The following is a 57,002-nucleotide window of genomic DNA, read 5'->3' on the forward strand; positions in this document are numbered from 1 at the left end:
GCTGACAGATCGCCATGAAACTCGAGACCGGATTGGGCGATGGCTTCGCGCGCGGCAACCAGCGTGAACTGGGTAAACCGGTCATAGAGTGACATCTGTTGACGATTGAACAGGCCCTCGGTTTCAAACCCGCGGACCTGTGCCCCGATTTTCACGGCAAGACGGTCCACGTCCTGCATGTCCAGCGGACCAATACCACAACGCCCTTCACGGAATGCGTCCAGCGTGTCGGCCACATTATGACCCAGAGCGTTAATAGTTCCCGCACCTGTGATGACGACGCGTTTCATTCGGTCCTCCGTCCGAGCTGACTTAGCTCTTTTGTTCCGCGACAAGCTTTTCAATACCGGCAATGATCGATGCCACAGAAGAGATGTCAAAATCGCTTTGCTGTGGCTCGTTGGCATTAAAAGGCACGGAAATATCAAAGGCTTCTTCGATCGCAAAAATGCTCTCGACAAGACCAAGGCTGTCGATGCCCAGATCTTCCAATGTGCTTTCGAGGGTAACATCCGAAGGTTCCAGAACGGCCTGTTCGGCGATAATCCCGATTACCTGGTCCTTGATGCTCATTGTCGTCTTCCTTTCGCCATGTCTGGCAGTGATTTAGTCATTGGAGTCCGTCTTTGAAATAGCTGCCTTCAAGGCGGACACATCTTCGAACAGACGCGGCAGGCGTCTGAGGCCCTTATACATCTCCAAGTGTGTCTCCATTTTGACAGCCGGATATCCAAGCACCACACGACCAGCCGGCACTTTGGACATCATCTTGGTCCCGCCCCCTGCAATCACATTGTCGCCCACGGTAATATTGTCTGACACGCCACATTGGCCCCCAAACACAACGTTTTTGCCGATTTTGGTTGATCCGGCGATACCCACCTGCCCCGCAAGCAGGGTGTTGTCGCCGATTTCCACGTTGTGCGCGATGTGCACGAGGTTATCCATTTTCACGCCATTGCCGATAACCGTGTCACGTATGGTGCCGCAATCGATACAGGAATTGGCGCCGATCTCGACATCGTCCCCGATTGTGACAGACCCCAAGCTGTGAATGCGGGCCCATGTCTGGGATTTGATGTCGCCCTGATCCCCCAGGGTTTCCCGTGCGGCTTCGACACCGGATTTTTCAGGCGTTACAAAGGAAAACCCGTCCGAGGCTATCCGCACACCGGGTTGCGCAATAAACCGGTCACCGATGGTTGCACGCGCGCCAATGGACACCTGCTCACGCAGGAAACAATCGGCCCCCAGCGTCGCATCCGCGCCCACACTGCAATTGGGGCCAACAATGCTGTTTGCGCCAATACGTGCACGGGCACCAACCATCGCAAACGGGCCGATGCTAACGTTTTCACCAATCTCGGCGGTTGGATCCACCACCGCCATCGCATGGATGCCTGATCCAAAGTGTTGGCCCGGATCCATGATCCGCGACAGTCCCGACAAGGCAAACCGGCCTCGGCTGGACACGATTGCACCAGCCAGCCCCATGCCTTCCCAGTCAGCCCCTTCCCAAAGCATCGCGGCGCGCGCCTTGCCTGCCGCGAGACCCGCAGCAAATTTGGGATTGGTGAGCAGCGCCAGATCATCCGGCCCGGCCGATGCGGGCTCGGCCACGCGGGCCACAATAAGAGAGGTGTCCCCGAGAGCGGTTGCTCCGATGGCATCTGCGATCTGCTGAAGTGTATAGGCCATGCAATCCCCGCTTTTTGCGGGAGTTTTACCCCTGCACTGCGTCCAGCGCCACCCCTTCGTTGGCCATCGCCTTCCATATCTTGGCGTCACGTCCATAGATATCACGACGATAGTTCATATGACCTTTGGCATCACTGAACGCGGTACGATAGATAATGTGAACCGGAATGTCCTGAATGAGATCGACGGTGGTTTCGCGACCGGTTTTTAACCGCGTCTGAAAATACTCTTTGGGGTTGTCGACCTGTCGCGCCAAAAGCGCGTAGGCAAAATCAAACGGCTGGTGCAGGCGAATACATCCATGGCTATAGGCGCGCACTTCGCGCGAAAACAGGTTTTTCGCAGGCGTATCATGCAGATAGATGTTGTACTTGTTCGGGAACATAAACTTTACAAGACCCAGAGCATTCCGGCTTCCGGGGGCCTGCTTGATGTCGAACGGAAAGTTGCGTGCCGTGAACTGGCTGAAATTGACGTTCCCGCGATTCACCACCTGACCACGTGAATTCACCAGTTTCAGATAGCTGACAGCGTTGGGATTACGCTTGAGCATGGGCAGGTATTCTTTGGTTGCAATCGAGCGCGGCACATTCCACGTCGGATTGATCACCATATGCTCCATCACATCGGAAAACTCCGGACTGCGACGGTCGCTCTGGTTTTTCCCGACGACCGAGCGTGTCTCGAAGGTGACCGCATCGTGATCGATAATCCGCGCGGTGAAATCTGTCAGGTTTACAAGCACATGGCGTTCGCCACGTTCCTTGTTCAACCACCGCTCACGCTCCATCGCGACCATGATCGACTTCAGGCGCTCTTGCGGCGGGCGGTTGATTTCGGCAATTGTGCCCGAACCCGCAACGCCATCCGCCTCGAGACCATTGGCAAGCTGGAATGCCTGCACCGCTTTTTGCATCTCTGTATCAAAGGTAATGGCAGCACTTCGTTCGAGGTATCCCAGCGTAATCAACCGGTTACGAAGCGCAACTACGGCTTTTCCGGAATCTCCGGGTTTGAGCTTTTTGGCCTGAACTGTGGGGCCCCAGCCACCCAGATCAATGACATGCTCCAGCCGCTTCTTTTCTTTCATCAAGCCGACATATTGCGACGTGGTTGGTGGCAACGTCTTGATAAAGGCCGAAGGATCACTGTCGAGGAAGGTCTCGAGGTTTTCACGGCGATCCCGAACCGGCGCTTTGCGTTTGATGTCATTATCCAGCGATGACGGTTTGAACATCCCGCTCTGGACGTCTTTGGCATAGGTGAGGAAAGCGTCGCTCATGGCGACTTCGGCAAGACCCAACTCTCGCGGCGTGTCCGCATCCCCGAGCTGGGCATACAAAGCATCAAAGTTATACCGTTTGACTGGCAACCCGTGTTGATCCGCATCCCGCAAGGCCCGCAATAGTGCCGACCGCCGCTCGACGCCAATCGGCGAATCCACGGTCCAGACCGGTTGAAACCCGTTTTCGCGGTAAAAGGCAGACAACGCATCATCGCGTGATGCGGCCTCGGCAACAGCCTGTTTGAAAGCAGTCACCTGTGCCTGTGCTGGCGACGCCGCAATCACGCCTGTACTCAAAACAGCCAGACCCGATACCATCGCATACCGATAAAATTTGCGAGCAAAACCAACCATTCACGCGTTCCTCAAATTTCTTTTGTCTCGTTAACCAGATTTTTCGAAAATATGACAATCATGTCCATTCACAATGTTTCGAGGTGATGAAGGAGATGAAGACGTGATGCAAGGGGAACGCAGTTTTGGGCCAGAAAGCCACAAAATACGCGATTGCGCAAATTTTCGCCTAAAATGCTTGATTGTGGTTTCTGCGCCGAAATGAACGCTTGGTTGGTGATTCCGAATATGTAATAACGTCCTTGCATCTGGGGATGTTTTTACAATGCCACGTAACATCGTGGCGGCAGGTAAGCGACGGGACAGGCGCTGAAACTATGACTGATACAAGCTCGCTGAGCATGACAAGGCGCGGCCTTTTGCGCGCATTCGCAGCAACAACTGTTGCAGCAGCACCCACCTTCTCAAGTGCGGCCGGGTTCCTACGCGGCTCTGGCGACATACGACGCATTCGTATGTATTCGGGGCGCACGGGCGAACGGCTGGACACGATCTACTGGATCGAAGGTCAATATATCAAAGACGCGGTGAAAGAGATTAACCTGTTTATGCGTGACTGGCGCACGGACGGCGTGAAATCCATTGATCTGCGCACAGTCGATATTATGGCGGCGTCACACAATCTTCTGGATGTGAACGAACCCTACACTCTTCTGTCGGGCTATCGCAGCCCGCAAACCAACGCCATGTTGCGCTCTCGCTCGCGTGGTGTTGCCAAGAATTCCCTGCACATGAAGGGCCAAGCGGCCGATCTTCGTTTGTCGTCTCGCTCTGTCGGTCAGATGGCACGTGCGGCTTCGGCCTGTGCTGCTGGCGGCGTGGGCCGCTACTCGCGGTCGAACTTTGTGCACATGGATTGCGGCGTTGTCCGCACCTGGGGCGGCTAACCCGCCTCTTTACCGAGAATAAAGAAACCGGCTTTGACAGGATCATAGCCGGTTTTCTTTTGTCTGTTTGCACACATCTTGCACGAAAAAAGGCGCAGACCCCATCTGCGCCTTCATCGATCCTTTTCGCCGATCCCCTCAGGATACGGGTTTCAGGCGATCCGGTTCATTACTTTCCAGATAGGCCTCCTGCTCGGGAGTGAGATCAATCTGGTCATAGCCCGTCACCATCGGTTTCACATGCTCTTTGAACCCGTGCCCCACGGTGAGCAGATAAACATGCACCACGATGAACGCGCCAATCACATAGGCTGACAGAAGATGAAGGTTGGCGATCAGGGTAATGGCCACAACCGAGTCGCCCGACGACCAGAGATTATAGGTCAGATAGAGCAATCCCGTGATCCAGATGGCCGGAAAAATGAACCACTTCAACACAAAGTAAGTCGCGGCCTGAAGTGGATTGTGTTTGCGCCAGAACATTTTTTCGTAGGGATGTTCTTCGCCCTGGAATACGCCATAGGCATAATAACGTGCCATCGACAGCATCCCTTCGATCTTTGGGATAAACTGCTTCCAGGTGCCCGTCGTGAACAGCCAGAAGGTTGCGAATATCCAAAGCGCCAACAAGCCCAGAGCCGCCAAAGTGTGAAGCATCACGGCTGGACCAAAGGGAATCGCGTCATGCACCCCGTTCAGCCCCATCCCCGTGATCATCAAGATCAGGATCAAGAGAACCTGCATCCAGTGCCAAAGGCGTTCAAACAGCGGATAAACTTTTACAATACGTTTAGCCATGATGGTCTCCATTTGAAGTTCGCGAGAAGATCCGCAGCACTGCGTGGCCCATCACGCCAAAGAAGGACATCAGCACAATCACCTTGCCCAACAGACCAACCCAGCCGTTCGGGTCTGTGCCGGGCATGAACACGCCTGCTACATCGACAAGCCGCCCGTTTTCCTGATGGCATTCGGCGCATTCAACTGCGTTTTCCGCGGGCGCCACCATGTGGGTGATCGGCCAGTACATATATGTGTCGACAAAATCGAACTCACCGGAATAGGGCTGGTTCGCGGCCTTCATACCGGCATCAATTGCCTTGCCCCAGTCAAAGTTGGTCCAGAACGCCGTGTCTGTCGTGGGGCCCCACACATGTGTGTAAACAAGGTTTTCATTCACCTTATCATAGGCTTGCCGCCCTTCCATTCGCTTGAACGGCCAGATGCGCGATGTCCCGTCCGCCCGGTCGCCATGGATGACGTTCACCTCAACGGTTTTGGTCGGATCAATCTTGCGGTCAATCGTGGTGTATTCGACCTGCCCATCAAACCAGGCATAATAAGGCGTTGCGTCTTCCTGATAATCAAAGTCGCCCTTGGTAGACATATATGTGTGCAGATGCTGGCCGGTTGAGGAGACGTAGTTGTCTTCCTTGATCGGTTTGCCATCCTCGTCCAAACGGCCCGCTGTGGACCAATCCCAGAATGATTTTGTCGGGACGCCACCACGCGCAAATTCAGGGATGTGACAGCTTTGGCAGGCCAAAGTGTCGGAATGATCGTTCAGCTTCAAACCTTTGATATTGGCAGGGTGCGGTTCATTCCCATGACAGGATTGGCAGGATGCGGCATGACGCTCTTCGCCGGGTTTGCCCGTGCCATGCGGATCAGACGCCAGCACATTATAGCGCGATCCCGCCCATTGGTGGCGATCACTGACATGGCAATCGGAACAGACCATGTTCTCGCCTTCAGGCGACATATGGACATCCACATCCAAAGATGGCTCGTACAAAACAGAAGACAGGTCACCATGTTTGACGTTGTCACCGCCGCCGCCATAAAAGTGACAATTGCCACAGTTGTCACGATCCGGCATGCCCACACTCTGGGCTGCCTTGGTCAGATCAACGGCCCATGCTTTGGCGCCGGTAATGGTTTTACCCTTGGCTTCCAAGGGCGGGTGCCCTGCCGCTGTGGCCAGTTTCGTGTATTGATCAGACGTATCGTGGCACACCAGACAATCCTTGGCGGTTGCCGCCTGCGGTGGCGGTTGGCTCATGTCTTCCCAGCCATAGCCCGCGTGACATGAGGTGCACCGTGGTTCGTTTCCGGCAACACTTCCGCAAAAGGCGTTGATCACGTTTTTCTTGCCCAAAACCTGACCGGTTTCGGGGTGTTCATATTCCCATGTGAAGTGAATGGAATGCATGAACTGATTGTCTGCCTCTGTGTGGCAGGACAGGCAGGCCTCGGTCACTTCGGGGCCCGATTTGAAGTCCTTCTGAAGGATCGGAAACTTCGAATGGTCAGCTGTCGATGAACCGGTACTTTCTTCGGCCACGGCCAAACCCGCCACACCCAAAGCAAGGACAACACCGGTCAGGGTCCTTTTCAAAATCATACTGACTCCTCCCGTGAGAAGAACAAATGGAATGCGCGTTTCCTGAAACTAAAAAGGCAAGCGGGATGCATCTTTGACATATATCAAACTTAAAATATATAAAAATTGGGATATTTAATTTCGCGCGCCACTTCTGCGAATGGCTTTTCAAAACAAGATAACATGTTTAGGATTTCCACAGGGAGAAACGGCATGACACAACTATTCTCAGACAAGACGCGCCCCGTTCATTTGGGGCCCTATCCATTAGAGCGCCTTGCCCGTCTGAGTGAGCCCCCGTTGTCTGCGCCGCCCCCTATGAACAGGCTGGATTTCCATCGCCTTGAAACACCCCATTCGCTTGTTAACGCGATGGGTGAGTATCAGGCGATGATGGATGCCATACGCGAAGGCCTTGTCAATTCGGTGACGTCGGAAATTCCGCAAGACAAAACGGAAAGGTCCAATCATCTCAAGGCCTTCGGATACTTTAATGATGCTTCCATGGTTGGCATTGGCACGCTTGAAAAGGGCATGCATCTGGCCGCCGCCCTGCGCAATCCGGATATTGACCGTCTCGCAAAAGACCTGCGTACCCGTCAGACAAAAACACTGGCTGCTGGCATCGATATGATCATGGCGGACCTCAAAGAATCTGTCGAGGCCACGCCGACAAACATCGACAGCCACACCCATGTGATCGTTTATCTTTACGAGCATAACCGCACACCGGACATGTCCGAACCCGGTGCCGAATGGCTTGAGGATGCGCAGGACCACCGTGCGTGCCTGCGTGCCACGGAAACATCATGTGTGATCGCCAACTATCTCAGATTGCTGGGATATTCGGCGCGTTCTCATTCCAGAACAACCAGCGATATTGACCTGAACAAAGCGGCCGTTGCGGCGGGGCTGGCCTATGTTGAAAATGGGCAGCTGGTCGCCCCCTATCTTGGCACGGGGTTCGGTGTTGCAGCGGTGACAACCGATATGGCGCTGGCCACCGATGCGGCGTTGTCACCCGAACAACCCTATCTGAAAACCCATGGCCCCACATGGTGGGTGGGCAAGCATTCCGCCAAAAGCGCACTGAACCGCGATCCCTATCGCAAGCGTCGTTATGTAGATGGCGCACAGTCCTTTGAGCGTCTGAAACGCGTGGATACCCCCACCACCTATATAGACGAGCCGAACGTCGCACGCGTGCCAAAGCGCGCGGACATGTTCGCCCGTGCCCAGTTCGGGGATATGGGAAAGATCAACCAAAAGAACGCAACGGGCGGATACTATGTTCGCAAATCTGCGCCCTCGATGGCGCAGCGGCGCGCACTTGGGGCGTTTGTGCTTTTGCAGGATGGTGATCCCTCGCAAGGGCCCCGTCCGGATGATGCCCGCCGAAATGCGGAAAACGTCAAGGCAGCCAGCTATTTTCTGGGGGTGGATGCTGTCGGGATTTCGCGCTGTCCGGATTGGGCATGGTACAGCCATGATGCGGCGGGCGCAGAGATAAATCCCCCCCATGATCAGGCCATTTCCATGATCATCGATCAGGGGTTCGAAACCATGGAAGGCGCAAGCGGAGACGACTGGATTTCCGTTGCCCAGTCCATGCGCGCCTATTTGCGGTTTTCACTGTTGGGCGGCGTCATTGCCAAACAGATCCGCAATCTCGGGTACAAGGCCAAAGCCCATAGCGTGATGGACGGTGAAGTGCTTCAGCCCCCGCTTTTGCTGCTTTCCGGTCTGGGCGAAGTCAGCCGCATCGGTGAGGTCATTCTGAACCCTTATCTTGGCCCGCGTTTGAAATCCGGTGTCGTGACCACCGACATGCCAATGGCCCATGACAAGCCGATTGATTTCGGTCTTCAGACGTTTTGTGAAAGCTGCAACAAATGCGCCCGCGAGTGCCCCTCGGGCGCCATCACGGCCGGTCCGAAACTGATGTTTAACGGGTATGAAATCTGGAAGTCGGACAGCCAGAAATGCGCCACCTATCGCATTGGAACCGAAGGCGGCGCCATGTGCGGCCGGTGCATGAAAACCTGCCCATGGAACCTTGAAGGACTGTTTTCCGAGGCACCTGCCCGCTGGGCCGCAATGCACATTCCGTCAGCCGCGCCAATCTTGGCCAAATGGGATGACAAGCTCAAACACGGAAGTCTGAACCCCGTCAAAAAGTGGTGGTGGGACCTCGAGATACAATCTGACGGCCACTATGCCCCGACGGACAAACCCGTGAACGCGCGGGATCTTCAACCTGATCTGGACCTGAAATACGAAGACCAGACCCTCGCGGTTTATCCCGCCCCGATTGCCCCGCATCCCTGGCCTTATCCTTTCCCGATGGACCGCGAAGCCGGTATTCGCGCCTATGAGGCGATGATCCCAGCCGATCGATACAAAGCCGCGCTGGCCGCCGGAGACCGCAGCCATGTCCATGTCTACAAAAACGACGGCGACGCCCCCGTTTTGCGTGTCGAAGTGGCCAAGGTTGATAAAATGACATCTGGGGTCACAAAATACGAATTCCGCGCTCTGGATGGCAAAGACCTTCCCAAGTGGAGCGCAGGCGCGCACCTTGATATCCTCGTGGCACCGGAATTCCTGCGCCAGTATTCCATGTCCGGCAATCCATCCGACACCAGCCGTTATCAAATTGGTGTCTTGCGCGAAGACGCGGGCCGGGGTGGATCGAAACTGATGCACCGGATCTTCAATGAGGGCCGCAAGGTCTTTATTTCAAAGCCAATTAACCATTTCGAGCTGGTTGAAGATGCCACCAAGACCTTTCTGATGGGCGGCGGTATCGGTATCACCCCGATGATTGCCTTTGCGCATCGCCTGCATGCGCTTGGGGCTGATTTTGAGTTTCATTATTCGGCCAGCGTCAAGGATGACGCGGGATTTCTGGAAGACCTTCCAAACATGCCGTGGGCCGACAGGGTGCATCTGCATTTTTCCGATCAGGGATCGCGTGCAGATCTTGACCAAGTGTTGTCAGGATATCAAACCGGTTGGCATGTCTATACCTGTGGCCCCGACAGATATATGGACGGCGTTATGGACGCCGCGACCCGACAAGGGTTTCCCGAAGAGGCACGGCATCTGGAGTATTTCAGCGTGCCCGAGCAACCCGACTATGAAAACCACGCCTTTACACTTCGGCTAAAGGACGGTCGGGAACTCATTGTTCCGGAAGAGAAAACCGCCAGTGATGTATTGTTGGAGAACGGCATTCATGTGGATGTAAAATGTTCCGACGGCATCTGTGGGGTCTGCAAATGTCAGGTTCTTTCAGGCGAAGTAGAGCACCGCGATTTTGTTCTCTCCGAGAAACAGCGCCAGTCGTCCATGATCCTGTGTCAGTCGCGCGCGGCAGAACCCGAAGGTATCCTTGAAATCAACCTGTGAGTGATCCGGAACACACATGAAAGTGTCATAAACCCTTTGGAGTCAGAGTCTTACCGTCCGATCACAATGTCCGCGCGCAGACCTCCAAGCGTTTCACTTGTGCCTAAGCGCAAGACACCGCCATGGGCACGGGCCACATCGGCGGCAATGGCAAGCCCGAGCCCCACACCCGTGCCCTTGTTTTGGTTGCGCGCCGGATCAAGGCGCGTGAACGGTTTTTGCGCTTCTTCTCTGGCGTCTTCGGGAATGCCCGGACCGTCGTCTTCTACCCGGATACGCAGGTATTTGTCTGTCATCACGACGGACACCTCGGCCTTTGAGCCATAGCGCACTGCATTGCCGATAATGTTCTCGATCGCACGACGCACGCCCACCACCCGAAAAGACGCAACCCCGCTTCCTTCACAGGACACCAGTGTCACATCATGGCCTGAACGGGCGCTGTCCTGCACAATGCGTTCAACAAGCGCAAAAGGATCAACCTCTTCCGGATCGCCTTCTTTGGCATCACGGGCAAAGCTCAGGAACACATCCAGAAGGCGTTCCATTTCATCAACGTCCTGAAGCAGCAATTCCGCCTCTTCTTCCTCGATCAGGGAAAGGCCCAGCTTGAGCCGCGTCAATGGCGTGCGCAGGTCATGACTCACGCCGGACAGCATCATCGTGCGCTGTTCAATCTGGCGTTCGATCCGCGATCGCATGTCCAGAAACGCATTCCCCGCGGCGCGCACTTCGATGGCACCATTGGGAGAATAAGGAATGTTGCGCCCCTTACCAAAAGCCTCGGCCGCAGTCGACAAACGTGTGATGGGCCGCAGCTGGTTGCGCAGATAGAAGTAGGCGATCAAGGTCATCAAACCGCCAAAAAATACCATACTCACCAACAGCTGATGCGGATTTGATGCAGACACACGCCGACGGTCGAACTGGACTTTGAGCAACCCAAGGTCACTGTCTACAAAAACGTTCACAAAATCATTGTCGGGCAGATCAATCCCGCGATACCCCGGAATACGGGTTGTAAAAATGCGGTCGATCACGATGCCCGAGAAATCATACCATCTGCGTCGGTCCTCGATCGCAGAGTCATCCTGATAGGAAATGCCCGCATTCAACACATCGGACAAAAACGCCAGATCGGACGCGCGCTCGGTCGTGTCATCGGCAAGGTTCACAGTTTCCACGATCAGGTTGATTTCACGCGCCGCCGCGTTGGACATTTGCCGTGTGACACCTTCAAAATGGCGCTGAATAAACGCCACGGACACAACAAGTTGCAGCGTGATCACAGGCAGGATCAGGATCAAAGCAGCACGCCCATAAAGGCTGCGAGGCATATAGTGTTTGAGCCAACGGAAAGTCATGGCTAAACCATGCAGTGACACAGACCAGAAGGAAAGCCCATGGACCCCGAAATTCTTGCCTTTGATCCCGCTCCCGGTGTCGCGGAAGAAGTGGAGCCGGGGCTGCGCCGCATCTTGGCGCCGAACCCCTCGCCGATGACGTTTCGCGGCACCAACACCTTTGTTCTGGGCACAACAGGACTGGCCGTGATCGATCCCGGCCCCGACAATGATGCCCATCTCGAGGCCATTCTGGCGGCCGTGGCCGATGACCAGCACATCAGCCATATCATCGTGACTCATGCCCATCTGGATCACTCTCCTCTTGCTGCGAAGCTGTCGGAAGCGACCGGTGCAAAAATCTGGGCCTTTGGCGATGCCTTTTCTGGCAGAAGTGCGGTCATGGACGATCTTGCCAGTCAGGGCTTTGCCGGTGGCGGAGAAGGCGTCGACATGCATTTTCACGCGGATCACACGGTCGCCGACGCAGATGTCATTACGGGCGATGGCTGGACGCTCGAGGTGCTGCATACGCCGGGCCACTTTGGCAACCATATTGCGCTTGCATGGGGGGATGTTTGTCTGACGGGTGACCATGTGATGGGGTGGGCCAGCTCGCTTGTAAGCCCCCCTGACGGGGACCTGACAGACTTTATGGCATCCTGCGAAAAGTTGCAGTCGCGCACGTGGCGGGTGTTTCATGCTGGACACGGCGCCCCCATTGAAGACCCCGCAGGGCGTCTCGCCTGGCTTGTCGCCCACCGCAAAGGGCGCGAGGCCGAAATCCTGCAAACGCTGGCCCAAGGCCCGTCGCGCGCCTATGATTTGGCCTGCCGCATCTATACCGAAACACCACCTGCCCTGATCGGCGCTGCCACACGAAACGTGTTTGCGCATCTGGTGGACCTGACCGGTCGAGGTCTGGTCAAACCGGCACAAACCCTTGAATCAGAAGCCGTTTTTGAACTTGTGTGAAAAAGTTGTTCTAAAACGAAAAAAATGTGACGCCCCCTCTGGACGTCGCAAATCTGGTTAGCTATACGGTGCCTCGTGTTCCGGCGTAGCTCAGCGGTAGAGCAGTTGACTGTTAATCAATTTGTCGTAGGTTCGATCCCTACCGCCGGAGCCATGAAAAGCCTCTAACCCCAACGGGTTGGAGGCTTTTTTGGTTTTTGACCACCTTGCAAGTGCACGACATGTTGAGGTCTCGCCAAGTTTCCCGAGATCTGTGGTGAACTGGGTGACGCTGGCATGAGATCTTGGCGACCGCAGCCTGATCGGCGCCCTTCGGCAGGACGCCCTGGAGCCTGAACAAACGGAAAAGCCGGCTTTGGGACAAAATGCGTGTCGAGGAGATTTCACTCCTCAACCACAGGCCATTTCGTCGTAAAGGTTTATTTTTTGTCCTTGTCTTTGCGTGCTGATTTAAAGCCCCAGATGAGGCATCCAAAATACACCAGCGTGAGCAGAGCAAGGGTTGTCCAGAGGTAGGTCAGCAACGCCGCCACCAACAAAACGCCCCCCAGCAAATAGAACTTGGCACTCTCCTGCCCGACCGAAATGTTGCGGAAGGCATAGGTTGGAATGCGGCTGATCATCAGAAGGCCAATCAGCCCGACATAGACCGAAACAGCCAGCGGCGACACAGGCGACATATCGGTCACCGCAAAGGACACGACCATCGGGAACATCACAAGGACGGCACCAGCAGGCGAAGGAACACCCACAAAAAAGTCATGCGCGCCACCTTCGGATTCCATCCGGCTGCTGACATTGAAACGGGCCAGCCGCAGAACGCAGCACACGGAGTAACACAGCACCGCAATCCATCCGGCGCGCGAGTCTCCGAGAGACCAGCTGTGCAGCACCAACACAGGTGCCACGCCGAAGTTCAGGAAGTCCGCCAGAGAATCAAGTTCCGCACCAATCGCCGAGGTGCTTTTCATCATCCGCGCCAAACGACCATCCAGACCGTCAAGAACACAGGCTGCCAGAATAAGCTTCACAGCCATTTCATAGTTCGCTTCGTACCCGAACCGAATAGCAGTCAGGCCTGCGCAAATCGCCGAGATCGTCAGCAGATTTGGCAGCAGTTGAATGATATCAACGCCTTTTTTCTTTGGGGAAGCGGGCTCGGTCACGGCTTAATGGGTCCGGGCCGCACGGGCCGGCTCGTTCGAAGTTAGATCTGCCAGTACGGTTTCGCCAGAAATCATTGTTTGTCCCAAAGTGACCAAAGGCTGCACGCCATCAGGCAGGTATACATCCAGACGCGATCCAAAGCGAATCAAACCAAACCGCTCGCCCGTGAGCAACCGGTCGTTGGTCGACGAAAAGCAGACAATCCGGCGCGCAACGAGGCCCGCGATCTGGACAACCGCGATCTGGCGACCGTCCTCCATTTCAATGCACAAGCTGTTGCGTTCGTTATCGGCGCTGGCCTTGTCCAGGGACGCATTGAAGAATTTGCCGGGACGATAGGCGATCGCCTTGAGCGTGCCGCCAATCGGGGCGCGGTTCACGTGACAGTTAAAGACGCTCATAAACACGCTGACACGGGTCAGGGCTTCGTCGGACATGCCGAGTTCTGCCGGTGGAACGGCCTTTTCAATCAAAGACACAACCCCGTCGGCCGGGCTCACGATCAGGCCTTCCCGATTGGGCGTGGCGCGCACCGGATCCCGGAAGAAATAGTAGCACCAGACCGTCAGCCCCACGCCGATCCATCCCAGGATCGAGGACAAAAGGAAAAGAACCGCCGTGATCGCAGCAAAAATGGCGACAAATTTGCGCCCCTCTGGATGCATCGGTTTGATGAATGTGTCGCGCATTTTCATGGTAAGGATATCGTCTTGTTAGGATACGACATCCCTGCCCTAACAACTGTGTAAACGCAATATGACAATAGAGATTGTCGCCACAAAACGCATGTTCACAAGGCGCCTACACGGGAATTTGCGCGGTTAGCGGGGCCTGTATGCCTGATGATGGCCGGAATCTCGTATCCATCGACCTAGATACAAGCCTGCGTGACCAGCGCGATGTAATGCCATCAGCACCACGGACATGGAAAATCCCAGCTGCCCTTTACCGCACACCACGTAATCAAATGCAGGCGAGCCTCACTTTTGAGTGATCGCTCAAATATATTATTGAGTGACCACTCAAATTGACCTATCTCAAGGCCAGAAGAGAACGAACCTCCTCTTCCGTGTCAGACCTGATTGGACTGACTTGTCGCAAATACACACCTGCCCGAAAGGTATCATCATGGCCGACTTTACCATCCACACGATCGAAACCGCCCCCGATGCAAGCAAACCCATGCTTGAAACGTCCCTCAAGAATAACGGCCGCATTCCCGGTCTTCACGGCACCATGGCAGAAGCACCTGCGTTGATGGCGGCCTATAATTTTGCCCATCAGCAATTTATGGAAACAAGCCTGACCAACGAAGAGAAAACCGTCGTTTGGCAAACCGTCAATGTCGAGCAGAACTGCCACTATTGCGTTCCGGCCCACACGGGCATTGCAAAGATGATGAAGATTGACGACGCGATCACAAACGCGCTGCGTGATGAGACCCCTTTGCCAACAGCAAAGCTGGAAGCCTTGCGCGATTTCACGCTTTTGATGGTGCGCAATCGCGGCTTTGTGGATGATGCGGACACCCAAGCGTTTCTGGACGCAGGATTTGATCAACGCAACATCCTCGAAATCATTCTGGGTGTGTCTCAAAAAGTCATGTCAAACTACACCAACCACTTTGCCCGCACGCCGGTCGACAAGGTTTTCGAGACCTTTGCCTGGGAGAAAAAGCAGGCCAATCTGGCCGCTGAATAAAACGCTTTTGACCCGGCCCTGCGCCGGGTCATCTTTTTTAAGGGAGATTTACGATGACACAGCCACAAAACCCCAGCCTGCTCGCCGAGATCACGGCATCCTTTCGCGCCCTACCCACATGGGTGATCGCGTGGGTGTTTCTTATTCTCGCGCCGGTGAATGCTGCCAGCCTTGCGTTTCTGGGCCAGCCTTCAGGCGCCTATGTCGCCATGTTTGCGATTGGGGGTGGAGTTATCAGTCTCGCCATTGCCATCAAAAGTCGCGGTTTGACGCGGCTTGTTTCTGCAGGGCATATCATCGCCTGGACGCCGCTTCTTTTGTGGCTGGTTCTTGCCCCGCCGCCCGCAGAGGGCGCCTATGACACCTATCTGACCATCCTGATCGTCGTGAATGCCATTTCGCTGGCCTTTGACGCCAACGATGCGCGTCTTTGGCTGCGCGGTGATCGCAGCGTCTATGCTTAAGGGCAAAGCGCCCTTCCCCCAAAAGCAAAAAGTCAGAGCAATTCCTGCGAATTTGAACCTGCCCCTCGGGTGCGGTGAACATGGCCTTGCCTTTGGGGACCGCAAGGTGGAAAATTGCCCCTCAAATCTTTGCCAATCGATAACCTGAAAGACTGCACAATGGCCCGCGCCGCTTCTTATGATCGTGACACCGCCCTTGATGCGGCTTTGTCCCTGTTTTGGGACAAGGGATACCACGCGACGTCGTTGAAAGATCTTGAAGCGTCTTTGAAGATGAAACCGGGCAGCATCTATGCGGCGTTCTCAAGCAAGGAAAACTTGTACCTTCTTGCTTTGGACAGGTATTTCAACACCTCTCGTGATCAGGTGCGCGCGCAGATGGCTCTGGCGGACACGCCTCTTGATGGCCTTGCGGACCACTTTCGCTCTTATGCTAACCTTGCACCTGATGCGACCGCCCGACAGGCCTGTATGCTGACAAAAACACTGGTGGATACGCAAAAGACCGATCCGGTTCTGGCGCGTCAAACCACCAAATACCTGTCTGAAATCCGCGACGAATTTGCGGGCATCTTTGAACAGGCCAAACAACAAGGCCAGCTGCCGGCGGACGCTGATCCCAATCGCCTTGCCCGCAGGTTTCAGGCAAATGTGACGGCGCTCCGGATCGAGATGCATCAAGGCTCGCCGCAGAATGAAATTGCAGATCTTGCCGAAGATATGGCGCAAGAAGTTGAACGCCTTAAGGTGTAAGTGATCGTTTGCAGACTAGCAGCGGCAGGATTGGTGCCGTTCTAAACTTCTGAAACGCCACAAAATTTTGAAATAAATATTAACTTTCAAAACCTTACGCTCCTATCCTAAAAGTAAAACCCAACTCCATCTGAGCCCGCGAATTTGCATCCGTTTGGGCAGGTTTTCTTTTGGTGCTTCGGCATGAAATCGGCATGAAAATTCCCTGTCACTGGCATCAGACTGCCTTGGGGTTTTGATCTGGTAGGTTTGAACCGCCCTACAATGCGGTGCATCCAAACCAAAAGGACAGGAGCAGAAAATGCCCTTTGCAACACAGGCACCGCCCCCACCAAAACCATCCCCGCAAGCCCCTGCAGGGAAAGGCAAACCGTCGCCCCAAGAGGCAAGCAAACCGCTCTTTAGTGATTGGGCGATGATTTAGACCATCTGGTCTATTTCATTGGAACAGAGGAAGCGTTTTGTCGCGTAACGCCCTGTTTCAAAACAAAAGCCGCCCCGAATAATCGAAGCGGCTTTGTATTTTCGAGTGTCGAGAGTGGCTTAACCCACCAGCTCCAGACCCGAGAAGAAGTATGCGATCTCAACAGCTGCGGTTTCGGGAGCGTCCGAACCGTGAACCGAGTTTTCGCCAACCGATTCCGCGAATTCTGCGCGGATGGTGCCGGCTGCAGCGTCGGCTGGGTTGGTTGCGCCCATAACTTCGCGGTTTTTCGCGATGGCGTTTTCGCCTTCCAGAACCTGAGCGACGATAGGCTCGGACGCCATGAATTCGCACAGTTCGTCATAGAAAGGACGCTCGGCGTGCACAGCGTAGAAAACGCCAGCTTGCGCTTTGGTCAGGTGAATGCGCTTTTGAGCAACGATGCGCAGGCCAGCTTCTTCGAATTTGGCGTTGATTGCGCCAGTCAGGTTGCGGCGAGTTGCATCGGGTTTGATGATCGAGAACGTGCGTTCCAGAGCCATGGTTTTTCTCCTTTGAGGGGGTCAGGCACCCTGCCCGTCCCAGCGTTCGAATTGGCGCCCCGATAGCACGGGATGGGCCACTTGAAAAGCGATGATTGACGTTGGTCTCTTGTTCCGTCACACGGTGCCTATGCTCAAGATATCAGACATCAACTATTCCGTCGAAGGCCGCCCCCTTTTTGAAGAGGCTAGTGCCACCATTCCTCCGGGTCACAAGGTTGGCCTGATTGGTCGTAACGGCGCGGGAAAAACCACGCTGTTTCGCCTGATCCGTGGCGAGCTTTCGCTTGAAGGTGGTACAATCACGCTGCCCCAGCGGGCCCGCATCGGCGGTGTGGCACAGGAAGTGCCCAGCAACGAGGTGTCGTTGATCGATACGGTTTTGGCCGCAGACACGGAACGGGCGGCCTTGATGGCCGAATCTGAAACCGCAACCGATTCCAACCGGATTGCGGAAATTCAAACACGGCTGGCCGATATTGATGCCTGGAGCGCCGAAGCGCGTGCGGGATCGATTCTCAAAGGTCTGGGGTTTGATCACGCGGAACAGCAAATGCCCTGTTCGGCCTTTTCCGGCGGCTGGCGGATGCGTGTCGCGCTGGCGGCGGTTCTGTTTGCACAGCCTGATTATCTCTTGTTGGACGAACCGACCAACTATCTCGATCTGGAAGGCGCGCTTTGGCTTGAGAACTATCTCGTCAAATATCCGCACACAGTTCTGATCATCAGCCACGACCGGGAATTGTTGAACCGGTCTGTAACGGCCATTCTGCACCTCGATGAGCGCAAGCTGACCTATTATTCCGGTCCCTACGACCAGTTCGCGCGCCAACGCGCCGAACAACGCGCTGTTCAGGCCGCAGCCGCCAAGAAACAACAGGCACAACGCGAGCATTTGCAAGCGTTTGTGGATCGCTTCAAGGCCAAAGCCAGCAAGGCCAAACAGGCGCAAAGCCGTGTTAAAATGCTTGAGAAGATGACACCGATCACCGCGCCCGAAGATGCGGCGCGCGTGGTGTTCACCTTCCCGACACCTGAAGAATTGTCCCCGCCCATTATCGCAATGGAGGGTGGCTCGACCGGCTACGGCGACACAGTCGTGTTGAAGAACCTCAATCTGCGCATCGACCAAGACGACCGCATCGCACTTCTGGGCAAAAACGGCCAAGGTAAATCCACCTTGGCGAAACTGCTGTCGGGCCGGCTTGATCCCATGGGCGGCAAGTTCACCACCTCGACCAAGCTGCGGATCGGATTCTTTGCACAGCATCAGGTGGATGAGCTTTATGTTGACGAAACACCGATCCAGCACCTGATGCGCGAACGCCCCGGCGAAGGGCAATCCCGCCTGCGGGCCCGTTTGGCCGGTTTCGGTCTGGGCGCGGCTCAGGCCGAAACCGAGGTCGGACGCCTGTCCGGTGGTCAAAAGGCGCGTTTGTCGCTGTTGCTGGCCACGTTGGATGCGCCGCATCTTCTGATCCTCGATGAGCCGACCAACCACCTTGATATCGAAAGCCGCGAAGCCCTGGTTGAAGCGCTGACCGCCTATACCGGTGCGGTGATTCTGGTGAGCCACGACATGCACTTGCTCACCTTGGTCGCGGATCGGCTCTGGCTGGTGAAAGACGGCACGGTGCAACCATATGAAGAAGACCTGCAAGCCTATCGCAGCCTGCTGTTGACGTCAGACAAACCGTCCGGCAAATCCAAGCCGAAACCGGTGCGCAAACAGGCCACGCGCGATGAACTTCTGGCGCTCAAGGCCAATGTTCGCAAATGCGAGCAACGGGTCGAAAAACTCAATGAAATGAGTGACAAGCTGGCGAAAAAGCTGGCAGATCCAGCCTTGTACGAAGACGGCAAACTGGGCGAGATGGAAGTCTGGCAACGCAAATACGGCGAAGTGCGAGAAGCACAGGACCGCGCCGAAGACATGTGGATGGCCGCGCTGGAAAAGCTTGAAAAAGCCAAGGTTTGATGGGTAGCGTCACTTTATGGACAGTGCATCCCTTATCACGGCCTTTGTCACCCTCTTTGTGATCATCGATCCATTGGGGCTGACGCCCCTGTTTGTGGCGTTAACCCACGAAATGGCGCCCGCAAAGCGGCGTTCGGTGGCTCTTCGGGCCTGTCTGGTCGCCTTTTTTATCCTGTCGTTGTTCGCATTCTTTGGCGAAGCTGTCCTTGGGTTTGTCGGTATTTCAATGCCGGCGTTTCGCATTGCGGGCGGCATTCTGTTGCTGCTGACCGCGCTGGACATGTTGTTTGAACGGCGCACCAAACGGCGCGAGGATCAGGCCGACGAGGACGACAATGACGACCCATCAGTGTTTCCACTGGCGATTCCGCTGATTGCGGGTCCGGGATCAATTGCGACCGTCATTTTGCTGTCGAGCCAGTATTCCGGTATTCCCAACACTTTTCTCGTGTTGGGGGTTGCTCTGGCTGTGCTGGGTGCGGTTCTTGGGATGTTCATGATGGGCGGTGTGCTGGCCCGTATTCTTGGCAAAACGGGAATCAATGTCGCAACCCGTCTTCTCGGGATGCTGTTGGCCGCGCTGTCGGTTCAGTTCGTTCTGGAAGGTCTGCGCGATTTTGGCCTGATGGGCTAAGACCTCTTCTTATTGGAGCACCTCTGCCCTATATCAATGCCAGCAAAACGAGGTAAACATGAACGGCGATCAGATTGGTGAAATGACCTATTTGGTGGTGTTGGGGGCTGCAGTTGTGTTCTGGTTTGTGACCAGCCATCGACAGTCCTTTGGCAAAACCATCCAGCAACTTCTTGCGTGGGTCCTGATCGGTCTGGGAGTGGTTGCGGCCTATGGCATGTGGGACGACATCCGCAGCACGGTGACACCCACAGCGGCCTCGTTTGAAAGCGAAGGCGCCATAGAAATCCCGCGCGGCATGGATGGTCACTATCACATGACGGTCGAGGTCAACGGCGCACCAATCAGCTTTATCGTGGACACCGGCGCAAGCCAGATTGTTCTGAATAAAACAGACGCACGGCGGATTGGCCTCGATCCCGAAGCCTTGCCCTATTTCGGGCGCGCGATGACGGCAAATGGAGAAGTGCGCACTGCACCGGTCAAACTCGATGAACTGCGTGTTGGCGGTATCGTCGATCGCAATGTTGCCGCGCAGGTCAATGAAGGTGAGCTGAGCAAATCATTGCTGGGCATGTCCTATCTTCAAAGGTTCGAACAGGTCACTATTGCCGGCAACAAACTGATCCTGAAAAGATAACGGGCTGGCACGATCAGGTTAGGTGCAGGTTTTAAGGCTCTGCTTTTTCGGCTTTTTTGGCCCAACCCCCATCTTCTTCTGACCAATATTGCGCCGCGCACCCTGCGTCTGTGAGAGTCTTCCACTGAACACGGGCCTGCGCCACGGCATCCATATCGTGACCATCAAACAGGATACAGACCCGGTCACTTGCCCGCACTTCATCCGATGAAATCGATGCGCCATCAATCGTCATCAGACATCCGGCCTGATTTCCGTTTTCGGTTTCATGGTGGCTGAGCAGAACCGGCTGGTCGGCATCATGCGGCCCGCCGGCCTGACCATGGGGCAGAAAACTCTCGTCCCCTTGCAACCACAGCTTCTGGTCCAGCCAATCCATACGTTCAGGAGAGCGGCCCCGCACCAAAACACGCCACCCCGCACCACGCGCCTTGCCGATCAGCATCGGCAACGTGATGTCCAGAGGATGACGTGTCAGGTGATAGAAAAAGGCCGCGCCCAATTTATTCCGCCTCGGTTACGGTCTCGAATTTATCGGCCACCAGACGATCAAGCGCCATCACACCCCACCCTGTGGCACCGGATGGCGCATAGGCGGTTTCGGCTTTGACGCTGGCCACACCAGCGATATCGAGGTGAATCCAAGGCATGTCATCTGGCACAAACCGGTGCAGGAATTCTGCCGCAGTGATTGAGCCCGCAGGACGGCCACCTGTGTTCTTCATATCCGCAACGCGTGACTTGATCAGGTTGTCATAGGCTTTTGCCAACGGCATGCGCCATGCGCCCTCACCTTCGGTTTTGGCCGCTTTCAGGAACGCATTGCAGAAAGCATCATTGTTCGAGAAGACGCCTGCGTTTTCGTGGCCCAGACCAATGATGATGGCCCCGGTCAAGGTGGCAAGATCCACCATGGCCGCCGGTTTGAAACGCTCTTGGGCATAATGCAGCACATCGCACAGCACCAAACGCCCTTCGGCATCGGTGTTGATAACCTCGATGGTGTCACCTTTCATCGAGGTCACAACATCGCCCGGACGCGTGGCTTTGCCCGACGGCATGTTTTCAACAAGCCCGACAAGGCCCACAACATTGGCAGGTGCCTTGCGCAGGGCAAGTGCGCGCATCACGCCGGACACAACGCCAGCGCCGCCCATGTCCATGGTCATATCTTCCATGCCAGCCGCCGGTTTGAGCGAAATCCCGCCCGTGTCAAAGACAACACCTTTGCCGATCAATGCCAAAGGTGCGGCGTCTTTTTCGCCGCCACTCCATTGCATCACGACAACCTTTGAAGGGCTTTCCGAGCCTTCTCCGACAGAGAGAAGCGCGCCCATGCCAAGATCTTTCAGCTTTTCTTCTTCGATCACTTCCACATCGAGACCAAGGTCAACCATATCGGCAAGACGGTTGGCAAACTCGGTTGTGGTCAAGACGTTTGCGGGCTCGTTGGTGAGGTCACGCGTAAAGAAAACGCCTTCTGCAATTGCCAGCAACGGCAACGCTTTTTGGGTAACGTCCTCAGGTTTTGACACCATGAAACGCACCGCGCGGTCGTCTTCTTTGGCAGGGCCACTGCGATGGTCTTCAAATTCATAGTCCCGCAGCGCGCATCCAAAGGCGATCTGGGCGGCGTGACGATGTGGGCCAGCGCAAACCAGCATCGGTTTTGCCTTGCGCAGACGCCCAAGCCCGACACCTGCTTTGCGGGCCTCGACCGCTGTTACATTCCGCGCCAGAAACATGACATCAAGCGCTTCGGCCGCCATACCCGCTGGATAGGCGATGGTGACGATGTCTCCGGGTTTGGATTCTTCAGCTTTGGCCTCGATCACACGTTTGACGGCCCCGCGTGACAAACGGTTTGCGCGCCGCGCCGCGGTATCCATACGCCCGTCGGGGGTAATGATAATGGCCACGCGCCCTTCTGTGGTCGCAAGGACATCAATATCGGTGTCTTCAAATGTCACGGAAACGGGTTTGACCACGTTCAATACTCCTCTTTGTTGCTTCGAGTCCTAGCGTGCTGCTGACAAGTTGACCAGATAGCAGTTTTCCCCGCTGCGCAATTCAACTAAAGTCACGTCAAAACAAGCAGAATTCGGGGGCCGACTATTGTGAGCAGATTCGACAGATATGTACTGTCGCAGCTTCTGGTCCTTTTTGGATTCTTCGCGCTTATTCTGATTGCCGTCTATTGGGTGAATAGCGCTGTAGAGCTTTTGGACCTGCTGATTGCGAACGGCCAATCCACGGCGGTTTTCCTTGAGTTTACCGCGCTGAGCCTTCCCGGCATCATCCGGCACGTCATCCCGTTTTCGACGTTTGCGGCCACTGTTTATGTCATCAACCGGCTGAGCAGCGAAAGCGAGCTGACCGTGATGCAGGCCACCGGTTTCAGCCCGTGGCGGCTGGCGCGGCCCGTCGTTTTATTCGGCATCATCATCTTTAGCATGATGTCGATTCTTACGCATTATCTGGTGCCGACCTCTTTGCTACAGTTCAACATCCGCCAGACCGAGGTCAGCCAGAACATTACCGCGCGGTTGCTCACCGAAGGTGAATTCCTGCATCCGGCCGATGACATCACGTTCTATATCCGCGAGATTTCGCCATCCGGTGTTTTGAAAGATGTCTATATTTCCGACAGGCGCGGCAGCAGCGAAATCACTACCTATACAGCGGCCGAAGCCTATCTTGTGAACGACGAAGGCGGGGCCAAACTGGTAATGGTAGATGGTCTATCGCAAATTCTGGTTCAGCCCGGCGGACGTTTGTTCACCACAAACTTCTCTGACTTTACCTATGATATCAGCAGCCTGATCAAAAAGCCCACAACCGTACGTCAATCGATCGGGTTCATGTCCACAAAAGACCTTTTGACCCGAAGCGACGAGATTTCTGCCGAATTGAACGTGCGGCGGGGCCAGATCATGGAAGAGGCGCATTCGCGGTTTGGCCAACCTCTGACAAGTGCGCTGGCCGCTTTGGTCGCTTTTGGCACCCTGCTTGTGGGCGGGTACAGCCGTTTTGGTATTTGGCGACAGGTTGTTCTTGCCTTTGTACTGCTGATTTCGCTCGAAATTGTGCGCAGTGCGATTTTGGATCCGGTCAGATCAAATGGTGATCTTTGGCCGTTGATCTATTTGCCGGCTGCACTCGGATTTATCATGGCGCTAATCTTGTTAACCCTGTCGGCCTATCCGCTGAACCTGCGAAAAAGGATGGCCACGTCATGACGATCCATTTCTATTTCGCACGCAAGTTTCTTTGGGTCTTTTTCGGTATCTTCGCATTGTTCTTTGCGCTGATCGAACTTGTGGACCTGATGGAACATGTCCGGCATTTCGATGTGGAAAAGATCGGCTTTGATCAGGTGTTGCGCCTGACACTGTTGAATGCGCCCGCGGCGATGTACCAGATCCTGCCGCTGTTGGTCATCCTGTCGACGGTGGCCTTGTTCCAAAGTCTGGCAAGATCAAGCGAGCTGGTTGTGGTGCGGGCCTCTGGCAGGTCTGCCCTGATCTCTCTTTTGTCGCCCATAACTGTCACTTTCCTTATGGGTGTTCTGGCGGTCACGATGGTCAATCCGATTGTGGCTATAACCTCGACCCGCTTCAGCGAGTTGAAGGAATCTTTTGATTCCGGAGGGAAGAGTGCGCTTTCTATCTCGGCTGAGGGGCTTTGGCTGCGCCAAGGCAGTGAACGCGGACAGGCCGTGATCCATGCGGATCGCACCAACCCTGATGCCTCGTATTTCTATGATCTCACGATTGTGCTTTATGCCAAAGACGGCGGCCCCGTCACCCGGATCGAGGCCGAAGCGGCCGCGTTGAACGAAGGCGCATGGGAACTTTACAACGCCAAAGCCTGGCCCCTGCATGCAGGTCTGAACCCCGAAGAAAACTCGAAACACCACGATGTTCTCAGGGTTGAAAGCAGCCTGACCAAGGACCGGATACGTGACAGTTTCGGATCACCGTCGGCCATTTCCGTCTGGGATCTGCCCCAGTTCATTGATGATCTGGAAGAGGCTGGTTTTTCGGCACGCCGGCACGAAGTCTGGTTGCAGATGGAACTGGCCCAGCCTTTGTTTCTTGTGGCCATGATGTTGATATCGGCCTCATTCACCATGCGGCACACACGTGCGGGCAAAACCGGCGTGGCTGTTCTGGCGGCGGTCATGACGGGATTTGGCATGTATTACGTGCGAAACTTTGCCCAGATTCTTGGTGAAAATGGACAGATTCCCGTGGCTCTGGCAGCCTGGGCACCCCCAATCGCAAGTGTGATGTTGGCACTGGGACTTTTGTTGCATATGGAAGACGGATGACGCCTCTGTTTCGAATTCTCTGTTTTGCAGCCTTCGGCGCGACCGCGACACCTGTTGCGGCACAACAGATTCCGAACACAGGGTCGGTACAGGAAAACGTGGTGCTGGTCGCAGACAGCGTTTCTGTCAGCAACGACAACCGTCTAATTGCCAAGGGAAATGTCGAAGCCCTTCAAGGCGACGTGCGCGTTCGCGCCAAACAAATCGAATACGACGGCAATCTGGGCATTGTGCGGGTCACCGGCCCTATTCACCTTTCACAAGGTGATCACACCCAGATCGTTGCCAGCTATGGCGAGCTGGACACCGATTTTAGAAACGGCCTTTTGAAAAGTGCCCGGGTTGTTCTGAACCAGCAGCTTCAGATGGCCACAAATCAGCTCGACCGCGTGGACGACCGGTACAACGTTTTGACCAAGACCACGGTCAGCTCTTGCCGCGTTTGCGATCAGGAATATGATTCCCCGCCGCTCTGGCAAATTCGCGCCCAAAGGGTGGTTCACGATCAGCTTGAACGTCAGATCTATTTTGATCACGCACAGGTGCGTGTTCTGGATGTGCCGATTTTCTATTTTCCGCAGCTTCGGTTGCCGGATCCCACACTGGACCGGGCAAAAGGGTTTCTGATTCCGGAAATCAACCAGAACAGCCTTTTGGGGTTCGGGGCCAAGGTGCCCTACTTCTTTCCGATCGGAGATGACAAAGACCTCACGCTGACGCCTTATCTCGCGCAAAACACCCGGACGATGGAATTCAGGTACCGTCAGGCCTTTCGCAAGGGGGGCATCGAATTCAACGGTGCGGTGTCGGATGACGATGTGAACACGGACCAACCGCGGTTCTATCTGTTCGGTGAAGGCAACTTTGATCTGGCACGCGACTACAAGTTGACGTTTGACATCAAAGCAACCTCCGACGACGCCTATCTGCTCGACTATGACTATTCCGACGAGGACCGTCTGGAGAGCGATATCACGGTGCGCCGCGTCAAACGGGACGAGAATACGCGATTTGCGTTGATCCATTATGAATCCCTGCGCGCCACGGAAGATAACGATACCATCCCAACCATTATCGCGGTGGCCGAAACCGAGCGCCGGTTCTTTCCCACGGCGATTGGCGGTGAAGGACGTTGGTCCGTGCAGACCCAGCACCACCACCGCACATCAAACCTTGATTACGATAGCGGCGATTCCGACTCGATTGTGGACGGGCGCGATGTCACGCGGGCTTCGGCGAATTTGTGGTGGCGGCGCAATTGGACGATGAACAGCGGCCTGCGTGCCGGTGTGACAACCCAACTGGCATTTGATGCCTTCCAGACCGACGATGACGCCACGCGCGATGGTTTTGAAAGCCAGTTCACCCCGACAATTCAGGCTGATCTGCGCTATCCCTTGAGCAAAGTCACCCCCAAAGGGGTCTCTTACGTGATCGAACCGGTGGCCATGATCGGCTATAGCGGAGGCGATACGCTTAACGTGGCCAACGACGAAAGTTCGCGTGTTGAATTCGACGAGGGCAACCTTCTGTCCCTGTCGCGGTTCCCTTCGGGGGATCGTCGCGAGCGTGGCGCACAGGCCGCAATTGGTCTGAACTGGTCACGCATCGATCCGAACGGATGGCAGGGAAAACTGACATTTGGTCAGGTTTATCAGGCAGATGTCCACTCTGATTTCACGACAAGTTCCGGCCTGTCCCAATCGCCTTCCGATATTTTGTTGGCCGGACAGTTCCGCAACAAAAGCGGCCTGACATTGACCGCACGCGGGTTGTTTGACGGGTTCCACGGCGTGAACAAGGCCTCGGCCCACGCTTCGTGGAGCAATGACAAGTTGTGGCTCGAAGGCAGCTATGTCTGGCTGGGTGTTGATCCTGACGAGGACCGGACCGAAACAGTGGCCGAATGGACCATCGACAGCCGCTATCGTCTGAGCCGTCACTGGACCGGACTTCTTGACTGGCGATATGATGTGTCCAGTGAACAATCGGCAGAGGCTGGCGTCGGTCTGGAATACCAGAACGAATGTGTCCGGATCGGCCTGACGCTCTCTCGCAGCTATATAACCACTTCAAATGTCGAACCGAGCACAGATGTGGGCCTGACAATTTCTTTCCTTGGATTTAGTGTCAACGCCAAGGACAAGAGCTATCACCGCACGTGCAACAACGCAGGGTAACTGAATTATGATTTCACACCGCCTTTTCGCCCGCCTCACGACCGCCGTGGCGCTTTGTGCGTCTCTGGCCGGACCTGTGGCGTCGCAAAGTGGGTTTTCGCCTGCCGTGATTGTGAACGACCGCGTTGTCACCTACTTCGAGATCGACCAGCGCGCTCTTTTGCTGAACATCATGAATCGCCCCGGCAACGTGGACAAGCTCGCCAAAGAGCAATTGATCGAAGAACGCCTTCAGCTTGAAGCCGCTGAAATCAACGGGATTTTCCCAAGCGAAGAAGGTGTGGAAGCCGGCATTCAGGACTTTGCCCGCCGGGTCAACATGAAGCCCGAAGACATGCTCAAGGCGCTGGAAAAAGACGGCCTCTACGAAGCAACCTTGCGCGACTTCCTCTATGCCCAGATTGCGTGGCGCGGCGTGATCCAGACGCGCTATGGCTCGCAAGCCAATATTTCGGAAGAAGAAATTGACCGCGCCATCGCCTCCAACAGCGGATCGGGCGGGATCAACGTTCTTCTGTCGGAAATCGTCATTCCGGTTACTCCACAAACCATCAGTCAGGTTCAGTCCCTGTCCCTGCAGATCAGTGAACTGACATCGGTCAGTGAATTTGCAGAAGCGGCGCGTCAGTATTCCGGTTCACGCACCAAAGATAACGACGGGCGCATCGACTGGATGTCGATCACGCGTCTGCCGCCGGAACTGCGCCCCCAGATCATGGCGTTGAAGCCGGGCGAAGTGACCGCGCCTGTAAGCCTGCCCAATGCGGTTGCTCTGTTCCAGCTGCGCTCGATGCGCGAAACCGGTCGCCGCACACCGAATTACTCTGCGGTTGATTACGCCGCCCTGTCATTGCCGGGTGGCCGCAGCGAGCAAAACATAAGCCTTATCAAAAAGATCGTGGACGATCTTGATACTTGCGACGACCTTTATGGTGCCGCCAAGGATATGCCGCGTGAAAACCTTGTGCGCGAAGCTGTTGCGCCCGGTGAAGTGCCACGCGACTATGGTGTCGAGCTTGCCAAGCTGGACAAAAACGAAGTGTCCACAAATGTGCAGCGCCGCAGCGCCAGTGGCGAACCGATTATGGTTCTGCTCATGATGTGCGGTCGCACCGTGGATCTGGGTGAAGAGGTCTCGCGTGAAGACGTCGCCAACTCTTTGCGCAACCAGCGACTTCAATCCTATGCCAACGGGTATATGTCTCAGCTGCGCGCAGAAGCGCGGATCGTCGAATAAAATGACGGCTCCCATCGCGCTCAGCTGTGGAGAACCGGCAGGGATCGGTCTTGAACTGGCTGTGCGGGCGTGGGAACAGCTCAAGGGAGACGTGCCCTTCTTTTTGATCGCAGATCCGCGACATGTTCCCAAGACCGTGCCGGTTGTGGAACTTTCAGATCCTCGTGACGCTGTTCAAGCGTGCCGTGACGCCCTGCCCGTTTTGCCGCTCGCCTTTGGTGGGCAGGCCATTGCGGGTCAACCTGATCCCGCAAATGCCGAAGGTGTTATGGAGGCCATTGCACTGGGCGCCCGTCTGGCAATGGACGGAACTGCCAGCGCCCTGTGCACAGCCCCGATCCATAAAAAGGCATTGAAGGACGGAACATCGTTTCCGTGGCCCGGTCATACCGAATATCTGGCCCATCTGGCGGGTGTCGAAAACGTTGTGATGATGCTTGCCAGCGAACAGTTGCGGGTTGTACCGACAACCATTCACATCGCACTTGCCGACGTTCCCCAAATCCTGACGGCCCAGTTGCTGCGCAAAACTCTGGAAATCACCCGCGACGGCCTGCGCAACCAGTTTGGCATCGAAGACCCGCGCATTGCCGTTGCGGGGCTGAACCCCCATGCCGGCGAAGGTGGTGCGATGGGACACGAAGACATGACCGTGATCGCGCCCGTCGTTGAAGAGTTGCTATCACAGGGATGGGCCTTGTCCGGCCCCCTGCCCGCCGACACCATGTTTCATGCGGCGGCGCGCGCCAAATATGATGCCGCAGTTTGTATGTACCATGATCAGGCGCTGATCCCGATCAAGACACTGGATTTCGATCGCGGGGTCAATGTGACGCTGGGGCTGCCGTTTATTCGGACCTCTCCGGATCATGGCACCGCTTTCGACATTGCCGGCAAAGGCATTGCCACACCGACAAGCCTGATCGAGGCGCTCAGAATGGCGCAGCGTATGGCGGCGTCGCGGTCGGATCACAAAGAACACTAAGAAAGAAGACACATGAGCGCGATTGATAACCTGCCCCCCTTGCGAGACGTCATCGCCGAACATGGGCTGTCTGCGCGCAAATCGCTGGGGCAGAACTTTTTGCTGGATCTGAACCTGACGGCCAAAATCGCCCGACAGGCCGGAGACCTGCGCGAATGTGATGTGCTTGAGATCGGTCCGGGCCCTGGCGGATTGACACGCGGGTTGCTGTCCGAAGGCGCCCGCAAGGTTCTTGCCATCGAAAAAGACACGCGCTGTATGCCGGTGCTGGAACAAATCAGCGCGGCCTATCCCGGCCAGCTCGAGGTGATTAACGGTGATGCGCTCGAGATTAATCCGCTTGCCCATCTGACACCGCCCATCCGTATCGCGGCCAATCTGCCTTATAATGTCGGTACGGAATTGCTGGTGCGCTGGCTCACCCCGAAAGAGTGGCCTCCCTTTTGGCAAAGCCTGACACTTATGTTCCAACGCGAGGTCGCAGAGCGGATCGTGGCGCAACCGGGGTCAAAAGCCTATGGGCGGCTGGCCATTCTGGCACAGTGGCGCGCGGATGCGAAAATTGTGATGCACCTGCCACCGGGCGCATTTACGCCGCCTCCCAAAGTCAGCAGTGCGGTTGTGCACCTCGCGGCTCTGCCCGAACCGAAATTCGAGGCCGACGCCTCAACCCTGAGCCACGTGGTGGCAAAAGCCTTTAACCAGCGCCGCAAAATGTTGCGCGCTGCCCTGAAGGGAACGGCACCGGATCTCGAAGATCGGTTGCTTGCGGCGGGCATTCAACCCACCGAACGGGCAGAACAGGTGTCACTTGAACAGTTCTGCGCCTTGGCCAGAGAAATCAAAAAAGCCTGATCCTAAAGAAAAGACCCGAAGCGTTGCTTCGGGTCTTTTGATTTATTCTGCTGCTTCCGGTTTGTCAGAAGGCGCCTCTGCGGCTGGCTCGGCCGCGGCAGGTTCCGCCGCCTTGGGCTCTTTCTTCGGAGCAGGCTTGCGACGTGGCTTTCGCGGTGGCTTTGGCTTGGTTTCCGCCTTTGCCTCTGGTGTCTCAACCAGACCGGATTCTGCGCTTTCTTCCACGATTTCAATCACATCAGGCTGTGGTGCATCAGACGGGTCTTCGACCTTGGCTGGTGCATCGGAAGCGGTGTTTGCTTCGCGTTCCTGACGCTCAATGCGTTCCTGACGCTCGCGATCGCGCTCGGCCTGACGTTCGCGGTTCTGACGCTCGTGTTCTTCACGGCGTGCATCCTGCTCGCGTTGAGCCTCGGCAAGCATGCGCAGATAGTGTTCTGCGTGCTGTTGGAAATTTTCGGTTGCAACACGGTCATTTGCAAGCTGCGCATCACGTGCGAGCTGATTATACTTGTCAATAATCTGCTGGGGTGTGCCACGCACTTTGCCCTCGGGGCCCGAGCTGTCAAACACACGGTTGACGACGTTACCTGAGGGACGGTTGCGATTGTTCTTGTTCCGCGAACGGGATTTAGAAGATCTCATTTTTCTTGCTGTCCAGCCTTGGTCAGAAAATCAATCGATAAACCCGTTTCGCGCCCCTTGCGCTCAAAACCCGGGTACCGACTTTTTGGCTTGGTGTCCTGCGGGACCGGCGTATGCACCATCTTCGCAAGGACACTTATTGAGTAATCGGGTATGGCATCGCACACAAGAGGTTAAGTCGAAAATAGGTGGAATTTCGCGCTTTTTTCGAAAGATCTATGCGATTGTAGCAGAAACAACGCGATCCCTGCCATCCAGATCGGTGTGAATCTGAACATGGCTCAGACCTGCCTCGCGGAAAATAGCGAGCACATCCGGCCCCTGTTTCCAGCCAATTTCGACAAGCAACCTGCCCTGTGGGGCCAGATGATGATGCGCGTCTTCACCTATTTTAACATAGGGAGAAAGCCCATCGCCACCGGGTGTCAGGGCCAGATGCGGGTCATGTTGCAAGACCTCGGGCGACAGGTCCAACATCTCGATTTCGGAAATATAGGGCGGGTTGGACAGGATCAGATCAAACTGCCCTTCGACCCCTTTGAACCAGTCGGCCTGCTGGAGCGTCAACCGGTCAGACACGCCGTGTGTCTCGGCATTCTCCTGCGCGACGGCCAAAGCTGCTGGGCTGATGTCTGTCGCAACCGCAACTGCCGCAGGGCGTTCGGCAAGCAGGGTCACGGGCAAAATACCCGACCCCGTCCCAAGATCCAGAATCCGGCGGGGGGAAGGCCCGGCCAGCACCTCGGCGATCAGGGTTTCTGTTTCCGGGCGCGGGTCAAGAACATCCGACGTGACCAGAAAATCGCGTCCCCAAAACTGGCGTTTCCCGATAATCTTGGACACCGGCATATTCTGTGTTCGGCGAATGAGCGCGTTTTCATAGGCATGAAACTGTTCGTCCCTCACCGGCATGTCCGGTTCAAGGGAAATGTGACCGGTGGGTATGCCCATGACATGCGCCAGCAAAATACGGGCGTCCCGTTCCGGTCCTTCGATATTGGCACCCCTCAGTTGGGCAATTCCTTTGCGAAGCGCATCACGCAGGATCACCCTTCCATCTCCGCAAGCAGACGCGCCTGATCATCTGCCGTCAGGGCATCCACAATCTCGTCCAGATCGCCCCCCATAATCGCATCCAGCTTGTAGAGCGTCAGGTTGATCCGGTGATCCGTCATCCTGCCCTGCGGAAAATTATAGGTGCGAATGCGTTCCGAGCGGTCACCTGATCCGACCTGGCTTTTGCGGGCCTCCGAGCGCTGGCTGTCGATCCGCTGCCGCTCCTGATCAAACAGCCGTGTTTTCAGAACCTGCATGGCAATTTCGCGGTTACGGTGCTGGGATTTCTCCGAACTGGTCACGACAATGCCCGAGGGAATATGCGTGATCCGCACGGCGGAATCCGTGGTGTTGACGTGCTGACCACCCGCACCAGACGACCGCATCGTATCAATCCGGATGTCATTGGCGTCAATCTGGATATCGACATCTTCCGCTTCGGGCAAAACCGCGACAGTGGCCGCCGATGTATGAATACGCCCGCCGCTTTCGGTTTCTGGAACACGCTGAACACGGTGCACGCCGGATTCGTACTTTAGCCGCGCAAAGACGTTTTCGCCTTTGACATGCGCCACCACTTCCTTGATGCCACCCAGTTCCGTTTGCTGTTCTTCAATGATCTCAAACTTCCAGCCGCGCGCCTCGGAATAGCGTTGATACATGCGCAACAGGTCACCCGCAAAAAGCGCCGCTTCGTCACCGCCGGTACCCGGACGGATTTCCACCATGGCGGGCCGCGTGTCGGCCGCATCTTTAGGAATCAGCGCCAACTGAAGCTCTTTTTCGGCCGCAGGAAGCCGCTCTTTCAACAAAGGCAGTTCTTCTTCGGCAAGTTCCCGCATATCGGGATCGTCAAGCATCATCTCGGCGTCGTCCAAATCGGACAGCAGCTGACGATAGGCCGCGATCTGCTCGATAACGGGTCTAAGATCCGAATATTCCTTGGCAAGGCGGGCAATATCCTCGCCCGCTGTGCCATCCGACATCTGCGCCTCAAGAAACTCGAAACGCTGTTTGATTTGCTCTAATCGCTCAATAGGAACCATGAGGTTAAGTGGGACAATCCGCAGACTTGGTCAAGGGGGCTGAATGGTGTAAGATTCCAAACATGCGAAGAATTATGATGATCCTTGGTTTGGTCGGGGCCAGTGCCCCCGCGCTGGCCGACTATAACCTGAATGGCAAAGTGATTGATTGCTATTGCACCGACAAGCAAGGCGGGCGCGTCGAGCTGGGCGAAATGATCTGTTTGCAAGTGGACGGGCGCATGTTCATGGCCCAGTGCCAGATGTCGCTGAACGTGCCGATGTGGCGCGAAATCTCCGAAGGTTGCCTGTCATCCAACCTTGTGGCGCCTTCAATAGGCGACCAAAGCGTCAATCCAGCCATCCACTCTGGCGGCGTTGACGCCAAAGTCGCGCCGCCCAAATCGTGATCGCGCATAGATCAGCAGATCCTCCCCGACCTGCATCGCCGTTGTGTAATCAGGATAGCCGACAAGGCGCGACCGGCTGACAAATGTAATCATGCCGCTCTCGCTTGATCCGGCGAAGATTTCTGTGCGCGGCTCTGTCAGGGCGATGGTTTCCAGTTTTTTCAACCCGCCACCGCCGGTCAACACCCGTCGCGTTGCACCGTTTCGAAAGGTTTTGTCGGCTTCGACTTTCGGGGTGACATGCCAGACTTCGGGATCACTTGGCGCAAGGCGGACATAGGCCAGCACCCCAAGCATCGCAATTGCGATCAACCAGATAAAGATCATAGGTTTCCCTTTCAAAGTTCTCACCCCAGACCTCGCACAACAAAAACATCAAAATTCTGTTCGACGGGGCCGAGCCCTAAATAATTTCAGGCATTAAAAACGTGTTGTCGTCAATTTCCAAGCCCCACCGGTGAGATTTGCCCAAATTTGCATCTCTCACCGATGTGCCTTTTTTTTTGAGGGTCACCCTTTGCGGCGCGTTGCCCCCCAAATCTGAAGCAGTTCTGTTGCAACATGCGCGCCCGCAATTGCGGTTGCACCTGTTGTGTCAAAAGGAGGCGAAACCTCGACCACATCGCCACCAACCATGTTGATGCCGGCCAGATCACGCAGGATAATCGCGGCCTGACCACTGCTCAGGCCACCCCAGACAGGTGTCCCCGTGCCGGGCGCAAATGCCGGATCAAGACAATCGATATCAAACGTTACATATGTCGGATGTGACCCAAGAATGGATTTGATCTTTTCCACAACCGCTGCCGGTCCGGTTTCGTGTACTTCGCGTGCATCTATGATGTTCACCCCCAAAGGATCTTCATTCACGGTGCGAATGCCCACCTGAACCGAGCGCGCAGGATCCACGAGACCCATTTTCACGGCCTTGTAAAACATGGTGCCGTGGTCGATCCGCTCCATATCATCATCCGCCCAGGTGTCGGTATGGGCATCAAATTGCAACAAGGACAGCGGCCCGTATTTTTCGGCGTAGGCCTTGAGGATCGGGAAAGTCACATAATGGTCGCCCCCCAGTGCAAGGCTCGCCGCGCCCGCTTTCAGGATGCCGCGAATGTGGTTTGTCAGGGCATCGGGAAAATCCGAGACTTTGGCATAGTCAAAAGCAACATCGCCGTAGTCGACAATGCTAAACTCATCCAGAACGCAATAATCCCAGCCATAAGGCGGATCAAAGGCCTGAAGCGTGCTTGCCTCTCGGATGGCGCGTGGCCCCAAACGTGTGCCCGGACGATTGGTGACAGCCTGATCAAATGGCACGCCGGTCACGGCGATATCGACATCTGTCAGATCTTTTGAATACCTTCTGCGCAGAAACGATGTCGCGCCGCCAAAGGTGTTTTCAAAGCTGCACCCCCGCATATCCTTACGGGTGAAGGCCTCGTCCACCTGATTTTTTGCATCTTCCAGCGCCATGACACTCTCACTTTATCGGTCAAGAAATAATTTGATCAAATTCTGATCTACAGACATCTGTTGGTCAAGCCCCAACGCAACATTGAACCACGCCCCCTGCCCGATCACGTGGGCACGGGGCGATCTGCAGCAGTAATGAGCGGCCTTAAACCGGCTGGGCGGTTTCGACCAGCCGCGCAAAGAACGAGGCGCCGACAGGTGAGACGTCATCGTTAAAGTTATAGTTGGGATTGTGCAGCCCTGCGCCGGGTCCCTGACCGACAAACAAATAGGCACCGGGACGCGCATTCAGCATATAAGCGAAATCTTCCGCGCCCATTTCTTTGCCCTGATTGTCCTCAACCGCATCCTCTCCAGAAATCTCGCGGGCGACACTGGCGGCAAAGGCAACTTTGTCAGCATTGTTGACCGTCGCCGGATAGCCTTTTTCATAGCGCAGCGTGGCTTCGACATCAAAGCTGGCGGCCTGACCCGCAACAATCTGCTGCATCCGGCGGATGATCATATCCTGAACCTCTGGTTCAAATGTGCGCACGGTTCCATTTAAATAGGCCGTATCGGGGATCACATTGTCGGTGCTGCCCGTATGGATTTGTGTGACCGACACAACCGCCTCTTGGCGCGCATCGTGGTTGCGGCTCAAAATGGTTTGAAGGGCCTGTGCAATTGATACAGCGGCAACCACCGGATCGCTTGTTTCATGCGGATAGGCCCCGTGCCCGCCGCGCCCTTGAATGTCGATATGAAACTCGTCCACCGCAGCCATGATCGGGCCGGGAGTCGTATAGAAATGCCCCAATTCGATGTCCGGCACGTTATGCAGGGCAAAGACCTGGTCGATGCCGAAGGTGTCCATGATGCCTTCTTCCACCATCACGCCGGCGCCACCGCCGCCTTCTTCTGCGGGTTGAAAGATCAACGCAACACGCCCTGAAAACCTGCGTGTTTCGGCAAGGTACTTGGCCGCGCCCAACAACATGGTTGTGTGCCCGTCATGTCCGCAGGCATGCATTGCCCCCTCAACCGTCGACGCATAGTCGAGGCCGGTGGTCTCTGGCATCGGCAGCGCATCCATATCGGCCCGCAACCCGATTGTGCCCCCCTCGCCCTGACCGTTGATGATGGCGACCAGACCCGAGGTGGCGATGCCTTCGTGAATTTCATCCACGCCAAACTCGCGCAGCCGCTCGGCCACGAAAGCCGCCGTTTCATGACAGTCGAATTCCAGTTCGGGATGCGCATGCAAGTGGCGGCGCCAGGTTTTCATCTCATCTGCATAGGCTGCAATGCTGTTCAGGACCGGCATGGGCTGGACTCCTTGTTCACGTTCATCTGATATGCATCTGAACACTGCCGCGAAGGGAACTGCAATGGCCGAAAACCCACTTATTCTTGACCCCAAGGGTGGCATGCCCCGTCTTCTGGAAATCATGCGCCGTCTTCGGGACCCGGAAACCGGATGCCCGTGGGATATTGAACAGGATTTCGCAACCATCGCCCCTTATACCATCGAAGAAGCCTATGAAGTCGCGGATGCGATCGAACGCGAGGCGTGGGACGAACTAAAGGGTGAATTGGGGGATCTTTTGTTCCAATCGGTTTTCCATGCCCAGATGGCACAGGAACGTGGTCTGTTTTCCTTTGATGAGGTCGCCGACACCATGTCGGACAAAATGGTGGCCCGCCACCCCCATGTGTTTGGCGACGAAAACCGAGACAAGTCGGCAGAACAACAAACGCGGGACTGGGAAACGATCAAGGCCGCAGAACGTGCGGGAAAACAGCAAAAAGGTACGCTGGACGGGGTCGCGGTCGGGCTGCCGGCGCTGTTGCGGGCGGTCAAGCTTCAGAAACGCGCGGCGCGTGTCGGGTTTGACTGGCCTGATGTGTCTCAGGTTATCGACAAAATCGTCGAGGAAGCCGGTGAACTGGTCGAAGCCCGCGATACGCTGACCCAAAGCGAAGTCGAAGAGGAATTTGGCGATCTGCTGTTCGTCATGGCAAATCTGGCCCGCCATATGAATGTCGACCCCGAAGCGGCGCTGCGCGGCACAAACCAGAAATTCATCCGGCGGTTTGAGGGAATCGAAGCCAGACTGGCAGCGGAAGGCAAAACGCCCGCGCAAGCCGACCTCGAGGAAATGGATGCGCTTTGGAATGCGATCAAGGTGGAAGAAAAATCTGGAAACAGTACCTGAACAATTTATTCAGGTATTGACCCAATAAAATTACTCAGGTATTTGCCTCATCAACTGAAATAGTGAAAATGAGACAGACCAGTGTTTTCAAAATTCAAATCCGCCTTCCTTGCTACTACGGCTCTTGCAGTTGCGACACCGGTTCTGGCCGAAGAAGTAAACGTCTATTCCTATCGTCAGCCCGAGCTGATCAAACCTCTGACTGACGCCTTCACGGAAGAAACAGGAATTGAAGTCAACGTTGCCTATCTGAAAAAGGGCATGATCGAACGGATGACCGCAGAAGGCACACGTTCGCCTGCGGATCTGGTTCTGACCGTCGACATTTCGCGCCTGTCTGCCGTTGTCGAAGCCGGTCTGACACAGCCCGTTGAAAGCGATGTCCTCAAGGCGAACGTTCCCAGCCTGTATCACGATCCCGACGGAGAATGGTGGGGTTTGACGACACGTGCCCGTATCGTCTATGCCTCGAAGGACCGTGTTCAAGAAGGTGAAGTCACCACCTATGAAGACCTTGCTGATCCCAAGTGGAAAGGCCGTATTTGCACGCGTTCCGGCACCAATGCCTATAACGTCGCGCTGACATCCGCGGTCATCCACCACCTTGGTGAAGACGGCGCAAAAGCATGGCTTGAAGGTGTTAAAGACAATCTTGCCCGCAAACCTCAAGGCAACGACCGCGCACAGGTCAAGGCCATCTGGGCCGGCGAATGTGACATCGCCATCGGCAACACCTATTACATGGGCAAAATGCTGAACGACGACGAGCAAAAAGAATGGGCTGAAAGCGTCAATGTCGTGTTCCCGACATTTGAAGGTGCCGGAACCCATGTCAACATTTCGGGTGTTGCGATGGCCAAACATGCGCCCCACCCCGAGGCCGCTTTGAAGATGATGGAATTCCTGACATCGCCCAAGGCGCAGGAAGTCTATGCAAAGGCCAACTTTGAATATCCCATCGCGCCCGGCTCGGAAGCTGACGCATTGGTTCAAAGCTGGGGTGACTTTACAGCCGACGATGTGAACCTGATGACACTGGCGGAAAAGCGCTCGATGGCGCTTAAGCTGACAGAAGAAGTCGACTTTGACGGCTAAGCGTCTGTGCTAAATTGAATTCTGAGATGGCGCCCTGTTCGGAGCGCCATTTTTCGTTTGGCGGCTTGTGTGATTAACTTGAGCGTTTTGCGAGGCTCTGCCTCGCGCTCCGGGATATTTGAGGCCAGAAGAAGACGCCATGCGGAAATTTGCCGAGGGGCGTAGACAAGCCTTTCGGACTGTGACCAAAGTCAGGGAAAACCACAGGACAGGAAAGGCTCGGCAGCATGGCGCCACGCAAGATCATAATCGACACGGACCCCGGTCAGGACGATGCTGTTGCAATCCTTTTGGCACTGGCCAGTCCGGATGAGATCGACGTTGTCGGAATTACCGCGGTTGCCGGCAATGTGCCGCTTCCCCTGACGCAGAAAAATGCGCGTATTGTTTGTGAGTTGGCAGGCAAACCGGACGTAAAGGTTTTTGCCGGGTGTGATCGCCCCTTGGGGCGTGATCTTGTCACGGCGGAACATGTGCACGGGAAATCGGGACTGGACGGGCCTGATCTGCCGGATCCGACGATGCCCTTGCAGGATCAGCATGCGGTGGACTTCATCATTGAGACTCTGCGCGCCCATCCCCCGAAAACCATTACACTGTGCCCCTTGGGGCCGCTGACCAATGTGGCGATGGCGTTTGAAAAAGCCCCCGACATTGTCGACCGTGTGCAGGAAATTGTTTTGATGGGGGGCGCCTATTTCGAAGTAGGCAACATCACCCCAGCGGCAGAGTTCAACATTTATGTTGACCCGCAGGCTGCGCATATTGTGTTTTCCGCTGGTGCGCCAATTGTTGTGATGCCGCTGGATGTGACGCACAAGGCGCTGGTCACACAGCCGCGCAACGACGCCTTTCGCGCCCTTGGCACTCCGGTCGGGATTGCCGTCGCCGAGATGACCGATTTCTTTGAGCGGTTTGACAAAGAGAAGTACGGCAGCAGCGGCGCGCCTTTGCATGACCCTTGCGTGACGGCCTATTTGTTGCGCCCCGATCTGTTTCAGGGGCGCAATGTCAACGTAATGATCGAAACGCGTTCGGAACTGACTTTGGGCATGACTGTCGCGGATTGGTGGGGGGTGACGGATCGTGCGCCCAACGCCCTGTTTATCGGGGATGTTGATGCGGATGGGTTCTTTGATTTGCTGACCGAGCGGCTGGGCCGGTTATGAGCGCCGCCCTGCATCTGGCGCGGGCCGAAAATATTGAAAAGCTGCTGCCATTGGTGGCGGCCTTTCATGCCGAGGAAGGCATTTCTCAAGAAGATGCCACACGTCGCGCGGCATTGATGCCCCTTCTGGAGGGATCGCCCTTGGGGGCGGTCTATCTTATTGGTCCGACGCGGGCACCGATCGGATATATTGTCGTGACCTTTGGCTGGTCTATCGAGTTTGGCGGGATGGATTCCTTTGTGGACGAATTGTTCATCCGTCCGGCGGTGCGCGGTCGTGGCATTGCGACCGAAGTTCTGATTGCGTTGCCCAAAGCCCTGTCCGAGGCCGGTGTGCGGGCCGTGCATCTTGAGGTGGACCGAGACAATGACGTGGGACACCGCCTATATACCAAAACTGGTTTTCAGGGCCGCGACCGATATATGTTGATGACACGCAAACTTTAGGTGCGGCACATGGCTTTGCAGATCCCTTTTGAGAACACCTATGTCCGGCTGCCGGATCGACTGTTCACCCGCACCCATCCGGTACCGGTCAAGGCGCCAGAACTATTGGCGTTCAATCATCCGCTTGCCCGTGATCTCGGCATCTCGGGAGACGATGACATAGAAGAGCTGGCACGCGTTTTCGGGGGTAACGAAATCCCTGATGGGGCAGATCCGCTGGCCCAGCTTTATGCGGCGCATCAGTTTGGCCACTGGAACCCTCAGTTGGGGGATGGCCGGGCCGTTCTTCTGGGCGAGGTCAAGGGGCGCGATCTTCAGCTCAAAGGCTCGGGGCGCACACCTTATTCGCGAAATGGTGATGGGCGCGCCTGGGTTGGTCCCGTGCTGCGGGAATTTGTCGTAAGTGAAGCCATGCATGCGCTTGGCATTCCGACCACGCGTGCCCTTGCCGCGGTGGCCACAGGCGAAACGATCCAACGCGAGACCACCCTGCCCGGCGCTGTGCTGACCCGTGTGGCCAGCAGCCATATCCGCGTTGGCACCTTTCAGGCGTTAGCGGCCAGACAAGATCAAGCCGGGTTGCAGGCCCTGTTCGACTATGCCTGTGAGCGGCATTATCCGGACGTGTCCGATCCGCTTGGATTTCTCAAGGCGGTTATCGCGCGTCAGGCCAGTCTGGTCAGCCAATGGATGTCGGTCGGATTTATCCATGGGGTTATGAACACGGACAACTGTGCAATTTCCGGCGAAACCATTGATTACGGCCCCTGCGCCTTTATGGATGCCTATCATCCGATGACGGTGTTTTCGTCGATTGATCGCACGGGTCGCTATGCCTATGCGGCGCAGGCGGACATTATCGTGTGGAACATGGCACAGCTGGCGACAGCTCTTGTACTGCTGATGCCTGACAGTGATCTGGCCGTGGAAGAGTTCACCAAAGCCATTCACGCCATGCCCGATCTTTTGCAAGAACTTTGGTCGCAAACCCTTTTGCGTAAAATCGGCATTCGCAACGCCCGGAAAGGTGACAGCGAACTCAGTGCCTCTTTGTTGCAGATGATGACCGATCAGGGCGCGGATTTCACAAATACCTTTGCCGCCCTTGGCACCGACACGGCCCAGGACCAGTTTGTCGACCGTGACGCGTTTGAAAGCTGGGCGCGCACCTGGCGCAACCGGATCGAGGGCGAAGACGACCCCTATGGCGTGATGCGCGCAACAAATCCGGTTCTGATCCCGCGCAACCACCGGATTGAGCAGATGATTCAGGCCGCCGTGACGGGGGACATGGCGCCCTTCAGCCGCTTGATGCAGGCCTTGTCAGCGCCGTTTGATGACACTTCGGAGTTTGCCGATCTGCGTCGGCCCCCACTGGAAAATGAACGGGTGCGTGCCACGTTCTGTGGCACCTAAGGCGAGGCCCTTTAATACCTTCAGTGGCTGGCGGGCTATTTGCGATTGATCAGGGTCAGACCCAAGGCCACAAGCCCTAGTGCGGCCCAGATCGACAGGCTGACCTGTTCGCCCAGCAACCACCAGCCCAGAAAGACGCTGAAGACGGGTGACAGAAAGCTGAAAGAGGCAACGCTTGACGCCGGATAGATCGACATCAGCCAGAACCAGAACAAATAGGCAATTGCCGCCACACCGATGGATTGGAACAAAAGACCAGCAAAATGAACCAGTTGCGGGTCTCGAGTGAGCGGTCCGAACAGGGGCGCAACCGCAATGAGTGCAATGCTCGACACAATCAGTTGCCACATCAACTGCGTTTCCGGCTTTTCCTTGGCCAGCGGCGTCACACGCACCACAAGCGCAATCCCCGCCCAGGCAAGGGCCGCAACAAAGGCCAGAACATCCCCCAAAATTGATGCGCTTCCACCCTGTCTGTCGGCAAGGGCAATTCCAACGCCAATCATCGCAAGGATCAGACCAATCACCCGTGTCTTGGTCAGCCGTTCGCCGGGCAAAATGAAATGGGCGACCAACGCCAGCCAAACCGGCATTGAATAGAAAATGACACTGGCCCGCGACACGGTTGTCAGATCAAGAGACAGGTATAAGCATACGAATTCTATTGTAAAAAGCGCGCCAGACAAAATGCCGGCCCAGACAACCGGCCTTGTGCGTGTGAAGGGTTTGGACCGCCACATCATCCAGATGGCAACCACCACCAGACCGATGATCGAGCGCACGCCCGCGGCAAAAACCGGAGAGAACCCTCCGTTGGTGACCTTTATGACCACCTGATTGAAGGCCAGCACCCCTGCAAAGAGAACAAGCGCCGTGACCCCGAAGGTATCGATATGTGATTTGCGTTCCATTCCCGCAGTCGCGCGCCGAACTGCCCTAAAGTCAAGCACTTACAAAAGGAACGTTGCGTAGCGACATAACAACCTCTGGCAATGCGTGAAGGTGCGTGTCATCACATGGGTTCAAACGGAAAGAACCTATGTCTGACACGCTGCGTATCGCGACCTATAATTTGCAAAAATGCGTTGGGCTCGACATGCGCCGTCGACCGGATCGATCCCTTCAGGTGATCAACGCGCTGAAAGCGGACATCGTGATCCTGCAGGAAGCGGACAAACGCCTGCCACCGCGCCCCGCTGCCTTGCCGCACGATATTCTGAACCATCATGGGTGGCATATTCTGCCCTTTGGACAAGTGGGCGGCTCGCTCGGGTGGCATGGCAATGCCATGCTGGTCAAAGGCTCTGTTACGATGACAGACAGCCAAAAACTCGACCTGCCGGGTTTGGAACCCCGAGGGGCGATTTGTGCGGAACTCGAAACCCCGATCGGACCATTGCGTATTATCGGCACCCACCTTGGCCTGATCCGGCGATACCGGCTGATGCAACTGTCCCTTTTGACACGGCACATGCGCGACAAAGGTGGCATGCCCACGGTTCTTGCCGGTGATTTCAACGAATGGGGATCAAAAACGGCGCTTGATGCCGCGACACCCGGTGTCACTTTCGCCGACACAGGTCACAGTTTTCCGGCACCTCGTCCGATCGCCGCACTGGACGCCTTCGCGCTGAGCAAAGGGATCAAGGTCACCGACACCCAAGTGCACCGCGAACGGCCCGCACATATTGCGTCAGACCACCTTCCCGTCTGGATTGATATTCAACGCACCTGATGGTTGAGCCAGCTGGCATGCCCATGCTAGGCCAACTGCAAATATCTGAATTAGGACAGTTTTCATGCATTTCCTTCAAATCACATCATTTCTGATTGTGATGGCCGGCGTCTTTGGCGCGATCAATTATCTTTATCTGCGTCTGCCGTCCGCGATTGGTATCCTTGTGGTCGCCTTGCTGGCCAGTTTTGCCCTCTTGGGGATTGATTTTGTAGCCCCCCAGTTCGGCATTGCCGACACCGCGCGCAACATGGTCAACGATATCGACTTTTCCGATGCCCTGCTCGAAGGCATGTTGGGGCTGTTGCTGTTTGCCGGTGCACTTCATGTCAAACTGGCCGATCTCAAGGCCCAGTGGATTCCCGTCGCGTTGATGGCCACAATCGGCATTGGGCTTTCAACTACCATCGTCGGTTTCGGGTTTAGCTGGATCACGGGCATGCCATTGATGATTGCGCTGGTGTTCGGGGCGTTGATCTCTCCGACAGACCCGGTTGCGGTTCTGGGTGTGCTGCGCGAGGCAAACCTGCGCAAATCGCTGGAGACCAAAATTGCCGGTGAAAGCCTGTTCAACGACGGCGTGGGCTATGTTGTGTTTCTCGTGCTGTCGGGCATTGCCTTTGCGGGGATGGGTCATGGCGATGCGCATGGCGCGGTAGACCACGGAGCGTCTGAACTGGATGATGCGGCACTTCTGTTTGTACAAGAGGCCGTTGGCGGCGCGGTTCTCGGGCTGGTTTTGGGGTGGATCACCTTCCGCGTGATGCGCCAGATCGATGATTATCCGCTTGAAGTTTTGCTGACACTCGGATTGGCCTTTGGCGGATACGAACTGGCCGTGGCGCTGCATGTTTCGGCCCCGATCATGGCGGTTTGTGCCGGTCTTCTCATCGGTGACATCGGCACAAAACACGGAATGAGCGAACAGACACGGGAATACGTCGATGCCTTTTGGAAGCTGGTTGATGAAATCCTGAACGCGGTCCTGTTTTTGTTGATCGGGTTCGAGGTCTTTGCCGTCGCGTTTGATATGGAATATCTGGTCTCGGGTGTGCTCGCGATTGGTCTTGCGCTGTTTGCGCGACTGGTGGCCGTGGCAGTGCCCATCCTGATCCTGAAACCCTTCCGCAGCTTTGGGCCGGGTGTCATTCCGATCATGACATGGGGTGGTCTCAAAGGCGGGATTTCTGTTGCTCTGGCGCTGTCTCTGCCAGACAATGAATGGAAACCCCTGATCCTGACGGCCACGTATATTGTCGTTATTTTCTCAATCATCGTACAGGGCCTGACAATTGCGCCGCTTGCGGGCAAACTGGGCCGCGAACCGGAGCTGATGTAATGACCGAGTATGCTGTTTATGACGTGTTCACCGACAAACCCTTTGGTGGCAATCAGTTAGCTGTCTTTCCTGATGCAACCCACCTGCCCGAGGACGATCTGCAAAACATCGCCAAAGAGTTCAACTTTTCCGAGGTGACGTTTGTCTATCCGCCTGAAAACGGCGATCACACGGCCAAGGTGCGCATTTTCACACCCACCATGGAAGTGCCCTTTGCAGGGCATCCGACCATCGGCACAACCGTGGCGCTGGCAGATACGGGACATGGGCCGGATATGGTTCTGGAACTCGGGGTTGGCCCGCTGGCCTGTCGCGCCTATGACGGCAGTGCCCAGTTCACAACCGAGGTCGCGCTGGAACGGCTGGCCTCTCCTGCGCCGGAACTGGTGGCGCGTGCCTTGGGCATCTCTGCCGACGCGATCCTGACACAGGCCCACGCACCCGTTATGGCAACGCTGGGCCTTGCCTTTACGATCACTGAGCTTGACTGCAAAGACACCCTGTCTGCGTTGCAAACCGATGTGGCCGCCTTTCGCGAAGGGGCCAAGGCCCATCCGGCAGGATTGGATTTTGCGCAGTTCGCCTATGTTCGCGAAGGCGACGTTGTGCATGCGCGAATGTTCGCGCCGCTCGACAACATCCCCGAAGATCCGGCAACAGGCAGTGCCTGCGCGACTTTGGGTGCCTTGCTTGCGGATATTGAAGGAAACGATGTCACCCTGCGCATTCATCAAGGGGACGATATGGGCCGGTCCAGCGTGATCGGTGTCACGACCCTCGACGGGGCTGTCACAATCAGCGGTCAGGCCAAGAAAGTGATGGAAGGCCGCCTCGTCTACTGAGGCGACCTGTCTTGTATTAGCAGATCAGCTGCCGGTTTTGGCGTTGCTGCGACGGCGGCGACGCTGGCCTCCGCCGGCTGGTTTTCCTGCGCCTGCAGGGCGGCTGCCGCCGGATTTTGCGCCACCGGGACGACCTCCGCCTGGCTTGCCACCGGCAGGACCACCGCGACGCGGCCCGCTGCGACGGCGCGCTTGCTTGGGCTTGGATTTGTGTGACGGATCATCCATGCCCATCCAAGGTGTTCCCGACAGCACCGGAATTTCGATTTTCATAACCTTTTGAATGGCTTTCAATTCATCGACTTCATCGGGTGCACAGAAGGCCACCGCAGCGCCGTCCATACCCGCGCGGGCCGTCCGGCCAATACGGTGGACATAGTTTTCGGGCACATTGGGCAGATCATAGTTATAGACGTGGCGCACTTCCGGAATATCCAGACCACGTGCCGCAACATCGGTGGCCACCAGAACCATGGTCTCGCCGCTGCGAAACGCCTTGATCGCACGCTCGCGCTGGCCTTGGCTTTTGTTGCCGTGAACCGCGTTGGCCTCGTAACCGGCTTTGACCAAGGCTTTCATCAAACGATCCGAACCGTGTTTGGTGCGCGCAAACACAATCGCGGCCTCGTCACGGTGCGCATCCAGAAGCTCGATCAACAGGCTGGTCTTTTCGCCCTTGGCAATAAAGTGAATCCCTTGGGTCACCTTGTCGGCTGCCTTGCCCGGAGGCGATACCTGCACACGGACAGGATCATTCAGGTAAGAGCCTGCGATCTCGGACATCTGTTTGGGCATTGTGGCCGAAAACAGCATCGTTTGACGTGTTTCTGGCAGCCACTCGGCGATTTTGCGCAAGGCATGGATAAAGCCGAGGTCCAGCATCTGGTCCGCTTCGTCCAGCACAAGGAAATCGGTGGCCGACAGATCAAGAGCCTTACGCTCCATCAGGTCGATCAGACGACCGGGGGTCGCCACGATAATGTCAGTGCCGCGCGAAACACGCGTGATCTGCGGGTTGATGGACACACCTCCAACCACAAGACCCACCTTGAAGGGCGTGCCTTCCACCAAAACGGCAAGGCTTTCCTTGATCTGGTTGGCAAGTTCACGCGTTGGCGCAAGGATCAAACTGCGGGCGGTGCGGGGTTCGGGTTTGCTTCCATAAGATTGAAGGCGCGCAATCAGCGGCAGCCCGAAAGCAAGCGTTTTACCGGTGCCGGTCTGTGCCAGCCCCATAACGTCTTTGCCTTCCAAAGCGTGCGGGATCGCGCCTTCCTGAATCGGGGTCGGGTCGGAAATGCCCGTTTTCGTCAGTTTCGCAACAAGAGTTTTCGGCAGACCGAGGTCGTCGAAGGTCATAATAATCAGCTTTCCGCGCCCAACGCATTCGGGACGCTTACAGGGGCCCTATGTCGGGCCAGGTGTGGATGAGCAAAAAATCGATCTCGGCCTCTGTGCCGCAGCCATTTTTCGCCCTCGCCCCACGCGTGATTTTGGGATTAGTTTGGTTGCCTCGGGTCACGCCGGCCAAGCCTGGCTCTCGGGTGCTGCTCACGCGGCAGAAGGCATCCTTTGGCTCATGCGGCCATTGTGCGCCACTGTCAAGCAATAAAGTCGCGCGCACCGTCAGGAAAAGAACTGGCGTATCTCAATGTGGGACGATAAAACCGTAAACCAATGCCGACTGGGACAGCCTATCATGACTGACACAATCATCTCTCGCTGCGAGACCAAGGGTCTGCGCATGACCGGACAACGCCGCGTGATTGCGGCTGTTTTGCAGGAAAGTGATGATCATCCGGACGTGGAAGAGCTTTATGCCCGCGCCTCGCAGAGGGATGACGGCATTTCGCTCGCAACGGTCTATCGCACGGTAAAGCTGTTTGAAGAAGCCGGTATTCTGGACAAGCTGGAATTTGGCGACGGTCGCGCCCGTTATGAAGATGCGGAACGCGCCCATCACGACCATCTGATTGATATCAATTCGGGTGAAGTGATTGAATTTGTCGATCCAGAGATCGAGGCCCTGCAAGTGAAGATTGCCGAAAAGCTGGGATATCAGCTGAAAGGGCATCGCCTTGAACTCTACGGTGTGCCAATCAAGAAATAACAGCGGCAGATCTGCGCGTTATTTCAGGTTTCGCCCCCATGCGTGCCCCAGCTGGATATAGACAATCGTGTCTTCGGGGCCGACCGCAACATCCAGCCCCATATCAAGACCAAAGCGTTTGGCAATCCTGTAGCGAATGCCCAGCCCGCCGGTAAAAACCTCGTTGTTTTTGGAAATACTCGACGACCCGTTGGCCGTGGCGCGCCCATATCCCGCGAACCCCAAAACGGACCAGCGCGGATTCAATTGCCGCCTGATTTCAACTTCGCTCGAAAGCACCCGATCCCCTTGATAGCGGTTCAGAGGAACGCCCCGTATGGCGATTGAAGGCTCCATGAAAAAGGGCGTGCTTCCAGACGTTGCATTGCCCAGAACCATGCCCCCGAAGGTCCAATCCGGATTGGGAGACCGAAACCCGGCGCCGAACACAGACAGCGTGTCAAAATTTGCGTCGCTGCCAATCACATCGTCATAGCGGCGTAGATGGGCGTTGAAATTCAACCCGTTGCGCGGTGTCAGGGGATTGTCCAGAGAATCGTAAGACGTCAAAATCCCCAAGGCGTTCATTTGAATATCTTGCGTCAGCGCCGGAGGGATCGGAAAAGACGATCCGAAATCCGGCCGGATTTTTGTATTGGCAAGTGTGATGCTTGGTCCGAGGTAGAAGGCGGATTTTCCGATCTGCATCCGCCCTTCGAGATACGCCACCTTGGCACGGTTGTTGAACGTGAATCCGCGGTTGCCCGTCGGATAGAAGGTCATATTAACAGATCCACCGCCCAAGGCCGCGGCATATTTGAACCGGCCTTGTCGAAAGCTACCACTGCGAAACGCAAGCGCGCCCTTGGATCCGTTGCCCGTTGCAGCCACCCCCAGTATCGAGATCGTAGGGTCTTCGCCATCGGGAAGCCCCGAGTAATCCAGAAAGGTTGCCGCCACCCCCAAGCCCTGACCAAGGGCCGGTTCGGTGATGATGATTGGCACGGGAATGAACCCGCCCCGCGCCAGATATTCGGAAATATCGAACTTGCCATCATCGGCATCGGTCAAAAGCTGTTTCATGCTGTCTTTTGCCGCTGCCGGAACAGACAGCAGCACCAAGGCAGCAACAAACGCAACAGCGACACCTGGCCAGTTTTTATTCAGAATACCGCGCATTCAGCCCCCCTTGGCCAAGAATTCAAGCCAGAGTTGCACGGTATTCCGGTTCCGGCAAGGACGTTGCGCGTTTGGTCGACCCTTATGCGGTCACGCCCGCAACCTGTCTCCGTCCGGATCGAATGGAGGCTTATCAAGGATCACCGCCTTGTGCGGCTGTCCCAGCACCATGACTTCAACCTGATCGCCCGGCACGGCGTTCTTCACGTATCCCAGCGCCAGCGACATGCCGAGCGAATAGCCATAGGCACCCGATGTGACGCGCCCAATTCCGACCCCGTCCTTGAAAATCGGCTCGCCGCCCGTCGCATCCGCATTCGATGCAGTCACGTCAGCTTCGTCCAGATGCAACAGAACCAGCGTTTCGCGTGGCGCGTTTTTCATGACCTCGGCAACGGCGTCCTTGTTCAGGAACTCCTTGTCCATCTTGCACAGCCGCTCGAACCCGACTTCTTGTGGCCAGTATTCGGGGCTGTATTCGCGGCTCCATGAGCCATAGCCCTTTTCGACCCTGAGCGACATCAGCGCCCGTCCACCGACGGGACCCGCATCAAACGCTTTGCCTGCCTCGAGCAGGGCTTCGTACAATCTTTGCTGATCTTCAACGGCGCAGTGCAATTCCCACCCCAGATCACCCGTGAACGAGACCCGCAAGGCCAAGGCGCGCACACCGGCAATGTCGATCCATTGCGAGCGCATAAACGGGAAATCCTCGGTCGCAAGCGATGTATTGGTCAGACGTTGCAACAAGTCACGCGACTTGGGGCCGGCAATGTTGAAGCCGCACATGGTGTCGGTCAAACTTTCGAATGTGGTTCCTTCCGGCAGCGGCACCATATCGAAGAAGCGCTTGTGATACCTCTCGGCCATACCGGACGAGATGACATAGAATTCGTCTTCGGCCACGCGGGTCACGGTGGCGTCGCCCGCGATCCCGCCACGCACGCCGATCAGCGGTGTCAGACAGGACCGGCCAACAGTCTTGGGCATGTTGTTGGCAAAAACGGCGTTCAGCCAATCCTCGGCCCCTGCCCCTTTGACGCGGTATTTGGCAAAATTCGAGATGTCGATGATACCTGCACGGTCCCGCAACATCCGGCTTTCTTCGCCCACAGGCCCCCACCAGTTCTGGCGGGTGAAACCGTTGGTATCCACGGTGCCGGGGTCTTTGGCGAACCAAAGCGGATGCTCCCAGCCATAGTTCAGACCGAACACCGCGCCCATGTCTTTTTGCAACTCATAAACCGGACGGGTGCGCAGCGGACGGCCCGCGGCGCGTTCCTCGTTCGGGAAATGGATCGCAAAGCGGTGGGCATAGACATCCTGCACCTTGGCCTTCACGAAATCGGGATTGTTGGCCCAATGGCCAAACCGCGCCACGTCCCAAGGGAACATGTCGTATTGCATCTCGCCTTCGATGATCCATTGCGCCACCATCAGCCCCATGCCCGCCGACTGTGAGAAACCGGGGATGATGCCGCCACACATAAAGTAATTGCGCAACTCGGGCACCGGTCCAAGGATCACGTTACTGTCCGGCGACCAGATCATCGGGCCGTTGATGACGCGCTTGATACCCGCCGTGCCGACCGCCGGCACGCGGTCGATGGCGCGCATCATGTTGTCCTCGATCCGCTCAAGGTCATCAGGGAACAGGTCATGGGCAAAGTCCAGCGGCGTGCCGTTTTCGGCCCAGAACCGCATGTCCTTTTCATAGGCGCCAACCAAAAGACCCTGCCCCTCTTGACGCAGGTAGTATTCCCCGTCGCGGTCGGCCACGGACGGCAAACGGCGATCCATCGCGGCGATCTCGGCGATGGTTTCGGTGACGAAATACTGGTGTTCCGTGGGTTGCAGCGGCACTTCGATACCCGCTAGTTTCGCGACCTCGCGCCCCCAGAGACCGGCCGCGTTGATCACCCATTGCGTATGAATGTCACCCTTGGTGGTCTTCACGATCCAGCTGCCGTCGAGCTGTTGTTCGGTGCCGATCACCGGCGTGAAACGGTTGATCTCGGCCCCGCGCTGGCGCGCGCCTACGGCATAGGCGTTGGTCACGCCCGAGGGGTCCACATTGCCCCCGTCCGGTTCCCACATGATGGTGCGGATGCCATCGAAATTCACCAGCGGATGCAGGCGCTCGGCCTCGTCGCGGCTGATCTCGTGGAAATTCATGCCGTAGAGCTTGGCCTTGGCGGCCTGCAATTTTAACTGATGCTCGCGGTTTTCGGTCTGCGCCAGATAGAGTGATCCGGGGCGAAACACGCCGCAGGACTGGCCGGTCTCGGACTCAAGCTCGTCATAGAGCCGCATGGTATAGTGTTGCAGACGGCTGATATTGGCGCTGTCGTGCAGCCCGTGAATGTTGGCCGCCGCGTGCCACGTGCTGCCGCTGGTCAATTCATCACGCTCGAGCATAACAACGTCGCTCCAGCCAAGTTTGGTGAGGTGGTAAAGGATCGAGCATCCGATGACGCCGCCACCGATGACGACTGCCTGAGCCTGGGTCCGCATGGGAATATGCCTTTGTCTTTCGGTTATCTTCCCCAAGACTGACCCGTGCCCTGCCACCAGAAATGCCGAATTGCGACACTTCCCGTCGCAAAACATTCTTTGGAAAGACGCGAAATGCGGTTAACGCACGCGCCCTTCCCAATCAGACCGTCTGAGAAATGTTAGGCAGCCCCACCGTGTGATCGATCCGGTCCCGTTCAAAATCGGGTTCGTCCTGCCATGCGCCACGGTAATCTTCACCAAGATCCAGCAGCCCGATAATCCGGATACCTTCGACATCCTCGGGCGCATATTGGATTTGTCTGCCGTAAATATACTCTTCTTCCGACGTCAGATCCTCAGGCAGGGTCTGCCCCTCGGGCGCAAACAGAAGAAGGGCGTAGTGGTCTTCCGTATAGGCGCCGGTCGCCATCGTCCCATAGTAAAGCTCGGACGTGCCTTCCACGACCCCAAGAGTGCCCTCGACCCCTTCGGGCAGGTTGATGTCCAGATTGTCCTGCGATCCAAGGCTGGCCCTGAACAACGGCAGGTGATCATCGTATTCTGCAGTGATCCTTCCACGGTCATTCAATTCAAGACGCGGTGCATTTTCCAAATCATCTGCCGTCAGATTGACAATGACAGTATCGCCTTCTTCGCCGGCAACATCGTCGCCCGTGGCGTCGTCCTCGGTGCGCACATCCACATAGTCGCCCAATCCAATCTCGACGGTGTCCTGCCCCTGTTCCGCGCGGATCACCTGATAGGTGTCATCCATATAGTTGGTTTCGATCAACTCATCCGCGTCAGCGTCGTTATAGCCCTGCCCCACGGTCACAATTGTGGAATCGAAGTAATGCGGATCGTCAGGATTGGTGCTCAAATAGGTGCGATACACGTCTTCCTGGGCAACCATTTCGGGGTCTTCCCCGTCTTCGGTCACACGAATATCTTCGCCTTCCCATTCAGGGGGCGTCGCTTCGGGTAATGTGTCTGGATCCTCGCCAACAGGAACTTCGCCCTCTTCAGAATCTTCGTCAGACGATGAATCCGAGTCGTCCAGAACATCAAACATCGCAATTCCGGCACCTACGGCCAACAGCATATAAAGAGCTAACATGAAACCACCTTAAATTGTATCTACTTTACATAAATCTCCTTGATCGGCTTGAAAATCTGTTTCCGGATAAACTGTGACATCGTGGCAATGCGGCACCAAGTGCGTTCTAAAGTGGGCAGGCAGTGCAAGCAGTTAAACCCGTCGAAAACTAGGGCGTACGCCGCAGAAACACCATGAAATCCAGTGAAATCTGATCTTCCAGAACATCAGGAAAGGCCGTGATCCCGAAATCCGCGCGGGACACGCTGCCGCGGATGCGCAGAACGATCTCGGAATTGTCTTCGGGTGCGCCAACCAGCCGTTGAAAGGCGACATCCAGCGTCACCGGACGCGTCACCCCCTTGAGGGTAAGATCACCCGTCACAACGGCCCCTTTGCCTTTCGCCTTTACGGACCTGCTCAGGAAACGTGCTTCGGGATAGCGGCTGGTGTCTAAAAAATCGCCGCTTTTCAACGCCAGCGATGCAATCGGATCGAACACCCGCGCGCGCCCTGTATCGATCGTGACATCCACCGAAGACCGCCCGATGGCGCGCCATTCAATTCGGATGTCCGAGTCCTTGACGGGGAACACGCCCTTGGACGGTGTTTCGCTGGTTTTATAAAAAAACTCGACTTTTGAGCGGGTTCCATCCAACTCGTAATGTTGCAGTTCGGCCTGCGCGGTCTGCGCAAACACAAGCGTCAGGGCAAAAAGCCCGATCCAGAAAAAGCGTACCATGATCCCGACCCTACCCCATTCTGGCTCTCGACCCAGTCAAACCTCTGTGACAAAGCCGCACCCCTCGCGGAACAGCGATCCCCACAAGCGACACCTTTTGTCGCAAAGTGACACGCCGACCGGAACTTTCCTGCCAAACTCGCCCCAACAATTTAGGAGTGCTTATATGAAAACCACCACGCGCGTAGTCGTCATCGGCGGCGGAGTTGTCGGCTGTTCCGTACTGTATCACCTGACCAAGCTGGGCTGGTCCGATGTGATGCTTCTGGAGCGGTCAGAGCTGACATCCGGATCAACGTGGCACGCGGCAGGTGGATTTCATACGCTGAACGGCGATACCAATATGGCGGCCCTTCAGGGCTATACAATCAAGCTTTATAAAGAGCTGGAAGAAATCACCGGCATGTCCTGCGGGTTGCACCATGTGGGCGGCGTGACGCTGGCAGACAATCAGGAACGGTTCGACATGCTGGTTGCCGAGCGCGCCAAGCACCGGTTTATGGGCCTTGATACCGAAATCGTCACACCGGAAGAAATCAAGAAAATCGCCCCTGTCACCAATACGGACGGCATCATCGGGGGCTTGTATGATCCGCTTGATGGTCACCTTGACCCGTCCGGCACCACGCATGCCTATGCCAAGGCCGCGCGTATGGGGGGCGCAACAATTGAAACCCACTGTATGGTCAAGGAAACCAACCAGCGCCCCGATGGGACATGGGATGTTGTGACCGACAAGGGCACGATCCACGCCGAGCATATCGTCAATGCGGGCGGTCTCTGGGCGCGCGAAGTGGGGGCAATGGCAGGCGTTTACATGCCTCTGCACCCGATGGAGCATATCTATCTGGTGACGGATGAGGTGCCCATGATTGCCGAAATCATTGATGGTGGCGGCGAACACCCGCATGTGATGGACCCCGCCGGCGAAAGCTATTTGCGTCAGGAAGGGCGCGGTCTTTGTATCGGCTTTTATGAACAACCCTGTAAGCCCTGGGCGGTGGAAGGCACATCCTGGGATTTCGGGCACGAATTGCTGCCCGACAATTTCGACAAAATCGAAGATTCGATCGACTTTGCCTATAAACGGTTCCCCGCTTTGGAAGCCGCAGGCATCAAATCGTCTATCCACGGCCCCTTCACCTTTGCCCCTGACGGCAACCCGCTGGTTGGGCCAGTGCCGGGTATGCGCAACTATTGGTCGGCTTGCGGTGTTATGGCGGGCTTTTCCCAAGGGGGCGGCGTCGGCTTGATGCTTGCCCAATGGATGGTCGAAGGTGAATGCGAACGCGACACGATGGCGATGGATATCGCCCGTTTTGGCGACTGGATCACACCCGGCTATACCCTGCCCAAAGTCATCGAGAATTACCAAAAGCGCTTCTCGGTCTCTTATCCGAACGAAGAACTGCCCGCTGCGCGCCCCTTCCGCACCACGCCGATGTACGACATCTTTGACAACATGGGCGCAGTCTGGGGCGCACAATACGGGCTTGAGGTCGCGAACTATTTCGCGGAAGGCGACGAGCCACGTTTCGAAACCCCGTCTTTCCGCCGCTCGAATGCGTTCGAGGCAACCGCCCGCGAAGTAAAGGCGGTGCGCGAGGCTGTCGGCATCAACGAGACGCACAACTTTGGCAAATACCTTGTCAGTGGCGCAGGCGCGCGTGCGTGGCTGGATCGCATTATGGCCGGACGCGTTCCCAAACCGGGACGCCTGTCCCTGACGCCAATGCTCTCTCCCAAGGGGCGCCTGATCGGGGATTTCACGATTTCCTGTCTCAGTGAAACAGAGTTCCAGCTGACCGCGTCCTATGGAAGCCAGTCTTATCACATGCGCTGGTTCCAGCAGAATCTAGATGACGGTGTCGCCCTGCAAAACATTTCCGACACCCGCAACGGGTTTCAGATCGCCGGCCCAATGGCGCGTGATGTGCTTCAGGCCTGCACACGGCAAGACATCAGCGACATGAAATTCATGGACGTGCGGCGCATGACGGTTGGCATGGCGGACTGTATTGTGCAGCGGGTGTCCTACACTGGTGATCTTGGATATGAGATTTACTGTGACCTGCCCTCTCAACGTGCCCTTTGGGACGTGTTGTGGACCGCGGGACAGCCGCATGGCATGAAGCCATTTGGCATGCGGGCCATGATGTCCTTGCGTCTGGACAAGTTCTTTGGGTCATGGCTGTCCGAGTTTTCGCCTGACTATACAGCGGCAGAAACCGGTCTGGACCGCTTCATCAGCTTCAAGAAAAACACCAGCTTTATCGGTCGCGCCGCGGCAGAGGCCGAACGTGACGCCGGTGCGACCCGCAAGCTTTGCGCATTTGAAGTTGATGCGGTGGACGCCGACGTCAACGCCTATGAGCCGATCTGGCTCGACGGGGCGGTTGTGGGCTTTTGCACGTCGGGCGGATACAGCCACCATGCGCAAAAATCCATCGCGCAGGGGTTCGTCCCAACAGATCGCGCCGTTGAAGGGCTTGAGGTCGAAATCGAAATTCTCGGCTCCATGTGCAAGGCCCGCTTGATCACAACCCCGCTGTTTGACGAGGACGGATCCCGCATGCGGGGATAATCCTTCCCCCTTGGCGATGAGTTTGGCAAAATGCACCTGTTGTGGCCCTTTTCAGGGGGCTGTGACAGGTGTTTTCATTTGGAGCCGTCATGCTCAATATTCTCATCCTGGCCGCGGGAAAATCATCGCGGATGCGTGGTCGTGACAAGCTGGCCGAAGTGGTCGAAGGCGCGCCCTTGTTGCGCACCATGGCCCAACGCGCACTGGGAACAGGGTTTCCTGTCTGTGTGGTGTTGGCCCCGCATGACACGACCCGCCACAAAATGATAAGCGACCTGCCCATCGCCACCATCATCGCAAAAGACGCCGCGCGCGGCATGGCCCATTCCTTGGCCGCCGGCGTGGCCGCGTTGCCCGAGACCTGCACGGCAGCGATGGTTGTACTGGCGGATATGCCAGAGCTCACGGCGCCTGATCTGGCGCATCTGGCAACAGAATGGGCACACCTTCCCGACGACAGCATATTGCAGGCCACATCAGAAGACGGCCGCCCCGGCCATCCGGTCATATTTCCGAACACAGTCTTCGATGATTTGACGGAACTGACGGGCGATCAGGGTGCCAAGTCTGTGATCGCGACGTCACGGGACGTGTTGCACCGAATACCCCTTGCCGGACAACACGCTGTTCTGGACCTGGACACCCCTGAAGCATGGGATTCTTGGCACCGCACCCAATCCAGCACGGAATAGCCCAAGCCGGAATTTGCTATGCAGATTTCGCGAGGTTCGCCGCCATCCGCCGCCTAAGCTCATCCACGAAATACCGATAGGTCTCTTCAGAGTAATGAAACGGGGCGGATCCCCACTTGTGGTCCGGATCCACCGTTATGCGATCCGCCGGATAGCGGATCATCGCCTCTTCCCCGAAGGTAGTTTCAAGAGCATCATAGGCTTTGGCCAGATATCTATTCATCTTGTCAATTCTCTCTTGACTATAAGGCCCCGGCACCTGCGGAAAGACGAAATACAAACAGTTCACGTAGACCTTGATGCCCTTATTCGCCTTCAAAACGGCTGCAACCTTGGCCAATCCTTGCGCCCAGAGATCACGGTAGGCCATCGAGGTGTTCGACACCGCGCGTTCAGGCTTGAAGCGCGCATTTTTGGCGACCTTCCCATACTCGGCCGATAGCGTATGGGATGCGCCGTCTTCGAAAAGGTTTAGCCGAAACCGGTCATCCACCAGATCAATCACCACAGCCCCGGACGCATAATTCGCGGCCAACGCCAGAAAGGATTTATCCATATCCGCCCGCACCATGCGCTTTTGAAAAGAGGACTGGATACCGTCCAGAATATCCGTGTCGACAAGAGGCTTCCCAGCCAGAGACGCAAAACTGGTCCGCGCAAGATAGGATTTCAAATCAAAATCTTTGGCAAAGTCAAAGTCAAAAGCATCACGTGTTGCGCAACTGCCTAATATATAAACAGGGAACTGGGTCATAAAATGACTTTCCATTCGAAAAGCGTGATTTGCAATAAGACACGCCATAAATACCCGTCGCTTTCTTGGGATTCAATGACTTGTGCCTGTTTGCGAGACAGCTTTGCAAGACAGAGCCTTCTCTGAAAAACGGATCACACAGAACTTGGGTAAAACCGGTTCTTTTGTCCACTGTTTTAAAGGAAAGTAGTGGTACCCAAGGCCGGACTCGAACCGGCACGCCCGTTAAGGCGGGGGATTTTGAATCCCCTGCGTCTACCATTCCGCCACTTGGGCCCTTCAGCAGTCC

General features: G+C 56.1%; 52 protein-coding genes and 2 tRNA genes (1 of these 54 only partly in view). 28 read left to right on the plus strand and 26 right to left on the minus strand.

The window, feature by feature from the left end; all coding sequences use genetic code 11:
* The 4 genes in view from PH7735_RS09040 to PH7735_RS09055 are tightly spaced (at most 33 nt apart) and all read right to left on the minus strand, a layout consistent with a single transcriptional unit that may run on beyond the window.
* Positions 1-290 carry the 5' portion of a beta-ketoacyl-[acyl-carrier-protein] synthase family protein gene (locus tag PH7735_RS09040; protein WP_058310920.1) on the minus strand. The gene continues 919 nt to the left of window position 1, outside the view, so the window shows 290 of its 1,209 coding nt (coding positions 1-290); it begins with the start codon at positions 288-290; the stop codon falls past the left edge of the window.
* Positions 291-312: 22 nt separating this feature from the next.
* The gene (locus PH7735_RS09045; protein ID WP_058310921.1) at positions 313-573 is read right to left on the minus strand and encodes an acyl carrier protein; all 261 of its coding nucleotides are present in this window, start codon (positions 571-573) and stop codon (positions 313-315) included.
* 33 nt (positions 574-606) lie between these two features.
* On the minus strand, positions 607-1,698 hold the full coding sequence (gene lpxD, locus PH7735_RS09050) for a UDP-3-O-(3-hydroxymyristoyl)glucosamine N-acyltransferase (RefSeq protein ID WP_058310922.1): 1,092 nt from the start codon (positions 1,696-1,698) through the stop codon (positions 607-609).
* 25 nt (positions 1,699-1,723) lie between these two features.
* On the minus strand, positions 1,724-3,337 hold the full coding sequence (locus PH7735_RS09055; RefSeq protein ID WP_082645165.1) for a L,D-transpeptidase family protein: 1,614 nt from the start codon (positions 3,335-3,337) through the stop codon (positions 1,724-1,726).
* Between the two features lie 317 nt (positions 3,338-3,654).
* Here PH7735_RS09055 and mepK point away from each other — a divergent pair, with 317 nt between their 5' ends.
* The gene (mepK, locus tag PH7735_RS09060) at positions 3,655-4,224 is read left to right on the plus strand and encodes a peptidoglycan L,D-endopeptidase MepK (protein WP_058310923.1); all 570 of its coding nucleotides are present in this window, start codon (positions 3,655-3,657) and stop codon (positions 4,222-4,224) included.
* A 138-nt stretch (positions 4,225-4,362) separates the two neighbouring features.
* Here the strand turns inward: mepK and PH7735_RS09065 are convergent, their stop codons facing one another.
* Together PH7735_RS09065 and PH7735_RS09070 are read right to left on the minus strand one after the other, a co-directional pair.
* Positions 4,363-5,022: a cytochrome b/b6 domain-containing protein gene (locus PH7735_RS09065; RefSeq protein ID WP_058310924.1), complete on the minus strand. Its 660-nt coding sequence runs from the start codon at positions 5,020-5,022 to the stop codon at positions 4,363-4,365.
* Positions 5,015-6,628 (minus strand): tetrathionate reductase family octaheme c-type cytochrome, encoded by a 1,614-nt coding sequence (locus PH7735_RS09070; RefSeq protein ID WP_058310925.1) that lies wholly within the window; start codon positions 6,626-6,628, stop codon positions 5,015-5,017. The genes PH7735_RS09065 and PH7735_RS09070 overlap by 8 nt, the downstream gene beginning before the upstream one ends.
* A 192-nt stretch (positions 6,629-6,820) precedes the next feature.
* Between PH7735_RS09070 and PH7735_RS09075 the strand changes: the two genes are divergently transcribed.
* The gene (locus PH7735_RS09075) at positions 6,821-10,018 is read left to right on the plus strand and encodes a 2Fe-2S iron-sulfur cluster-binding protein (protein WP_058310926.1); all 3,198 of its coding nucleotides are present in this window, start codon (positions 6,821-6,823) and stop codon (positions 10,016-10,018) included.
* A gap of 50 nt (positions 10,019-10,068) precedes the next feature.
* On the opposite strand, the gene PH7735_RS09080 is transcribed toward PH7735_RS09075, so the two are convergent.
* Positions 10,069-11,382, minus strand: coding sequence for an ATP-binding protein (locus tag PH7735_RS09080; RefSeq protein WP_058310927.1), 1,314 nt, complete (start codon positions 11,380-11,382; stop codon positions 10,069-10,071).
* A gap of 39 nt (positions 11,383-11,421) precedes the next feature.
* Here PH7735_RS09080 and PH7735_RS09085 point away from each other — a divergent pair, with 39 nt between their 5' ends.
* Positions 11,422-12,336, plus strand: a complete 915-nt coding sequence (locus PH7735_RS09085; protein WP_058310928.1) for an MBL fold metallo-hydrolase — start codon at positions 11,422-11,424, stop codon at positions 12,334-12,336.
* Between the two features lie 79 nt (positions 12,337-12,415).
* Positions 12,416-12,490, plus strand: a tRNA-Asn gene (locus tag PH7735_RS09090).
* Between the two features lie 265 nt (positions 12,491-12,755).
* Here PH7735_RS09090 and pssA read toward each other — a convergent pair.
* Positions 12,756-13,502, minus strand: a complete 747-nt coding sequence (gene pssA, locus PH7735_RS09095; RefSeq protein ID WP_058310929.1) for a CDP-diacylglycerol--serine O-phosphatidyltransferase — start codon at positions 13,500-13,502, stop codon at positions 12,756-12,758.
* A gap of 3 nt (positions 13,503-13,505) precedes the next feature.
* Complete coding sequence (locus PH7735_RS09100; protein ID WP_058310930.1) at positions 13,506-14,198, minus strand: phosphatidylserine decarboxylase; 693 nt, start codon at positions 14,196-14,198, stop codon at positions 13,506-13,508.
* A gap of 433 nt (positions 14,199-14,631) precedes the next feature.
* On the opposite strand from PH7735_RS09100, the gene PH7735_RS09105 reads away from it, so the two are divergent.
* The 3 genes from PH7735_RS09105 (at position 14,632) to PH7735_RS09115 (ending at position 16,421) form a co-directional block, all read left to right on the plus strand.
* Entirely contained in the window at positions 14,632-15,204 is a 573-nt protein-coding gene (locus PH7735_RS09105) for a carboxymuconolactone decarboxylase family protein (protein WP_058310931.1), read from the plus strand.
* 53 nt (positions 15,205-15,257) lie between these two features.
* Positions 15,258-15,668, plus strand: a complete 411-nt coding sequence (locus PH7735_RS09110; protein WP_058310932.1) for a hypothetical protein — start codon at positions 15,258-15,260, stop codon at positions 15,666-15,668.
* Between the two features lie 159 nt (positions 15,669-15,827).
* Positions 15,828-16,421: a TetR/AcrR family transcriptional regulator gene (locus PH7735_RS09115; RefSeq protein WP_058310933.1), complete on the plus strand. Its 594-nt coding sequence runs from the start codon at positions 15,828-15,830 to the stop codon at positions 16,419-16,421.
* Between the two features lie 543 nt (positions 16,422-16,964).
* Here the strand turns inward: PH7735_RS09115 and ndk are convergent.
* Entirely contained in the window at positions 16,965-17,387 is a 423-nt protein-coding gene (gene ndk, locus PH7735_RS09120) for a nucleoside-diphosphate kinase (protein WP_058310934.1), read from the minus strand.
* Between the two features lie 130 nt (positions 17,388-17,517).
* Between ndk and PH7735_RS09125 the strand changes: the two genes are divergently transcribed.
* From PH7735_RS09125 to PH7735_RS09135, 3 genes are read left to right on the plus strand one after another with little or no spacing between them, the layout of a single operon-like run.
* Positions 17,518-19,365: an ABC-F family ATP-binding cassette domain-containing protein gene (locus PH7735_RS09125; RefSeq protein WP_058311218.1), complete on the plus strand. Its 1,848-nt coding sequence runs from the start codon at positions 17,518-17,520 to the stop codon at positions 19,363-19,365.
* A gap of 16 nt (positions 19,366-19,381) precedes the next feature.
* On the plus strand, positions 19,382-19,999 hold the full coding sequence (locus tag PH7735_RS09130) for a MarC family protein (protein WP_058310935.1): 618 nt from the start codon (positions 19,382-19,384) through the stop codon (positions 19,997-19,999).
* Positions 20,000-20,057: 58 nt separating this feature from the next.
* Complete coding sequence (locus tag PH7735_RS09135; protein ID WP_058310936.1) at positions 20,058-20,639, plus strand: retropepsin-like aspartic protease family protein; 582 nt, start codon at positions 20,058-20,060, stop codon at positions 20,637-20,639.
* A gap of 31 nt (positions 20,640-20,670) precedes the next feature.
* On the opposite strand, the gene PH7735_RS09140 is transcribed toward PH7735_RS09135, so the two are convergent.
* Positions 20,671-21,141, minus strand: a complete 471-nt coding sequence (locus PH7735_RS09140; RefSeq protein WP_058310937.1) for a DNA polymerase III subunit chi — start codon at positions 21,139-21,141, stop codon at positions 20,671-20,673.
* A 1-nt stretch (position 21,142) separates the two neighbouring features.
* Positions 21,143-22,627 carry a leucyl aminopeptidase gene (locus PH7735_RS09145; protein ID WP_145865289.1) on the minus strand — a complete coding sequence of 495 codons (1,485 nt, stop codon included), beginning with the start codon at positions 22,625-22,627 and terminating at the stop codon, positions 21,143-21,145.
* Positions 22,628-22,756: 129 nt separating this feature from the next.
* On the opposite strand from PH7735_RS09145, the gene lptF reads away from it, so the two are divergent.
* The 6 genes from lptF to rsmA are packed head-to-tail and all read left to right on the plus strand — an operon-like array spanning position 22,757 to position 30,229.
* On the plus strand, positions 22,757-23,878 hold the full coding sequence (lptF, locus tag PH7735_RS09150; protein ID WP_058310939.1) for an LPS export ABC transporter permease LptF: 1,122 nt from the start codon (positions 22,757-22,759) through the stop codon (positions 23,876-23,878).
* Positions 23,875-24,972 (plus strand): LPS export ABC transporter permease LptG, encoded by a 1,098-nt coding sequence (lptG, locus tag PH7735_RS09155; protein ID WP_058310940.1) that lies wholly within the window; start codon positions 23,875-23,877, stop codon positions 24,970-24,972. The genes lptF and lptG overlap by 4 nt, the downstream gene beginning before the upstream one ends.
* Positions 24,969-27,152 carry an LPS-assembly protein LptD gene (locus PH7735_RS09160; RefSeq protein ID WP_058310941.1) on the plus strand — a complete coding sequence of 728 codons (2,184 nt, stop codon included), beginning with the start codon at positions 24,969-24,971 and terminating at the stop codon, positions 27,150-27,152. The genes lptG and PH7735_RS09160 overlap by 4 nt, the downstream gene beginning before the upstream one ends.
* 7 nt (positions 27,153-27,159) lie before the next feature.
* Positions 27,160-28,389, plus strand: coding sequence for a peptidylprolyl isomerase (locus PH7735_RS09165; protein ID WP_058310942.1), 1,230 nt, complete (start codon positions 27,160-27,162; stop codon positions 28,387-28,389).
* A gap of 1 nt (position 28,390) precedes the next feature.
* A complete protein-coding gene (gene pdxA, locus PH7735_RS09170; RefSeq protein ID WP_058310943.1) occupies positions 28,391-29,374 on the plus strand; it encodes a 4-hydroxythreonine-4-phosphate dehydrogenase PdxA in 984 nt (327 codons plus the stop codon).
* Between the two features lie 12 nt (positions 29,375-29,386).
* Positions 29,387-30,229, plus strand: a complete 843-nt coding sequence (gene rsmA / locus PH7735_RS09175; protein ID WP_058310944.1) for a 16S rRNA (adenine(1518)-N(6)/adenine(1519)-N(6))-dimethyltransferase RsmA — start codon at positions 29,387-29,389, stop codon at positions 30,227-30,229.
* A gap of 42 nt (positions 30,230-30,271) precedes the next feature.
* On the opposite strand, the gene PH7735_RS09180 is transcribed toward rsmA, so the two are convergent.
* The 3 genes from PH7735_RS09180 to prfA form a co-directional block, all read right to left on the minus strand.
* Entirely contained in the window at positions 30,272-30,874 is a 603-nt protein-coding gene (locus PH7735_RS09180; protein WP_058310945.1) for a DUF4167 domain-containing protein, read from the minus strand.
* 216 nt (positions 30,875-31,090) lie between these two features.
* A complete protein-coding gene (gene prmC, locus PH7735_RS09185) occupies positions 31,091-31,924 on the minus strand; it encodes a peptide chain release factor N(5)-glutamine methyltransferase (RefSeq protein ID WP_058310946.1) in 834 nt (277 codons plus the stop codon).
* Complete coding sequence (gene prfA / locus PH7735_RS09190; protein ID WP_058310947.1) at positions 31,921-32,976, minus strand: peptide chain release factor 1; 1,056 nt, start codon at positions 32,974-32,976, stop codon at positions 31,921-31,923. The genes prmC and prfA overlap by 4 nt, the downstream gene beginning before the upstream one ends.
* A gap of 62 nt (positions 32,977-33,038) precedes the next feature.
* On the opposite strand from prfA, the gene PH7735_RS09195 reads away from it, so the two are divergent.
* Entirely contained in the window at positions 33,039-33,365 is a 327-nt protein-coding gene (locus PH7735_RS09195; protein ID WP_082645166.1) for a hypothetical protein, read from the plus strand.
* Here the strand turns inward: PH7735_RS09195 and PH7735_RS09200 are convergent.
* From PH7735_RS09200 to PH7735_RS09210, 3 genes are all read right to left on the minus strand, one after another.
* Positions 33,288-33,692 (minus strand): DUF1499 domain-containing protein, encoded by a 405-nt coding sequence (locus PH7735_RS09200; RefSeq protein WP_058310949.1) that lies wholly within the window; start codon positions 33,690-33,692, stop codon positions 33,288-33,290. The genes PH7735_RS09195 and PH7735_RS09200 overlap by 78 nt on opposite strands.
* 183 nt (positions 33,693-33,875) lie before the next feature.
* Positions 33,876-34,841 carry an agmatinase gene (gene speB, locus PH7735_RS09205; RefSeq protein ID WP_058310950.1) on the minus strand — a complete coding sequence of 322 codons (966 nt, stop codon included), beginning with the start codon at positions 34,839-34,841 and terminating at the stop codon, positions 33,876-33,878.
* Between the two features lie 145 nt (positions 34,842-34,986).
* Entirely contained in the window at positions 34,987-36,147 is a 1,161-nt protein-coding gene (locus tag PH7735_RS09210; RefSeq protein WP_058310951.1) for a M20 aminoacylase family protein, read from the minus strand.
* 64 nt (positions 36,148-36,211) lie between these two features.
* On the opposite strand from PH7735_RS09210, the gene mazG reads away from it, so the two are divergent.
* The 5 genes from mazG (at position 36,212) to PH7735_RS09235 (ending at position 41,165) form a co-directional block, all read left to right on the plus strand.
* On the plus strand, positions 36,212-37,039 hold the full coding sequence (mazG, locus tag PH7735_RS09215) for a nucleoside triphosphate pyrophosphohydrolase (protein ID WP_058310952.1): 828 nt from the start codon (positions 36,212-36,214) through the stop codon (positions 37,037-37,039).
* 81 nt (positions 37,040-37,120) lie between these two features.
* A complete protein-coding gene (locus PH7735_RS09220; RefSeq protein ID WP_058310953.1) occupies positions 37,121-38,134 on the plus strand; it encodes a Fe(3+) ABC transporter substrate-binding protein in 1,014 nt (337 codons plus the stop codon).
* Positions 38,135-38,361: 227 nt separating this feature from the next.
* Positions 38,362-39,303: a nucleoside hydrolase gene (locus PH7735_RS09225; protein ID WP_058310954.1), complete on the plus strand. Its 942-nt coding sequence runs from the start codon at positions 38,362-38,364 to the stop codon at positions 39,301-39,303.
* Positions 39,300-39,749, plus strand: a complete 450-nt coding sequence (locus PH7735_RS09230) for a GNAT family N-acetyltransferase (RefSeq protein WP_058310955.1) — start codon at positions 39,300-39,302, stop codon at positions 39,747-39,749. Before PH7735_RS09225 ends, PH7735_RS09230 begins: the two co-directional genes overlap by 4 nt.
* A 9-nt stretch (positions 39,750-39,758) precedes the next feature.
* On the plus strand, positions 39,759-41,165 hold the full coding sequence (locus PH7735_RS09235; protein ID WP_058310956.1) for a protein adenylyltransferase SelO: 1,407 nt from the start codon (positions 39,759-39,761) through the stop codon (positions 41,163-41,165).
* 35 nt (positions 41,166-41,200) lie between these two features.
* On the opposite strand, the gene PH7735_RS09240 is transcribed toward PH7735_RS09235, so the two are convergent.
* Positions 41,201-42,076: a DMT family transporter gene (locus tag PH7735_RS09240; RefSeq protein ID WP_058310957.1), complete on the minus strand. Its 876-nt coding sequence runs from the start codon at positions 42,074-42,076 to the stop codon at positions 41,201-41,203.
* Between the two features lie 128 nt (positions 42,077-42,204).
* Here PH7735_RS09240 and PH7735_RS09245 point away from each other — a divergent pair, with 128 nt between their 5' ends.
* From PH7735_RS09245 to PH7735_RS09255, 3 genes are all read left to right on the plus strand, one after another.
* Positions 42,205-42,900 carry an endonuclease/exonuclease/phosphatase family protein gene (locus PH7735_RS09245; protein WP_058310958.1) on the plus strand — a complete coding sequence of 232 codons (696 nt, stop codon included), beginning with the start codon at positions 42,205-42,207 and terminating at the stop codon, positions 42,898-42,900.
* A gap of 64 nt (positions 42,901-42,964) precedes the next feature.
* Entirely contained in the window at positions 42,965-44,239 is a 1,275-nt protein-coding gene (locus PH7735_RS09250) for a cation:proton antiporter (protein WP_058310959.1), read from the plus strand.
* Positions 44,239-45,081, plus strand: a complete 843-nt coding sequence (locus tag PH7735_RS09255; protein ID WP_058310960.1) for a PhzF family phenazine biosynthesis protein — start codon at positions 44,239-44,241, stop codon at positions 45,079-45,081. The genes PH7735_RS09250 and PH7735_RS09255 overlap by 1 nt, the downstream gene beginning before the upstream one ends.
* 24 nt (positions 45,082-45,105) lie before the next feature.
* On the opposite strand, the gene PH7735_RS09260 is transcribed toward PH7735_RS09255, so the two are convergent.
* The gene (locus PH7735_RS09260; RefSeq protein ID WP_474064836.1) at positions 45,106-46,443 is read right to left on the minus strand and encodes a DEAD/DEAH box helicase; all 1,338 of its coding nucleotides are present in this window, start codon (positions 46,441-46,443) and stop codon (positions 45,106-45,108) included.
* A 337-nt stretch (positions 46,444-46,780) separates the two neighbouring features.
* Between PH7735_RS09260 and PH7735_RS09265 the strand changes: the two genes are divergently transcribed.
* Positions 46,781-47,191 (plus strand): Fur family transcriptional regulator, encoded by a 411-nt coding sequence (locus PH7735_RS09265; protein WP_058311219.1) that lies wholly within the window; start codon positions 46,781-46,783, stop codon positions 47,189-47,191.
* Between the two features lie 18 nt (positions 47,192-47,209).
* Here the strand turns inward: PH7735_RS09265 and PH7735_RS09270 are convergent, their stop codons facing one another.
* From PH7735_RS09270 to PH7735_RS09285, 4 genes are all read right to left on the minus strand, one after another.
* On the minus strand, positions 47,210-48,349 hold the full coding sequence (locus PH7735_RS09270; RefSeq protein ID WP_058310962.1) for a BamA/TamA family outer membrane protein: 1,140 nt from the start codon (positions 48,347-48,349) through the stop codon (positions 47,210-47,212).
* Positions 48,350-48,439: 90 nt separating this feature from the next.
* On the minus strand, positions 48,440-50,863 hold the full coding sequence (locus tag PH7735_RS09275) for a GcvT family protein (RefSeq protein WP_058310963.1): 2,424 nt from the start codon (positions 50,861-50,863) through the stop codon (positions 48,440-48,442).
* A gap of 142 nt (positions 50,864-51,005) precedes the next feature.
* A complete protein-coding gene (locus PH7735_RS09280; protein WP_058310964.1) occupies positions 51,006-51,962 on the minus strand; it encodes a hypothetical protein in 957 nt (318 codons plus the stop codon).
* Positions 51,963-52,110: 148 nt separating this feature from the next.
* A complete protein-coding gene (locus PH7735_RS09285) occupies positions 52,111-52,683 on the minus strand; it encodes a YceI family protein (RefSeq protein ID WP_058310965.1) in 573 nt (190 codons plus the stop codon).
* A 166-nt stretch (positions 52,684-52,849) separates the two neighbouring features.
* Here PH7735_RS09285 and PH7735_RS09290 point away from each other — a divergent pair, with 166 nt between their 5' ends.
* Both PH7735_RS09290 and PH7735_RS09295 read left to right on the plus strand, forming a co-directional pair.
* Positions 52,850-55,267 (plus strand): GcvT family protein, encoded by a 2,418-nt coding sequence (locus PH7735_RS09290; RefSeq protein ID WP_058310966.1) that lies wholly within the window; start codon positions 52,850-52,852, stop codon positions 55,265-55,267.
* 89 nt (positions 55,268-55,356) lie between these two features.
* Positions 55,357-55,959, plus strand: coding sequence for a nucleotidyltransferase family protein (locus tag PH7735_RS09295; RefSeq protein ID WP_058310967.1), 603 nt, complete (start codon positions 55,357-55,359; stop codon positions 55,957-55,959).
* 16 nt (positions 55,960-55,975) lie between these two features.
* On the opposite strand, the gene PH7735_RS09300 is transcribed toward PH7735_RS09295, so the two are convergent.
* A complete protein-coding gene (locus PH7735_RS09300) occupies positions 55,976-56,713 on the minus strand; it encodes a DUF6270 domain-containing protein (protein WP_058310968.1) in 738 nt (245 codons plus the stop codon).
* Positions 56,714-56,903: 190 nt separating this feature from the next.
* A tRNA-Leu gene (locus tag PH7735_RS09305) sits at positions 56,904-56,989 on the minus strand.
* Positions 56,990-57,002 lie beyond the last annotated feature (13 nt).

Origin of the sequence: Shimia thalassica (assembly GCF_001458215.1) — a bacterium.
GTDB classification, from domain to species: Bacteria; Pseudomonadota; Alphaproteobacteria; order Rhodobacterales; family Rhodobacteraceae; genus Shimia; species Shimia thalassica.

What these genes read in the sequence shown, in the direction of transcription:
- PH7735_RS09045 (WP_058310921.1), bottom strand. Translation starts at nt 573, where the DNA reads ATGAGCATCAAGGACCAGGTAATCGGGATTATCGCCGAACAGGCCGTT.
- lpxD (WP_058310922.1), bottom strand. Translation starts at nt 1,698, where the DNA reads ATGGCCTATACACTTCAGCAGATCGCAGATGCCATCGGAGCAACCGCT.
- PH7735_RS09055 (WP_082645165.1), bottom strand. Translation starts at nt 3,337, where the DNA reads ATGGTTGGTTTTGCTCGCAAATTTTATCGGTATGCGATGGTATCGGGT.
- mepK (WP_058310923.1), top strand. Translation starts at nt 3,655, where the DNA reads ATGACTGATACAAGCTCGCTGAGCATGACAAGGCGCGGCCTTTTGCGC.
- PH7735_RS09065 (WP_058310924.1), bottom strand. Translation starts at nt 5,022, where the DNA reads ATGGCTAAACGTATTGTAAAAGTTTATCCGCTGTTTGAACGCCTTTGG.
- PH7735_RS09070 (WP_058310925.1), bottom strand. Translation starts at nt 6,628, where the DNA reads ATGATTTTGAAAAGGACCCTGACCGGTGTTGTCCTTGCTTTGGGTGTG.
- PH7735_RS09075 (WP_058310926.1), top strand. Translation starts at nt 6,821, where the DNA reads ATGACACAACTATTCTCAGACAAGACGCGCCCCGTTCATTTGGGGCCC.
- PH7735_RS09080 (WP_058310927.1), bottom strand. Translation starts at nt 11,382, where the DNA reads ATGACTTTCCGTTGGCTCAAACACTATATGCCTCGCAGCCTTTATGGG.
- PH7735_RS09085 (WP_058310928.1), top strand. Translation starts at nt 11,422, where the DNA reads ATGGACCCCGAAATTCTTGCCTTTGATCCCGCTCCCGGTGTCGCGGAA.
- PH7735_RS09100 (WP_058310930.1), bottom strand. Translation starts at nt 14,198, where the DNA reads ATGAAAATGCGCGACACATTCATCAAACCGATGCATCCAGAGGGGCGC.
- PH7735_RS09105 (WP_058310931.1), top strand. Translation starts at nt 14,632, where the DNA reads ATGGCCGACTTTACCATCCACACGATCGAAACCGCCCCCGATGCAAGC.
- PH7735_RS09110 (WP_058310932.1), top strand. Translation starts at nt 15,258, where the DNA reads ATGACACAGCCACAAAACCCCAGCCTGCTCGCCGAGATCACGGCATCC.
- PH7735_RS09115 (WP_058310933.1), top strand. Translation starts at nt 15,828, where the DNA reads ATGGCCCGCGCCGCTTCTTATGATCGTGACACCGCCCTTGATGCGGCT.
- ndk (WP_058310934.1), bottom strand. Translation starts at nt 17,387, where the DNA reads ATGGCTCTGGAACGCACGTTCTCGATCATCAAACCCGATGCAACTCGC.
- PH7735_RS09125 (WP_058311218.1), top strand. Translation starts at nt 17,518, where the DNA reads ATGCTCAAGATATCAGACATCAACTATTCCGTCGAAGGCCGCCCCCTT.
- PH7735_RS09130 (WP_058310935.1), top strand. Translation starts at nt 19,382, where the DNA reads ATGGACAGTGCATCCCTTATCACGGCCTTTGTCACCCTCTTTGTGATC.
- PH7735_RS09135 (WP_058310936.1), top strand. Translation starts at nt 20,058, where the DNA reads ATGAACGGCGATCAGATTGGTGAAATGACCTATTTGGTGGTGTTGGGG.
- lptG (WP_058310940.1), top strand. Translation starts at nt 23,875, where the DNA reads ATGACGATCCATTTCTATTTCGCACGCAAGTTTCTTTGGGTCTTTTTC.
- PH7735_RS09160 (WP_058310941.1), top strand. Translation starts at nt 24,969, where the DNA reads ATGACGCCTCTGTTTCGAATTCTCTGTTTTGCAGCCTTCGGCGCGACC.
- PH7735_RS09165 (WP_058310942.1), top strand. Translation starts at nt 27,160, where the DNA reads ATGATTTCACACCGCCTTTTCGCCCGCCTCACGACCGCCGTGGCGCTT.
- pdxA (WP_058310943.1), top strand. Translation starts at nt 28,391, where the DNA reads ATGACGGCTCCCATCGCGCTCAGCTGTGGAGAACCGGCAGGGATCGGT.
- rsmA (WP_058310944.1), top strand. Translation starts at nt 29,387, where the DNA reads ATGAGCGCGATTGATAACCTGCCCCCCTTGCGAGACGTCATCGCCGAA.
- PH7735_RS09180 (WP_058310945.1), bottom strand. Translation starts at nt 30,874, where the DNA reads ATGAGATCTTCTAAATCCCGTTCGCGGAACAAGAACAATCGCAACCGT.
- prfA (WP_058310947.1), bottom strand. Translation starts at nt 32,976, where the DNA reads ATGGTTCCTATTGAGCGATTAGAGCAAATCAAACAGCGTTTCGAGTTT.
- PH7735_RS09195 (WP_082645166.1), top strand. Translation starts at nt 33,039, where the DNA reads ATGCGAAGAATTATGATGATCCTTGGTTTGGTCGGGGCCAGTGCCCCC.
- PH7735_RS09200 (WP_058310949.1), bottom strand. Translation starts at nt 33,692, where the DNA reads ATGATCTTTATCTGGTTGATCGCAATTGCGATGCTTGGGGTGCTGGCC.
- speB (WP_058310950.1), bottom strand. Translation starts at nt 34,841, where the DNA reads ATGGCGCTGGAAGATGCAAAAAATCAGGTGGACGAGGCCTTCACCCGT.
- PH7735_RS09210 (WP_058310951.1), bottom strand. Translation starts at nt 36,147, where the DNA reads ATGCCGGTCCTGAACAGCATTGCAGCCTATGCAGATGAGATGAAAACC.
- mazG (WP_058310952.1), top strand. Translation starts at nt 36,212, where the DNA reads ATGGCCGAAAACCCACTTATTCTTGACCCCAAGGGTGGCATGCCCCGT.
- PH7735_RS09225 (WP_058310954.1), top strand. Translation starts at nt 38,362, where the DNA reads ATGGCGCCACGCAAGATCATAATCGACACGGACCCCGGTCAGGACGAT.
- PH7735_RS09230 (WP_058310955.1), top strand. Translation starts at nt 39,300, where the DNA reads ATGAGCGCCGCCCTGCATCTGGCGCGGGCCGAAAATATTGAAAAGCTG.
- PH7735_RS09235 (WP_058310956.1), top strand. Translation starts at nt 39,759, where the DNA reads ATGGCTTTGCAGATCCCTTTTGAGAACACCTATGTCCGGCTGCCGGAT.
- PH7735_RS09240 (WP_058310957.1), bottom strand. Translation starts at nt 42,076, where the DNA reads ATGGAACGCAAATCACATATCGATACCTTCGGGGTCACGGCGCTTGTT.
- PH7735_RS09245 (WP_058310958.1), top strand. Translation starts at nt 42,205, where the DNA reads ATGTCTGACACGCTGCGTATCGCGACCTATAATTTGCAAAAATGCGTT.
- PH7735_RS09250 (WP_058310959.1), top strand. Translation starts at nt 42,965, where the DNA reads ATGCATTTCCTTCAAATCACATCATTTCTGATTGTGATGGCCGGCGTC.
- PH7735_RS09255 (WP_058310960.1), top strand. Translation starts at nt 44,239, where the DNA reads ATGACCGAGTATGCTGTTTATGACGTGTTCACCGACAAACCCTTTGGT.
- PH7735_RS09265 (WP_058311219.1), top strand. Translation starts at nt 46,781, where the DNA reads ATGACTGACACAATCATCTCTCGCTGCGAGACCAAGGGTCTGCGCATG.
- PH7735_RS09270 (WP_058310962.1), bottom strand. Translation starts at nt 48,349, where the DNA reads ATGCGCGGTATTCTGAATAAAAACTGGCCAGGTGTCGCTGTTGCGTTT.
- PH7735_RS09275 (WP_058310963.1), bottom strand. Translation starts at nt 50,863, where the DNA reads ATGCGGACCCAGGCTCAGGCAGTCGTCATCGGTGGCGGCGTCATCGGA.
- PH7735_RS09280 (WP_058310964.1), bottom strand. Translation starts at nt 51,962, where the DNA reads ATGTTAGCTCTTTATATGCTGTTGGCCGTAGGTGCCGGAATTGCGATG.
- PH7735_RS09285 (WP_058310965.1), bottom strand. Translation starts at nt 52,683, where the DNA reads ATGGTACGCTTTTTCTGGATCGGGCTTTTTGCCCTGACGCTTGTGTTT.
- PH7735_RS09290 (WP_058310966.1), top strand. Translation starts at nt 52,850, where the DNA reads ATGAAAACCACCACGCGCGTAGTCGTCATCGGCGGCGGAGTTGTCGGC.
- PH7735_RS09295 (WP_058310967.1), top strand. Translation starts at nt 55,357, where the DNA reads ATGCTCAATATTCTCATCCTGGCCGCGGGAAAATCATCGCGGATGCGT.
- PH7735_RS09300 (WP_058310968.1), bottom strand. Translation starts at nt 56,713, where the DNA reads ATGACCCAGTTCCCTGTTTATATATTAGGCAGTTGCGCAACACGTGAT.